This is a genomic window from Chitiniphilus shinanonensis DSM 23277 (assembly GCF_000374805.1).
In the GTDB taxonomy this organism is placed as follows: domain Bacteria; phylum Pseudomonadota; class Gammaproteobacteria; order Burkholderiales; family Chitinibacteraceae; genus Chitiniphilus; species Chitiniphilus shinanonensis.
The window spans coordinates 1-55,000 of sequence record NZ_KB895337.1 but is presented as its reverse complement, the minus strand read 5'-3'; the positions used below and the strand labels follow the sequence as shown (position 1 = coordinate 55,000).

55 protein-coding genes, 1 tRNA gene and 1 riboswitch (1 of these 57 cut by a window edge) are annotated in these 55,000 nt (G+C 67.0%); of the genes, 26 read left to right on the top strand and 30 right to left on the bottom strand.

What is annotated here, in order from left to right; translation table 11 throughout:
* The 7 genes from C556_RS0105200 to C556_RS19400 form a co-directional block, all read right to left on the bottom strand.
* Positions 1-762, bottom strand: partial view of a sulfonate ABC transporter substrate-binding protein gene (locus C556_RS0105200; RefSeq protein WP_018747173.1) — the 5' portion only. It extends 168 nt beyond the left edge of the window; only the first 762 of its 930 coding nucleotides appear in the window; it begins with the start codon at positions 760-762; its stop codon lies beyond the left edge, outside the window.
* Between the two features lie 127 nt (positions 763-889).
* Complete coding sequence (gene ssuE / locus C556_RS0105195; protein ID WP_018747172.1) at positions 890-1,486, bottom strand: NADPH-dependent FMN reductase; 597 nt, start codon at positions 1,484-1,486, stop codon at positions 890-892.
* Between the two features lie 263 nt (positions 1,487-1,749).
* On the bottom strand, positions 1,750-2,367 hold the full coding sequence (locus C556_RS0105190; protein ID WP_018747171.1) for a glutathione binding-like protein: 618 nt from the start codon (positions 2,365-2,367) through the stop codon (positions 1,750-1,752).
* A gap of 61 nt (positions 2,368-2,428) precedes the next feature.
* Positions 2,429-3,229, bottom strand: a complete 801-nt coding sequence (locus C556_RS0105185) for a class I SAM-dependent methyltransferase (protein WP_018747170.1) — start codon at positions 3,227-3,229, stop codon at positions 2,429-2,431.
* Positions 3,230-3,282: 53 nt separating this feature from the next.
* Positions 3,283-4,116, bottom strand: a complete 834-nt coding sequence (locus C556_RS0105180) for an NADPH-dependent oxidoreductase (protein WP_018747169.1) — start codon at positions 4,114-4,116, stop codon at positions 3,283-3,285.
* A gap of 160 nt (positions 4,117-4,276) precedes the next feature.
* On the bottom strand, positions 4,277-5,212 hold the full coding sequence (gene mnmL / locus C556_RS0105175) for a tRNA modification radical SAM protein MnmL/YtqA (RefSeq protein WP_018747168.1): 936 nt from the start codon (positions 5,210-5,212) through the stop codon (positions 4,277-4,279).
* Positions 5,213-5,463: 251 nt separating this feature from the next.
* Positions 5,464-6,093, bottom strand: a complete 630-nt coding sequence (locus C556_RS19400) for a lipid-binding SYLF domain-containing protein (protein WP_018747167.1) — start codon at positions 6,091-6,093, stop codon at positions 5,464-5,466.
* 312 nt (positions 6,094-6,405) lie between these two features.
* Here C556_RS19400 and paeA point away from each other — a divergent pair, with 312 nt between their 5' ends.
* Both paeA and ahcY read left to right on the top strand, forming a co-directional pair.
* Positions 6,406-7,734 (top strand): polyamine export protein PaeA, encoded by a 1,329-nt coding sequence (gene paeA, locus C556_RS0105165; RefSeq protein ID WP_018747166.1) that lies wholly within the window; start codon positions 6,406-6,408, stop codon positions 7,732-7,734.
* Positions 7,735-7,750: 16 nt separating this feature from the next.
* Positions 7,751-7,844, top strand: a riboswitch (S-adenosyl-L-homocysteine riboswitch).
* Between the two features lie 251 nt (positions 7,845-8,095).
* A complete protein-coding gene (gene ahcY / locus C556_RS0105160; protein WP_018747165.1) occupies positions 8,096-9,496 on the top strand; it encodes an adenosylhomocysteinase in 1,401 nt (466 codons plus the stop codon).
* 288 nt (positions 9,497-9,784) lie between these two features.
* Here ahcY and C556_RS0105155 read toward each other — a convergent pair whose 3' ends face one another.
* The gene (locus tag C556_RS0105155) at positions 9,785-10,249 is read right to left on the bottom strand and encodes an ASCH domain-containing protein (RefSeq protein ID WP_026262822.1); all 465 of its coding nucleotides are present in this window, start codon (positions 10,247-10,249) and stop codon (positions 9,785-9,787) included.
* Positions 10,250-10,590: 341 nt separating this feature from the next.
* On the opposite strand from C556_RS0105155, the gene C556_RS0105150 reads away from it, so the two are divergent.
* Entirely contained in the window at positions 10,591-11,262 is a 672-nt protein-coding gene (locus tag C556_RS0105150) for an MmcQ/YjbR family DNA-binding protein (protein WP_018747163.1), read from the top strand.
* A 256-nt stretch (positions 11,263-11,518) separates the two neighbouring features.
* On the opposite strand, the gene nagA is transcribed toward C556_RS0105150, so the two are convergent.
* The 8 genes from nagA to agaR form a co-directional block, all read right to left on the bottom strand.
* Positions 11,519-12,682 (bottom strand): N-acetylglucosamine-6-phosphate deacetylase, encoded by a 1,164-nt coding sequence (nagA, locus tag C556_RS0105145; protein ID WP_018747162.1) that lies wholly within the window; start codon positions 12,680-12,682, stop codon positions 11,519-11,521.
* Positions 12,683-12,716: 34 nt separating this feature from the next.
* Positions 12,717-13,148, bottom strand: a complete 432-nt coding sequence (gene agaF / locus C556_RS0105140) for a PTS galactosamine/N-acetylgalactosamine transporter subunit IIA (protein ID WP_018747161.1) — start codon at positions 13,146-13,148, stop codon at positions 12,717-12,719.
* Between the two features lie 198 nt (positions 13,149-13,346).
* Positions 13,347-14,240: a PTS system mannose/fructose/sorbose family transporter subunit IID gene (locus tag C556_RS0105135; protein WP_018747160.1), complete on the bottom strand. Its 894-nt coding sequence runs from the start codon at positions 14,238-14,240 to the stop codon at positions 13,347-13,349.
* Complete coding sequence (gene agaW / locus C556_RS0105130; protein ID WP_026262821.1) at positions 14,230-15,003, bottom strand: PTS N-acetylgalactosamine transporter subunit IIC; 774 nt, start codon at positions 15,001-15,003, stop codon at positions 14,230-14,232. The genes C556_RS0105135 and agaW overlap by 11 nt, the downstream gene beginning before the upstream one ends.
* A 19-nt stretch (positions 15,004-15,022) precedes the next feature.
* The gene (gene agaV, locus C556_RS0105125; protein ID WP_018747158.1) at positions 15,023-15,496 is read right to left on the bottom strand and encodes a PTS N-acetylgalactosamine transporter subunit IIB; all 474 of its coding nucleotides are present in this window, start codon (positions 15,494-15,496) and stop codon (positions 15,023-15,025) included.
* Between the two features lie 115 nt (positions 15,497-15,611).
* Positions 15,612-16,763 carry an SIS domain-containing protein gene (locus C556_RS0105120; RefSeq protein ID WP_018747157.1) on the bottom strand — a complete coding sequence of 384 codons (1,152 nt, stop codon included), beginning with the start codon at positions 16,761-16,763 and terminating at the stop codon, positions 15,612-15,614.
* Positions 16,763-18,070, bottom strand: a complete 1,308-nt coding sequence (locus tag C556_RS19395; protein ID WP_018747156.1) for a D-tagatose-bisphosphate aldolase, class II, non-catalytic subunit — start codon at positions 18,068-18,070, stop codon at positions 16,763-16,765. Before C556_RS19395 ends, C556_RS0105120 begins: the two co-directional genes overlap by 1 nt.
* A 17-nt stretch (positions 18,071-18,087) precedes the next feature.
* Complete coding sequence (agaR, locus tag C556_RS0105110; protein WP_018747155.1) at positions 18,088-18,858, bottom strand: transcriptional repressor AgaR; 771 nt, start codon at positions 18,856-18,858, stop codon at positions 18,088-18,090.
* 565 nt (positions 18,859-19,423) lie between these two features.
* On the opposite strand from agaR, the gene C556_RS0105105 reads away from it, so the two are divergent.
* Positions 19,424-20,587, top strand: coding sequence for an iron-containing alcohol dehydrogenase (locus C556_RS0105105; RefSeq protein WP_018747154.1), 1,164 nt, complete (start codon positions 19,424-19,426; stop codon positions 20,585-20,587).
* 197 nt (positions 20,588-20,784) lie between these two features.
* On the opposite strand, the gene C556_RS0105100 is transcribed toward C556_RS0105105, so the two are convergent.
* On the bottom strand, positions 20,785-21,648 hold the full coding sequence (locus tag C556_RS0105100) for a LysR family transcriptional regulator (protein ID WP_018747153.1): 864 nt from the start codon (positions 21,646-21,648) through the stop codon (positions 20,785-20,787).
* 135 nt (positions 21,649-21,783) lie between these two features.
* On the opposite strand from C556_RS0105100, the gene C556_RS0105095 reads away from it, so the two are divergent.
* The 3 genes from C556_RS0105095 to metF all read left to right on the top strand — a co-directional run bounded on the left by C556_RS0105095 (position 21,784) and on the right by metF (position 23,817).
* Complete coding sequence (locus C556_RS0105095) at positions 21,784-22,203, top strand: CidA/LrgA family protein (protein ID WP_018747152.1); 420 nt, start codon at positions 21,784-21,786, stop codon at positions 22,201-22,203.
* Entirely contained in the window at positions 22,200-22,898 is a 699-nt protein-coding gene (locus C556_RS0105090) for an LrgB family protein (RefSeq protein ID WP_018747151.1), read from the top strand. The genes C556_RS0105095 and C556_RS0105090 overlap by 4 nt, the downstream gene beginning before the upstream one ends.
* 88 nt (positions 22,899-22,986) lie before the next feature.
* Positions 22,987-23,817, top strand: a complete 831-nt coding sequence (gene metF, locus C556_RS0105085) for a methylenetetrahydrofolate reductase [NAD(P)H] (RefSeq protein ID WP_018747150.1) — start codon at positions 22,987-22,989, stop codon at positions 23,815-23,817.
* A gap of 318 nt (positions 23,818-24,135) precedes the next feature.
* On the opposite strand, the gene yihA is transcribed toward metF, so the two are convergent.
* Complete coding sequence (yihA, locus tag C556_RS0105080; protein WP_018747149.1) at positions 24,136-24,750, bottom strand: ribosome biogenesis GTP-binding protein YihA/YsxC; 615 nt, start codon at positions 24,748-24,750, stop codon at positions 24,136-24,138.
* Positions 24,751-24,854: 104 nt separating this feature from the next.
* Here yihA and C556_RS0105075 point away from each other — a divergent pair, with 104 nt between their 5' ends.
* From C556_RS0105075 to C556_RS19390, 4 genes are all read left to right on the top strand, one after another.
* On the top strand, positions 24,855-25,466 hold the full coding sequence (locus tag C556_RS0105075) for a c-type cytochrome (RefSeq protein ID WP_018747148.1): 612 nt from the start codon (positions 24,855-24,857) through the stop codon (positions 25,464-25,466).
* A gap of 174 nt (positions 25,467-25,640) precedes the next feature.
* The gene (locus C556_RS0105070) at positions 25,641-27,698 is read left to right on the top strand and encodes a cytochrome c biogenesis protein ResB (protein WP_018747147.1); all 2,058 of its coding nucleotides are present in this window, start codon (positions 25,641-25,643) and stop codon (positions 27,696-27,698) included.
* Positions 27,685-28,980 (top strand): c-type cytochrome biogenesis protein CcsB, encoded by a 1,296-nt coding sequence (ccsB, locus tag C556_RS0105065; RefSeq protein WP_018747146.1) that lies wholly within the window; start codon positions 27,685-27,687, stop codon positions 28,978-28,980. Before C556_RS0105070 ends, ccsB begins: the two co-directional genes overlap by 14 nt.
* Positions 28,981-29,139: 159 nt before the next feature.
* Positions 29,140-29,616: a hypothetical protein gene (locus tag C556_RS19390; protein ID WP_018747145.1), complete on the top strand. Its 477-nt coding sequence runs from the start codon at positions 29,140-29,142 to the stop codon at positions 29,614-29,616.
* A 63-nt stretch (positions 29,617-29,679) separates the two neighbouring features.
* On the opposite strand, the gene C556_RS0105055 is transcribed toward C556_RS19390, so the two are convergent.
* From C556_RS0105055 to C556_RS0105030, 6 genes are all read right to left on the bottom strand, one after another.
* Positions 29,680-30,264 (bottom strand): 50S ribosomal protein L25/general stress protein Ctc, encoded by a 585-nt coding sequence (locus C556_RS0105055; protein ID WP_018747144.1) that lies wholly within the window; start codon positions 30,262-30,264, stop codon positions 29,680-29,682.
* A 113-nt stretch (positions 30,265-30,377) separates the two neighbouring features.
* Positions 30,378-31,328, bottom strand: a complete 951-nt coding sequence (locus tag C556_RS0105050) for a ribose-phosphate pyrophosphokinase (RefSeq protein WP_018747143.1) — start codon at positions 31,326-31,328, stop codon at positions 30,378-30,380.
* A 61-nt stretch (positions 31,329-31,389) separates the two neighbouring features.
* Positions 31,390-31,466, bottom strand: a tRNA-Gln gene (locus tag C556_RS0105045).
* A gap of 11 nt (positions 31,467-31,477) precedes the next feature.
* Positions 31,478-32,338, bottom strand: a complete 861-nt coding sequence (gene ispE, locus C556_RS0105040) for a 4-(cytidine 5'-diphospho)-2-C-methyl-D-erythritol kinase (RefSeq protein ID WP_018747142.1) — start codon at positions 32,336-32,338, stop codon at positions 31,478-31,480.
* Complete coding sequence (lolB, locus tag C556_RS19385; RefSeq protein WP_018747141.1) at positions 32,335-32,868, bottom strand: lipoprotein insertase outer membrane protein LolB; 534 nt, start codon at positions 32,866-32,868, stop codon at positions 32,335-32,337. Before lolB ends, ispE begins: the two co-directional genes overlap by 4 nt.
* 17 nt (positions 32,869-32,885) lie before the next feature.
* Positions 32,886-34,667: a tetratricopeptide repeat protein gene (locus tag C556_RS0105030; protein ID WP_018747140.1), complete on the bottom strand. Its 1,782-nt coding sequence runs from the start codon at positions 34,665-34,667 to the stop codon at positions 32,886-32,888.
* A 303-nt stretch (positions 34,668-34,970) separates the two neighbouring features.
* Here C556_RS0105030 and mutM point away from each other — a divergent pair, with 303 nt between their 5' ends.
* Positions 34,971-35,786, top strand: coding sequence for a bifunctional DNA-formamidopyrimidine glycosylase/DNA-(apurinic or apyrimidinic site) lyase (mutM, locus tag C556_RS0105025; RefSeq protein ID WP_018747139.1), 816 nt, complete (start codon positions 34,971-34,973; stop codon positions 35,784-35,786).
* A gap of 70 nt (positions 35,787-35,856) precedes the next feature.
* Positions 35,857-37,869: a dynamin family protein gene (locus C556_RS0105020; protein WP_018747138.1), complete on the top strand. Its 2,013-nt coding sequence runs from the start codon at positions 35,857-35,859 to the stop codon at positions 37,867-37,869.
* A 158-nt stretch (positions 37,870-38,027) separates the two neighbouring features.
* On the opposite strand, the gene C556_RS0105015 is transcribed toward C556_RS0105020, so the two are convergent.
* Entirely contained in the window at positions 38,028-39,236 is a 1,209-nt protein-coding gene (locus tag C556_RS0105015; RefSeq protein WP_018747137.1) for an HD-GYP domain-containing protein, read from the bottom strand.
* Between the two features lie 66 nt (positions 39,237-39,302).
* Here C556_RS0105015 and C556_RS19380 point away from each other — a divergent pair, with 66 nt between their 5' ends.
* The 10 genes from C556_RS19380 to C556_RS0104965 all read left to right on the top strand — a co-directional run bounded on the left by C556_RS19380 (position 39,303) and on the right by C556_RS0104965 (position 48,745).
* A complete protein-coding gene (locus C556_RS19380) occupies positions 39,303-39,689 on the top strand; it encodes a 2Fe-2S iron-sulfur cluster-binding protein (protein WP_018747136.1) in 387 nt (128 codons plus the stop codon).
* A gap of 197 nt (positions 39,690-39,886) precedes the next feature.
* Positions 39,887-40,891 carry a sulfate ABC transporter substrate-binding protein gene (locus C556_RS0105005; RefSeq protein WP_018747135.1) on the top strand — a complete coding sequence of 335 codons (1,005 nt, stop codon included), beginning with the start codon at positions 39,887-39,889 and terminating at the stop codon, positions 40,889-40,891.
* Positions 40,892-41,118: 227 nt separating this feature from the next.
* Entirely contained in the window at positions 41,119-41,757 is a 639-nt protein-coding gene (locus tag C556_RS0105000) for a peroxiredoxin (RefSeq protein WP_018747134.1), read from the top strand.
* Between the two features lie 290 nt (positions 41,758-42,047).
* Entirely contained in the window at positions 42,048-42,854 is an 807-nt protein-coding gene (locus C556_RS19375; RefSeq protein WP_018747133.1) for an EAL domain-containing protein, read from the top strand.
* Complete coding sequence (locus C556_RS19370; protein ID WP_018747132.1) at positions 42,851-43,552, top strand: RBBP9/YdeN family alpha/beta hydrolase; 702 nt, start codon at positions 42,851-42,853, stop codon at positions 43,550-43,552. Before C556_RS19375 ends, C556_RS19370 begins: the two co-directional genes overlap by 4 nt.
* Before the next feature lie 104 nt (positions 43,553-43,656).
* Positions 43,657-44,850 (top strand): phospholipase A, encoded by a 1,194-nt coding sequence (locus C556_RS0104985; protein WP_018747131.1) that lies wholly within the window; start codon positions 43,657-43,659, stop codon positions 44,848-44,850.
* A 366-nt stretch (positions 44,851-45,216) separates the two neighbouring features.
* On the top strand, positions 45,217-45,432 hold the full coding sequence (locus C556_RS0104980) for a TOBE domain-containing protein (protein WP_018747130.1): 216 nt from the start codon (positions 45,217-45,219) through the stop codon (positions 45,430-45,432).
* Positions 45,433-45,788: 356 nt separating this feature from the next.
* Positions 45,789-46,856, top strand: coding sequence for a sigma-54 interaction domain-containing protein (locus C556_RS0104975; RefSeq protein ID WP_018747129.1), 1,068 nt, complete (start codon positions 45,789-45,791; stop codon positions 46,854-46,856).
* 114 nt (positions 46,857-46,970) lie between these two features.
* Positions 46,971-48,020 (top strand): NADP(H)-dependent aldo-keto reductase, encoded by a 1,050-nt coding sequence (locus C556_RS0104970; RefSeq protein ID WP_018747128.1) that lies wholly within the window; start codon positions 46,971-46,973, stop codon positions 48,018-48,020.
* 404 nt (positions 48,021-48,424) lie between these two features.
* Positions 48,425-48,745, top strand: a complete 321-nt coding sequence (locus tag C556_RS0104965) for a DUF2325 domain-containing protein (RefSeq protein ID WP_018747127.1) — start codon at positions 48,425-48,427, stop codon at positions 48,743-48,745.
* A 92-nt stretch (positions 48,746-48,837) separates the two neighbouring features.
* On the opposite strand, the gene C556_RS0104960 is transcribed toward C556_RS0104965, so the two are convergent.
* The 5 genes from C556_RS0104960 to C556_RS0104940 form a co-directional block, all read right to left on the bottom strand.
* Positions 48,838-49,221: a hypothetical protein gene (locus tag C556_RS0104960; protein ID WP_157235858.1), complete on the bottom strand. Its 384-nt coding sequence runs from the start codon at positions 49,219-49,221 to the stop codon at positions 48,838-48,840.
* A gap of 246 nt (positions 49,222-49,467) precedes the next feature.
* Complete coding sequence (locus tag C556_RS22795) at positions 49,468-49,626, bottom strand: hypothetical protein (protein WP_018747125.1); 159 nt, start codon at positions 49,624-49,626, stop codon at positions 49,468-49,470.
* Between the two features lie 260 nt (positions 49,627-49,886).
* Positions 49,887-50,318 (bottom strand): BON domain-containing protein, encoded by a 432-nt coding sequence (locus tag C556_RS22790; RefSeq protein ID WP_018747124.1) that lies wholly within the window; start codon positions 50,316-50,318, stop codon positions 49,887-49,889.
* 29 nt (positions 50,319-50,347) lie between these two features.
* The gene (locus C556_RS22785; RefSeq protein WP_018747123.1) at positions 50,348-50,845 is read right to left on the bottom strand and encodes a PRC-barrel domain-containing protein; all 498 of its coding nucleotides are present in this window, start codon (positions 50,843-50,845) and stop codon (positions 50,348-50,350) included.
* A gap of 10 nt (positions 50,846-50,855) precedes the next feature.
* On the bottom strand, positions 50,856-51,917 hold the full coding sequence (locus C556_RS0104940; RefSeq protein WP_018747122.1) for a sigma-54 interaction domain-containing protein: 1,062 nt from the start codon (positions 51,915-51,917) through the stop codon (positions 50,856-50,858).
* Between the two features lie 260 nt (positions 51,918-52,177).
* On the opposite strand from C556_RS0104940, the gene C556_RS19360 reads away from it, so the two are divergent.
* The 3 genes from C556_RS19360 to C556_RS0104925 form a co-directional block, all read left to right on the top strand.
* Positions 52,178-53,140: a YihY/virulence factor BrkB family protein gene (locus tag C556_RS19360; RefSeq protein ID WP_018747121.1), complete on the top strand. Its 963-nt coding sequence runs from the start codon at positions 52,178-52,180 to the stop codon at positions 53,138-53,140.
* Positions 53,141-53,454: 314 nt separating this feature from the next.
* On the top strand, positions 53,455-54,312 hold the full coding sequence (locus C556_RS0104930) for a carbohydrate-binding protein (RefSeq protein ID WP_018747120.1): 858 nt from the start codon (positions 53,455-53,457) through the stop codon (positions 54,310-54,312).
* 178 nt (positions 54,313-54,490) lie between these two features.
* Positions 54,491-55,000, top strand: a 510-nt coding sequence (locus C556_RS0104925; RefSeq protein WP_157235855.1) for a hypothetical protein, incomplete at its 3' end; no start/stop codon positions are given.

Genomic DNA, 55,000 nt, shown 5'->3' with positions numbered 1-55,000 from the left:
GCCCAGCAGCGGGGCGATCTCCTTGACCACGTCGGCCTGGTTGGCGGCGGCCCACTCGTCGGTCTTGTCCAGTTCGTCGAGCACGGCGCTCAGCACCTTGGGGTTGCGCTCGGCAAAACCGCGCTCGGCCAGAAAGAACTGATGGTTGGCCACCAGGCCCTTGCCGTCGCGCAACACGCGGGCGTTCAGCTGCTTTTCGGCGGCGGCCAGGAACGGATCCCAGATCACCCACGCCTCGACCGAGCCGCGCTCGAACGCGGCGCGCGCGTCGGCAGGCGGCAGGTACACCGGCTGGATGTCGGTCCACTTCAGGCCGGCTTCCTCCAGCGCCTTCACCAGCAGGAAGTGCACGTTGGAGCCCTTGTTCAGCGCCACTTTCTTGCCCTTCAGTTCCTTCACCGACTTCAGCGGCGAGCCCTTGGGCACCACGATGGCTTCGCTGGCCGGCGCCGGCGGTTCGTTGCCGACGTACACCAGCCTGGCGCCGGCGGCCTGGGCGAAGATCGGTGGCGCTTCGCCGGTGGTGCCGAAGTCGATGGCGCCGACGTTCAGCCCTTCCAGCAGTTGCGGCCCGGCCGGGAATTCCACCCAGCGCACGGTGAAGCCCAGCGGCTTGAGGCGCGTTTCCAGCGTGCCGCGCGCCTTGAGCACGGTGAGCGTGCCGTATTTCTGAAAGCCGATGCGCAGCTCCTCGGCATGGGCGGCGTGCGCCGCGAAGGTCAGGGCCAGCCCGGCCAGGGCGGCGGTCAGGATGCGTTTCATGGGGTTCTCCAAATCGTGGTTATTGGTTTGTCAGGCGTTTGGTTCGAGCGCGGCAAACAGCGTCGCCACGCACCCGCCGCGGCGGGGAATCCGGTCAATCGGTAACAGGACTGGGGAGCAGGCCGGCTCACACAGAGATCGCGGCGATCCGTACCCGGTCGTGCAGCGCGTTCGGATCGAGTTGGGCGCGGCCGGGGTTGGGCAGGTGGGCGATGAAGCGCGCCAGTACGTCCTCCAGCCGCTCGGCGATGTTGGGCGCCAGTTGCAGCGCACCGTCCTCGCCCCAGCTCAGTTCCTGGTCGGTGCCGTACACCCCGCCGACGATGTGGCGCGCCTTGAGCGCGGCCAGCACCGGTTGCAGTGCGTAGTCGACCGCCAGCATGTGGGCGTTGCTGCCGCCGGTGGCCAGCGGCAGCACCGCGTGGTGCGACAACGCGCGTTCCGGCAGCAGGTCGAGCAGCAGCTTGAGCGCGCCGGAATACGCAGCCTTGTAGACGGGGGTGGCGACCACCAGGCCGTCGGCGTGCGCCACCGCCTGGTGCAGCCGCTGCACGGCGGGATGGTCGAAGTGGGCGAACACCAGCGCGTCGGCGGGGAAGTCGGCCAGCGTGAACGGCTGGATCTCGATCCCCTGCGCGGCCAGCCGGCCGGCCGCATGGTTGAGCAGGCCCTGGGAACGCGACCGGCTGCTGGGGCTGCCGGAGAGCGTGACGACGGTCGGCATATTGGTTCTCCCTGGAATAACGAATGTTTTTTACAGAACAGGGAGGAATTTATGTCGTTGGTTTTAGTGCTGCAAATACTTTTGGATGATGCTTTTATTTCCGTTGGAAATAAAAGTGGGAAGGGAGAAGAGGGAAGGGGGAAGGGGAACTTCAAAAGCAAGCCGCTGGACCTGCCGGGTTCTGGGCGCGCATCGCGCGCCACCCTTCTCCCTTCCCTCTTCCCCCTTCCCGGCGCCTCCGGCGCGCCAAGCGCGTCAGCGCCCTACCCTTCCGCAGCCAGCGCAGCCTGCACGGCGGGGCGGGCCAGGTAGGCTTCGCGGAAGCGGTTCAGTTGCTCGAACGCGGCGAATTCCGGGCCCAGGCGGGCGATCCAGCGCACGAACACGCCGAGGTAGGCGTCGGCGATGGTGAAGCGCTCGCCCACCAGCCATTGGCGGCCGGCGAGGTGGCGGTCGATGTGGGCGACGGCGGCGTGCAGGGTGCGCTTGGATTGCGCGCGCACGCCGTCGTGGCTGGCCGGGTCTTCGGCGTAGCGCTCGGGGCGGTTCACCTGGCGGAAGCCGCCGGCGTGGATCTCGGCGCTGAGATAGCCGATCCACGACTGGATCAGGCCGCGCTCGGCGCTGCCGGCCGGGGCGAACAACGGGGTGCCCGGCGCGAGGTCGGCCAGGAACGGCAGGATGGCGCTGTTCTCGGTGATGACGGTGCCGTCGTCCAGCAGCAGCGCCGGCACGCGGCCCAGCGGGTTGACGCTGTGGATGCGCGACGCCGGATCGCGCGGTGGCGACAGCACGATCTCGACCGGCAGATCCAGCTCGCGCACGACGACGTGGGCGCCCAGCGAACACGCGCCGGGGGAGACGAACAGTTGGTGGGGCATGCGGGGGATTCCTCGATGGGGTTCGGTTGGAGGGAAACGACAAATCCGCTGGCGCCTCGGCCTACGCCGGCCGGCGCGCCAGCGCGAAATGCAGATTGCGATGCAGCAGCACGCCGCTCGGCGTCGCCAGCGATTCCAGCTCGTGGCGCAGCGCCGGCAGCAGCCGTTCGCGCACCTCGGGGACGAAGTCGCCCAGGAAGTTGCCGAACGAGCTGGCGCTGCTGAACGCCAGCACCGCGTCGACGTTGGGGAAATGGTCGGGGAAGCGCCGCAGGCGGATCTCGTCGATGAAGAAGCCGCCGTCCTCCAGCTGCCGCGCCAGCTCGGCGTGGCTGACCCGGAACGACGTGCTGCCGGACGAGGTGGCGCGGCCCAGGCCGGCGCGGGCCAGCACCCGCGCCAGCACCTGCTGGATGTCATGCGGCCGCTCGCGGCTGGCGGTGCTGATGGCGACGCGCCCGCCCGGCTTGAGCACGCGGAACACCTCGGCCAGCACCGGCGCCTTGTCCGGCAGCCAGTGGTAGACGCTGTTGAGCAGCACGGCGTCGAATTCGCCGTCGGCGAAGCGGCCCAGATCCTCGCCGCGCGCCACGGCGAACGACAGCTGCGGCAACTGGCGGCGGCGCGCGATCTCGATGCGCAGCGGCAGCGGATCGACGCCGACCACCCGTCCCTGCGCGCCCACGTAGTGGCGCGCGGCGTACTCGGCCAGCCGGCCGGTGCCGCTGCCGACGTCGAGCAGCGCCTCGCCAGGCTTGAGCGCCAGCCCGCGCAGCAGGTACTGGCCGTGTTCGTATTGCAGGTCGCTGACCTGATCGTATTGCTCCGCCAGTTCGGGCGTGTCGAGGGTAAGGCTGGGCATGGCAGTGCTCCGGGAAAAAGGGATGGCCACGGCGGGCTGGCCGCCGGGCGCGGTCAGATCAGGCCGAAGCCCAGCTGCGTCAGCGCCTCGCGCAGGCGATGACGGCCGGACAGCGATTCGGGCCCACGCAACCGCGCCACGGCCTGGCGGCTCCACGGCTGCTGCGGCAGGTCCTGGGTGGCCTGGAAGTGCTGGAGGATGTCGTCGTACTCGGCCACGGCCGCCGCCTCGGGCGCGCTGGAATATTGCTCGTGATGCAGCACCGCGCGTTGCGGCAGGCGCGGCTTGACGGCGGTCGGGCGAGCCGGGTCGGGGTGGCCCACCACCAGGCCGAAGGCCGGCGACACCTGCGGCGGCAGGCCGAGTTCGGCGGCCACTTCCTCGGGGCGGTTGCGCAGCGCGCCGATGTAGACGGTGCCCAGCCCCAGCGATTCGGCGGCGGTGACCACGTTCTGCGCCGCCAGCGCGGCGTCGATGAAGCCCATCAGCGCGGTGTCGAGGTAATCGGCGCCGGCCAGCGCCTCGCCCTGCCCGTCGGCCACCCGCCGCAGCCGCGACAGGTCGGCCAGGAACACCAGCAGCAACGGCGCCTCGACGATCTGCGCCTGGTGATTGGCCAGCGCCGCCAGCCGCGCCTTGCGCGCCGGTTCCTGCACCGCCACCGCGCTCCACACCTGGAGGTTGGACGAGCTGGGCGCCGACTGCGCGGCGGCGAGCAGCAGCTCCAGCGTGCCGTCGGCCAGCGGCTCGGGCGTGAAGGCGCGCACCGAGCGGTGGTTCAACTGCGTGGCGAGGGTGGCGTTGAAGCCGGGCAGCGCGCGCAACTCGTCGCGACCGTAGCGACGGTTGGCCAGCAGCAGCGGATCGAAATCGGCGGGGTTTCCCATGGGCGGCTCTCGTTGGTGGGCGGATGCGGAAGGCATCCTCCGAGCAAACGCCGTACCACCCCGCGCCCCCGCGCCGCGGCTGGCGCGGCCGGACCGATGCTGCTGTGTTTTCAGCAGCGCGCGCAGCAATCCGCTGCGCGGCCAGCAATCGGCGGGGCGCTCACCCCGCCGCCAGCCCGGCCTCCCACGCCGCGCCCACCGCGCTGCCCTGGCCGCCGTGCTCGATCAGATAGCGCTCGACGGCCTGCATGCCCAGCCAGTGGTTCTCGCACCACGCCGGCGCCAGCAGGGTGGGCCGGCGCGCGGTGGCGGAGATGCGGTGGAACACCACTTCGGGCGGGGTGTGGCGGATCAGTTCGCCGGCGGTGCGGGCGTAGTCGTCCAGCGCCAGCGGGGCGATGCGGCCGCGCTGCCAGACCCGCTCCAGCGTGCTGCCCTGCACCACCATCAGCGGATGCAGCTTGAGGCCATCGACGCCGGTGGCGAGCACGGCGCCCAGCGTCTCCAGCACGTGGCCGTGGGTTTCGCTGGGCAGGCCGACGATCAGGTGCGCGCACACCTTCAGCCCCAGCGCGCGGGCGGCCAGCGCGGTGCGGCGGTAGCTGGCGAAGTCGTGGCCGCGATTGATCTTGCGCAGCGTGTGGTCGTTGGCGCTTTGCAGACCCAGTTCCAGCCACACTTCGTAGCCCTGTTCGCGGTAGCCGGCCAGCAGGTCGAGCACTGCCGGCGGCACGCAGTCGGGCCGGGTGCCGACGCACAGGCCGACGATGTCGGCGCGCGCCAGCGCGGCCTGGTACATCTCGCGCAGCTGCACCACCTCGGCGTAGGTGCTGGTGTAGGCCTGGAAGTACGCCAGGTAGCGCCGCGCGCGGTCCACCTTGCGCATCTGCTGGTCGAGCTGGGTGGCGATGTCCTGGTGGCGGGTGGCTTCGTCGGCGAAGGAGCCGACGTTGCAGAAGGTGCAGCCGCCGTGGCCCAGCGTGCCGTCGCGGTTGGGGCAGGTGAAATCGCCGTGCAGCGCCAGCTTGTGCACTTTCTGGCCATGGCGCCGTTGCAGGTCGGGGCCGAACATGTTGATGCGCTGCTGGAGTTGCATGAGCGGCTCGCGGCGGGAAAGCGCCACGGTAGCGCGCGGCAGACGGGTGCGGTTTGTCGCAAGGCAGGCCATGCGGAAACGGCGAGCCCCCGGCGGATGACCGGGGGCTGCCTGGCCGGGGAACGTACGTCCCGGCGCGGAACGGAACGGGCGCGGCGAACAAGACCCAGCGTAGCGGCTCTGGCAAGACGGGGAACAAGGCGTACTGCAAGTTCAGCCCGGTGCCGCCAGGAGCGTCCTGTTGGTCGCGCTTACTTGCCCTGGTTCAGTTCCTTGTCCTTGTAGTACTTGCCCGCCGCCACGGTGGCTTCGGCGGTCAGGCCGTTCTCGGTGAACTGGTAGCCGTACACCTTGGGCGCGATCAGCGTGGCGCCGGCAATGCCGCCGCCGGTATCGCCGGCCTTGGCCGCGGCGGTGGCCTGGCCCTCGAAGGCCCAGCCCTTGTTCACGAACTTGTCGAAGGCGGCCTTGTCGGTGAACACCAGCACCAGGCGCGAGTTCTTGGCGCCCAGGCCCAGGCCGGCCTTGGCCTGCGCCACCTTCATGAAGGTTTCCTTGCCGTTGCGCACGGCCACGCCGTCGCCGCCGCCGGCGCCGAGGAAGATCACCTGCACGCTGCCGGTATTGAACACGGCGTAGCCCGCGGCCTTGGCGATCTGGTCCTTCGCTTCCGGATACTTGTTGTAGATCTCGTTCAGGCTTTCCTGGGCCATCTTGCGGATGCCGGCGCGGCGTTCGGCCGGAGTCTTCTTGGCCTGTTCGACTTGCGGGTCCTTGTTATGGGAACCGTCGGCCTTTTCCGGTGCAACATTGTCGGCCTGGGCCTGCATGCCCAGCACGAGCGCCAGGGCACCCGTGGCAATCAACGTTTTCTTGAACATGATGTTTATCCTTTGAGATGGAAGACCACCCATGAACGTTACGCCGCGGGCTGAGGCCGCGATGTAGGACAAGCCCGCTCAACGCCGTAGGAGGTCGGCGGAAAGCGCGCGCCATGGTCAACCCAGTGTGGGCGGCCGTTCCGGTGGCGATGCGTTAAAACAGACAGGAGCACAGGATGAACGTCGTCCCGTGCAACAGGTGCCACGTTCCGGGTCGGCGTCGGGGCGGGCACCACGGCGGAACACGCGCCCGGCGGCGCGCCCGCCCCGTAACCGCGCGGCCGGCTTGAGCGCCGCGCAAAGGATGTCCCGATGACCTTGAGCAACGGTTTGCTGGTGCTGGCGCTGCTGATCGCCGCCAGCGCGTTTTTCTCGATTTCCGAAATTTCGCTGGCGGCGGCGCGGCGCTTCCGCCTGCAACGCATGGCGGAGGACGGCGACGCCGACGCGGCGCGGGTGATCGCGTTGCAGGCGCGGCCCGGCGACTTCTTCACCGTGGTGCAGATCGGCGTGAACGCGGTGTCGATTCTGGGCGGCCTGGTCGGCGAGGCCACCTTCTCGGCCCGCGCCACCGCCTGGCTGGCGGGCTACTTTCCCGACGGCGCGCTGGCGGCCAACCTGGGCTTCCTGCTCACCTTCCTGGTCACCACCGGGCTGTTCATCCAGTTTGCCGACCTGATCCCCAAGCGCCTGGCGATGCTGGCGCCGGAACGCTGCGCGGTGGCCATCGTGCGGCCGATGCTGGCCTGCACCTGGGCGCTGCGGCCGCTGGTGCTGCTGTTCGACGGCGTGGCCAACACCGTGCTGCGGCTGTTCAAGCTGCCGACGCGGCGCGACGAATCGATGACCGCCGACGAGATCGTGGCGGTGATCGAGGCCGGCGCGGCGGCCGGCACGGTGGCGCGCACCGAGCATCACGTGATCGAGAACGTGTTCGAGCTGGGCGAGCGCTACGTGACCAGCGCCATGACCCCGCGCGAGCAGGTCACCTTCTTCCGCGAGGACGACGACGAGGCGACGCTGCGCGCCAAGATCGCCGCCGCGCCGCACGGCAAGTACCCGCTGTGCCGCGACGGCATCGACAGCGCCTATGCCTACGTGGCGGTGAAACTGCTGCTGGCGCGCTCGCTGCACCACGAGCGCGGCGGCAGCCTGCTGGCCGGGCTGAAGCAGGCCACCAGCGAGCGCCTGCTGGCGGTGCCGGACACGCTGTCGCTGGCCGAGATGCTCGACCGCTTCCGCGAGGCGCGCGAGGATTTTGCGCTGGTGGTCAACGAATACGCGCTGGTGGTCGGCGTGATCACGCTGGCCGACGTCACCGGCCACCTGATCGGCGCCGGCGCGCCGCCGGGCGACGAGCTGATCGTGCAGCGCGACGCCAACTCGTGGCTGGTGGACGGCTCCACCCCGGTGGACGACCTGCGCAAGGTGCTGGGTCTGGACGAACTGCCGCACGAGGAAAGCTACGAAACCGTGGCCGGGCTGATGATGTGGTCGCTGAAGAAGCTGCCGCGCAAGGCCGAGACGGTGCACCTGGCCGGCTACCGCTTCGAGGTGGTGGACGTGGACCACCTGCGGGTGGACCAGGTGATGGTCACCCGCGAGCCGCTGCCGGCGCCGGACTCGGCAAGCCAGGACTGATTCGCTATCATTGCGGCTCTCCGAGGAGCGTTGCGAGGCGGCTACCCGCCGCCCCAGGCTCGGATCCGGCAAGGCCAACCAGCCGCGCCGTCCAACGACGCTCACCTGACCGTGAATCGCCAGCGAAGCCGCGCAACGCGCGTCGCGGGCGAATCGACGGGCCGCTGACCAAACCCGATGCAACGATGCTGGCAAGGCGCGTGGACCAAGCTGTCCGCGCCACGCCCGGAAGGGCGATGCGCCGTTCCCAGCAGGGCTTGGTCAGCGGCCCGGAAACCCGTGCCGGGCACGGGGCGCACAGGTGAGCAGCGTCGAATCCGACCGCGCAAGCGCCCTTCCCGGCCACACATGGAGCATCACCGTGGCCGAATTCAAAGACTTCCAGGTTGCCGACCTATCCCTTGCCGCCTGGGGCCGCAAGGAACTGAACATCGCCGAAACCGAAATGCCGGGCCTGATGGCCGTGCGCGACGAATACGCCGCGCGCCAGCCGCTGAAGGGCGCGCGCATCGCCGGCAGCCTGCACATGACGATCCAGACCGGCGTGCTGATCGAAACGCTGGTGGCCCTGGGCGCCGAAGTGCGCTGGGCATCGTGCAACATCTTCTCCACCCAGGACCACGCCGCGGCCGCCATCGCCGCCGCCAACATCCCCGTGTTCGCCTACAAGGGCGAATCGCTGGAGGAATACTGGCAGTTCACCCACCGCATCTTCGAGTGGGGCGACAACCGCTACGCCAACATGATCCTGGACGACGGCGGCGACGCCACGCTGCTGCTGCACCTGGGCGCCCGCGCCGAGCAGGATCTCAGCGTGGTCGACAACCCGACCAACGAAGAAGAAACCGTGCTCTACGCCGCGATCAAGGCCCAGCTGGCCAAGGACCCGACGTGGTATTCCACCCGCCTGGCGCAGATCCAGGGCGTGACCGAGGAAACCACCACCGGCGTGCATCGCCTGTACCAGATGCACGAACAGGGCAAGCTGGCGTTCCCGGCGATCAACGTCAACGACTCGGTGACCAAGTCCAAGTTCGACAACCTGTACGGCTGCCGCGAAAGTCTGGTGGACGGCATCAAGCGCGCCACCGACGTGATGATCGCCGGCAAGGTCGCCGTGGTGCTGGGTTACGGCGACGTGGGCAAGGGCTGCGCGCAGAGCCTGCGCGGCCTGGGCGCCACCGTTTGGGTCACCGAGATCGACCCGATCTGCGCCTTGCAGGCGGCCATGGAAGGCTACCGCGTGGTGACCATGGACGACGTGGCCAGCCAGGGCGACATCTTCGTCACCACCACCGGCAACGTCTCGGTGATCACCCACGACCACATGAAGGCGATGCGCCACAACGCCATCGTCTGCAACATCGGGCACTTCGACAGCGAGATCGAAGTGGCCAGCCTGCGCCAGTACGACTGGGACAACATCAAGCCGCAGGTGGACCACATCGCCTTCCCGGACGGCAAGCGCATCATCCTGCTGGCCGAAGGCCGCCTGGTGAACCTGGGCTGCGCCACCGGCCACCCCAGCTTCGTGATGTCGAACTCGTTCGCCAACCAGACGCTGGCGCAGATCGAGCTGTTCACCAAGCGCAGCGAGTACCCGGTGGGCGTGTACGTGCTGCCCAAGCACCTGGACGAAATGGTGGCGCGGCTGCACCTGAAGAAGATCGGCGCCAAGCTGACCACCCTGACCGACCAGCAGGCCGCCTATATCGGCGTGCCGAAGGAAGGGCCCTACAAGCCCGCGCACTATCGGTATTGAGCGGTGGGGGTTGGCTGGGTGCTGGTCATGAGCTGGCGCCCGGCGGAGCCGGGCTGGTGTTGGGTTGAGTGGGGCATCCCCGCTCAATCCGATAGGTACCTAATTGACCCCTACTCCCCCCGCCCTCGCCGCCGCGAGGGAGCCGCGCCTTGGGGCGCGAGGGGGTTGTGGGTGTGGTTTGGGGCTGTTGGGTTGGCTGAGTGCTGGCTTGTTGGCTCCTGCTTCAGCCAGCAGCATTTCGGCCTGCAAAAAGCGCCTCCTGATCGGGAGGCGCTTTTTTTTTTTGGACTAGCCGGCGCGCGGATAGACGACTTCGAAGTCCTCGAACAGCACCAAGCTTTCCGGGGTGAAGGGGTAGCCTTTGGCGGCGGCGTCGCGGGTGAAGAAGGCGAGGTGGTTCTTCACCCAGCTTTCGAGGCAATCGTCCTCGCCTTCGCGCTGGCAGAGGTCGAACGTCATGTCGCAAAAGCGCAGCGTGGTGATGGCGGTGGTTTCGATCACGCAGACCGGGTTGCCATCGAAATCGGTGAGGATTGTCAGGCTGCCGACCTGGGGCGGCGCTTCGCCGCTGGTTTCGTATTCCGCGACACACGAAGTGGTCGCGCGCTTCCTGCCCGGCAGGATCAGCGCCATCAGCGCCAGGATCAACTCGCGGGTGTCGCCGATGACGTCGCAGCCATAGCACGCAGTATCCTGCGGGCGGCCGGTATCGCGCAGGAACGCCTGCCAGTACGCACGTTGGGTGGGGGTCATGGGGTCCATCTCGTCTCCGGTACTGCCACGGGATCGGGCATCGCGGCGCAGTTTACATACCGTCACGCATGTTACCCAGGCGTCGACCATGCCCGGCTTGCCGACCTGACCATGCCGGACAACAGGCCCGGCCCGTAGCTCGACCGGACGGCGCTCGCCCGTCCGCGAATCCCGCCAAGCCCAAAACAGAGTCGGACTATCCCGATATGGCCCGCTGCTCATCGATGGAATCATGACCCGATGCGCCTCGCGGACCGAATGGCTAGCCGCCTGTTCCGCCCGCAGGCTCCGCCTCGCCGCCGGCCATACTGGCGATGGATCGCTCACCGGAATCCACGACAATGAAAGACATCGACCACCTGTTCAAAAATCGAAAACTGAACCCCACCCGGCTCGCCCCTTTCGGCTTCGTCCCCACCGGATCGGGCCACACCTATTCGACGGATTTGCTGGATGGCCAGTTTGAGATGACCGTCACCATCGCCAGGGACGGAAAGATATCGGCGGAGGTGCTGGACAACGCATCCCAGGAGCCTTACGTGCTCCACCGCGTATCCGACGCGACCGGCGCCTTCGTGGGCAAGGTGCGGGAGGAATACCAGGGCGTCCTCGACCGGATCGTCGAAGCCTGCTTCGAGCGGGATGTTTTCAAGAGCGAATATGCAAAACAGGTCATCCGCTACGTTCGGGAAACGTATCAGGACGAACTGCAATTCCTGTGGCAGAAATTCCCGGAGAACGCAATTTTCCGGCGGAAGGACAACGCAAAGTGGTACGCCGCGCTCCTGGTATTACAGAAGAAGAAACTGGGTCTGGACGAAGACGCCACCATCGACATCATCGATTTGAGAGCCACACCGGAAGACATCGAAGCCTTGGTGGATGGAGAAAAATATTTCCCCGGGTTCCATATGAACAAGAAACACTGGCTGACGATTTGCCTGGATGGCTCGGTGCCGATAGAAGAAGTCCTGAGGCGGATTGATGAGAGTTTTGTGCTGGCGAGGGGGTGAAGGGGCTGGTTGTCTGATTTCCTCTTCAAGTTGCGCGATGAGGAGTCATCGCAACTATCGGGGTGGTTGGCAGTTACGGCGGCGTAATCGCAGATGTCGAGAAAGCGATCGGGACGCGTGTGGCAGGCGCAGCCCGAATGTGGGGCGTGCGGGATGCGCGGCAAGCCCAACTCAACAGTCCGGTCAGCAACCACGCCGGTAGTCACGCAGGGCCGCAACGCGCGGGCAGCAACGCACTCCAGCCCTCGCATTCGTTTCACACTCCATCCGCCTCAAACACCCCCCTCCCATTCACCCACGTTCCCTTCACCGCCAGCTCCGGCGTCAGCGCCACCAGGCTGGCCGTCTGCCCTGGGGCGATGCCGCCCAGGTCGGGGCGGCGCAGGGCGCGGGCGGGGTTGCGGCTGGCCAGGGCCCAGGCGCGTTCCAGCGGCAGGCCGAACCAGCGCATGGCGTGCTGGACGGCGTCGAGCAGGTGCAGGGTGCTGCCGGCCAGGCCGCCGGCTTCGGTGCGGACCACGCCGCCGTGCATCTGCACTGTCAGTTCGCCCAGGCGGTAGGGGCCGTCGGGCATGCCGGTGGCGCGCATGGCGTCGGTGATCAGGATCAGGCGTTCCTCGCCGGCGCAGCGCAGGGCGATCTGCGCGGCGGCGTGGTGTACGTGGTGGCCGTCGGCGATCAGTTCGACGTCGGCCTCGGGGCGGGTGAGGCCGGCGCCGACCACGCCGGGGTCGCGGTGGTGCAGGCCGCGCATGCCGTTGTAGCAGTGCACCACGCCGCGCGCGCCGGCCAGCATGGCGGCGACGGTTTCGTCGTAGCTGGCGTCGGAATGGCCGATCAGCACCCGCACGCCATGGGTGCGCAGCCAGGCGATGGCGGCGTCGGCGCCGGGTTTTTCGGCGGCGAGCGCAACGGTGTTGAGCGTGCCTTCGGCCAGCGCATGCCAGCGCTCGATCTCTGCCAGGTCGATGGGCCGCATCAGCGGCACCGGGTGGGCGCCGCAGCACTTGGCGGTGAAGTACGGGCCTTCCAGGTAGGTGCCGACGATTTCGGCGCCGCTCACGCCATGGCGCAGGCTGTCGCGCACCTGGGCGATGGCGGCTTCGATGGCGGGCACCGGGGCGGTGACGGTGGTGGCGGCGAAGGCACCGACGCCATGCTGTGCGAAGTGGGCGGACATCCTGTCGAGCGCGTCGTGGGTGGCGTCCATCACGTCGCAGCCCACGGCGCCGTGCACGTGGCTGTCCACCAGCGCGGGCAGCAGCCAGTGCTCGCCCAGGTCGCGGTCGAAGCCGCCGCCCTGGGTGACGGTGGCGATACGGCCGGCGTCGTCGACATGGACGATGCCATGTTCCAACCAGCCCTGGGTGGTGAGCACGCGCGCGGCTTTCAGGCGCTGTGGCGTGGTGTCGGCGGTCATGATTGCCTCTCCTTGGTGGCGCGGCGGCGGGGTGTCACAGGCCGCTGGCGGTTTCCAGTTGCGGCCGGGTGCGCAGCAGGCGCTCGGCCAGACTGGTGATGCCGCTGCGCCCGGCTTCGGTGGCGCGGGCGCGGAATTCGGCGGCGTCGGTCACGCTGTCGCGCTCGAACAGCATCTCGGCGAACATGGCCAGGTTCATGCCGGCAATCACTTCGGTGCCGCTGCGCTCGGTGGCGAGGGTGGACGCCAGGCGAAACGGCGAGCCGCCCAGCAGGTCGGTGAAGAACACCACGTCGCCGTCGCATTGGTCGAGCACTTCGCTCAATTGCCGCTCCAGCTCGGCGGTGCCGACGCCTTCGGGGAAGTCGATCACGTGCAGCGCGTCCTGCGGGCCGAACACCTGGACGATGGCCTGGTGGATGCCGCTGGCGATGCGGCCGTGGCCGGTGAGGATCAGGGAAATCATGGTTGTGCTCCGTTGCGGCGACCTTGCGCCGCGGTCAGTCGAATCCGGGGAACCCCACACCTTGAACCACAGAGGACACGGAGAACACGGAGGGGTCACGGAGAAAACCTACAAGCAACGTATGGGATCCGCCGTTGCTCATGGTGTTCTCTGTGCTCTCTGTGTCCTCTGTGGTTCAAGGTGTGGGGTTCAAAACGATCACAGCACCCCGAAGAACTTGCCCGCCAGGCCGATCAGCACGGTCAGGGCGATCAGCTTCACCGGGGAGTAGCCTTTCTTCATCAGCCCGTACATCGCCAGGGTGAACGCCAGCGGCAGCAGGTTGGGCATCAGCTTGTCGAGCACGCCTTCCTGCAAGGCGATCCTGGCCTGGCCGGCGTGGATCTCCAGCGGGGTGCTCAGCCGCACGTAGGACGCCACCAGCGCGCCGATCACCGTCATGCCGACGATGGACGCGGCGTGGGAGATCTTTTTGGTGCTGCTCTTGAGCGCGCTGATCGCGCCCAGGCCGGCGCGGTAGCCGTAGTGGGCCAGGCCGAAACGCAGGCCGAAGTGCAGCGCGTTGAACAGCAGCAGGAACACGATGGGCCCGAACAGGCTGCCCTCCAGCGCCAGCGCGGCGCCGATGCCGGCGCAGATCGGCAGCCAGGTCAGCCAGAACATGGCGTCGCCGATGCCGCCCAGCGGCCCCATCAGCGCCACCTTCACCGCGCGGATGGTGGAGAGCTTCTCCTTGTTCTGCTCCATGGCCAGCACCAGGCCGGAGAGGAAGGTGACGTCGAACGGGTGCACGTTGATGAATTCGAGGTGCATCTTCATCGAGTTCGACAGGTCTTCCGGGTTCTTGTGGATCTTGCGCAGGGCCGGAATCAGCGTGTACAGCCAGCCGCCGGCCTGCATCCGCTCGTAGTTGAACGAGGCCTGCAAGGCCAGCGAGCGCACCGCCATGCGGTTGATGTCGCGGTTGGACAGCGGCTCGGCCGGGGTGGTGTCGAGGTAGTCGTCGCGTTCGACGGTGCGGGTGGCCAGCGCCTGTTCCATGCGCTGGTCGGCCTTGGCGACCAGGGCCGCGTCGGAATCGTTAAATGCCATCTTGCACCTCCGCATCGCGGGTGGCGGCCGGCTGCGGTTGCGCGCGGTTGCCGTTGAAGAAGTCGATCATCGCGATCGCCAGCGCGCCCAGGGCGATCGCCAGGATCGGCAGCTTGAGGTAGGTGACGGCGACGAAGCCCAGGATGAAATACGCGACGTAGTTTTTGTTGAGCATGATCTTCATCAGCAGGGCGAAGCCGATGGCGGGCATCATGCCGCCGGCCACCGACAGGCCGTCCAGCACCCATTGCGGCGCGGCCTTGACCATGGCGCCGGCGGCGTCGGCGCCGAAGTAGATCGGCAGGAAGGCGACGATGAAGTAGAAGCAGAACAGGATGCCCATGCCCAGGTAGTTCACGTATTCCACGCCGCGCCAGTTGCCGCGTTTCACCATCTCGTCGCACTTGTGCATCATCGGCGAGAACACGGTGAACAGGACGGTGATGCAGCCCTGCACGGCGATCGAGAACGGCACCGCCACCCCGATCGCCACCTTGGGATCGGCCTTGGTCAGGATGGCGAAGGCGGTGCCGATCACGCCGCCGATCACCACGTTGGGGGGCTGGGCGCCGGCCAGCGGCACCATGCCCATCCACACCAGCTCCAGCGTGCCGCCGACCAGCAGGCCGGTCTGGACGTCCCCCAGAATCAGGCCCACCAGCGGGCCGAGCACCACCGGGCGGTGGAAGTGGGTCAACCCGTCGAACAGGTCCACCCCCGCCAGGCCCGCCAGCAGCGCGATCAATAGCGCGTCGACTAACATTTTTGTTACCCCTCCCAGGTCAGATCAGCTTGGAAACGAGTTCGCCGGCCTCGTCGGGGACGCGGCGGATCTCGCAAGTGACGCCCAGCGCGGTCAGTTCGCGGAACGTCGCCACATCGGCGTCGTCCACCGACACCGTCTTGTGGATCTGGCGTTTGCCTTCGGCGAAATGCATGTTGCCGACGTTGACAAACGTGATCGGTACGCCGCCCCGCACCAGGGTCAGCACGTCCTGCGGCGTCTTGCAGACGATCAGGATCTTCTGGCGGTCCGCCGCCTTGTGGATCACCTCGATGGTCTTGGCCAGGCTGAAGTAGCGGGTCTGCACGCCCTCGGCCACCACCATGTCCATCAGGTTCTGCTGCACCGGGTCGGCGGCGACCTGATCGTTGGCGACCAGGATCAGGTTGGCACCCAGGCTGCCGGTCCAGGTGACGCCCACCTGGCCGTGCACCAGGCGGTTGTCGATACGGGTCAGAAGGATGTTCGGCATGGTGTTCTCCCGCGCGGGGCGCATGGTGGGCGGTGGCGGATGACGGTGGGGCCGCAGGCGCCCCGGACACGGCGGGCGTCCGGGCGCCATCGATCGGCGAAGGTGGATCGCGGGCTCATGGTCGGGCGCCCCAGGGATGGATGGTCACGCCCTGCACCACGCGATTCACCTCGCCGGTCGGGCACGGGTTGTCGGGGGTGAGGCCCTGCGCCAGCGAGCATTCGAAAGCGAGCAGCTGGGCGAACAACAGGTACGGCAGCGCCAGCCACAGGTCGTCGGCGTCGGCCAGCGGCGCCGACAGCGCGTCGTCGCCGTCCGGGCGCAGCGCGATCACCCGGCGCGCAATGCCGTCGCGCAGCAGTTCGGCGTGGAAGTCGTCGTCGTAGCGCCGCACGTAGGGCTGGGACGACAGGAACATCACCACGCAGGTGTCGCGGTCGATCATGAACTTGGGGCCGTGACGCACGCCGAGGGGGGTATCGAAGCGGGTGGCGAGGTGGCCGGCGCTCAGCTCCAGCAGCTTGAGCGCCGCCTCTTCGGCCAGGCCGGCCAGGCTGCCGCTGCCCAGGTAGACCACGCGCCGCAGGCCACGGTCGGCCAGGTCGCGGGCCAAATGCGGCCACTGCGCCAGGCGGGCTTCGCACAGCGCCGCCACCGCCTCGGTCCGGCTGCGCACCTCGGCCAGCGGATAGCCGCCCAGCAGCGCCAGCGCCGCCAAGTACATGCAGCTGAAGCTGGAGGTCATGGCGAAGCTCTGGTCGTTGGCGCCGTCGGGCATCAGCACCGCGTAGGTGCGTTCGCCGCGCAGCGCCCGCTGCGCCAGTGCGCCGTCCGGGTTGCAGGTCAGCACCAGGTGATGGCAGTCGGGCAGCAACTGGTCGGCCAGCTCCACCGCCGCCACGCTTTCCGGGCTGTTGCCGGAACGGGCGAACGACACCAGCAGCGTGGGCAGGCGCGGGTCCAACCAGGCTCTCGGGTTGGCGACGATGTCGGTGGTGGCCACGGCCTCCACCCGGCGCCCGGTGCGTTCGCGCAGCAACGGCGCCAGCGCGCGGCCGGCGAAGGCCGAGGTGCCGGCGCCGCACAGCAGGATGCGCAGCTGCGGGGTCTTCAGGATGGCGTGCAGCCACGGCGCCCAATCCGGCTCCTGCGCGGTCAGCGATCCGCCCAGTTCGCGCCACAGGCGGGGCTGCTGGCTGATTTCGCGGGCGGTATGGCTGGCGCCGTGCGCGGCCAGCCAATCGACGGTGCGGTCGAGGTAGCGCATCACGCGACCCTCCGTTCCCGGGCGGCTGCGGTGCCGGCCATGCCGCAGGCGCGGGCATAGCTGCGCGTCACCTCCATCACCTTGTCGATCACCAGCGCCTCGGCGCTGGCGGGCAGCCGGCCTTCGGCCACCTTGCGCGCCTGTTCGGGCAGGTACTGGCTGACCAGGGTCATCAGCAGCGGCTGGCGCGCCAGGTTGGCGAACAGGGTCTGCTGCGCGGCCACCACCTTGGGATGCGGCCAGTAGTAGCGGATGCGGTCGGAGAAGCTGTAGTTGCGATCCAGGTATTGCTGGTGGCCGGGCTGGCTGTAGTACGGCAGCCAGTAGTCGGGTTCTTCCTGCATCACCTGGGTGAGGGTGTCCTTGAGGTGCGACGCGCCGAATTCGCCGATGGTCTCGCGCTCGATCTGGTCCAGTGCGTACAGCGCCTCGCGCATGGCGAAGGTCAGGCCCGGTCCCACCTTGAGGATGGCGAAGTGGTCGCGCACCAGCTCGGTCAGCGCGGTTTCGCTCTGGTAGTCGGTGGAGTGCGCTTCGTACACCAGCGGCTCGCCGACGATGAAGGCGCTGAGCGCGGTGGCCTTGGCCGGTTGGTACGCCACCACCTTGTGGTGGTCGAACTCGACGCCGGGCTGCACCACCATGGCGATGGCGCGCTCGAAGGCATCCGCCAGCCCGGCGGCGGCGAACACCTCGCGGTGCACCGCCAGCGTCTGGCGCGCGGCCTCGGGCGAGGTCACTTCCAGTTCGCCCAGTTCCTCGTTGGCGCCGCCGGGCACCGGCACTTCGGTGCCGATCACGTAGACCGGCGCATCGCCGCCGACTTCGCGCCAGGTGTCCTCGCAGATGCGGCACAGCTGCGCGGCGCGCTCGGCCACCACGGCGTCGGACAGCGGCAGCGGATCGCCGGCGCATGACATCGAGCAATCGAGGTGGATCTTGCGGAACCCGGCCCGCACGTATTCGCGCACCATGTCGCCGGCCAGCGCCATCGCCTCGGTGGCGGGCGCCTTCTTCCACACATTGGGGCCGAGATGGTCACCGCCCAGGATCAGCCGGTCACGGGCAAAGCCGGTCTTGTCCGCCAGCCCGGACACGAAGTCGCGGAAGTCGGCCGGTTTCATCCCGGTGTAGCCGCCGAACTGGTTGACCTGGTTGGAGGTGGCCTCGATCAGGATCGGGCTGTCGTCCTCCAGGCCCTGGCGCAGGGCGGCTTCCAGCACCAGCGGGTGCGCCGAGCAGACGGAATAGATGCCGGTGGCGTGGCCGGCTTTGTGATGGCGGATGATGTCGAGCAACAGGCTCATGACGAGGACTCCTATGTTTATTCGTCGGCCACGATGACGTTGACGCCGGACAGCGTCAGCGCACGTCGGTATTCATCGGAAATGCCCCGGTCGGTGATGAGGGTGTGCACCTGGGGCAGGGAACAGATCACGCAGAAGCCGCGCCGGCCGAACTTGCTGGAATCCGCCAGCAGCACCACCTTGTCGGCGACTTCGAGCATCGCCCGGTTGAGCTGGGCGTCCTGGTCGTTGGTGGTGGTGACGCCGGCCTTGAGGTCGATGCCGTCGGCACCGATGAACAGCGTGTCGAAGTGATGCAGCCGCACCGCCTGCTCGGCGATGGGGCCGCACAGCGAGTACGAATCGGCGCGCAGGGTGCCGCCGGTCATCATCAGTTCGAAGCGGGTGTCGCCCACCAACTCGTTGGCGAGGTTGAGGGCGTTGGTCATCAGCGTGCAGCGCTTGCCCGGATCCACGTAGCGCGGCACGAAACCCACGGTGGAGCCGGAATCGATGATCAGCGCGTCGCCGTCATTCACCAGTTGCGCAGCGGCGCGACCGATCAACTGCTTGGCTTCGCTGCGCACCTTTTCCTTCTCGCGGAAATCCAGCTCGAAGGCGAAGTGCGGGTTGAGCACCGCCTTGCCGTAGGAGCGGGTGATGCAGCCGCTCTGCTCCAGGTAGTCGAGGTCGGTGCGGATGGTGACGGTGGAAACGTCGAGCGCCTTGGCCAGGCCGCCGACATGGCAATTGTCCTGTTCCCGCAGGTACTGGACGATGCGCTGACGTCTTTGCTGTACGCGATCCATTGCTGTCCCCGTTGTTTGCCAATCCGCCGCAATGCCAGCTCGAATTGGCCAGCGAGGGGCGGTTTGCTGGACGCACTTTAGGGACGGAAACAAAAGCCGGTCAATGCAAGGACTTTCGACTTTGTTTACCGGATATTTTTCAGTTTCCGGCGCATCGACGTGGCCACACAGGCGCATCGTCTTGTAAAACTACCTGGAATTCCGTTTAGTCGAAAAACATGCAACATACTGTTTATCATTGATTTTTTATTTTCAAAAACAACTAAACAAGGGAATTCCCTGATCTATAATTCCCTTTTTTGAAATAAAACTACCGATTGCTGCAATGCGATCCAATGCCGATATGACAAGCGAAAGAAAAATTGAACAAAAGAACGAAGGGCATTTTCCTTTCGATCTTTTCCGATAAATGGCAATATTTACCGCGGCGCGGGCAGTCACGAAAAAAAGCCAATAGACTAGCCGCATGTTCCGGCGCCGCCGGCCCCGGCAATGGCCGGCGGCGGTGTCGTTTTCGTCGCGGGCCCGGCCGCTTCGCGCACCGCCCGCTCCCAGGAGTCACCCCATGAAGAACTTCACCTTCCACAATCCCATCCGTCTGCACTTCGGCAAGGGCCAGATCGCCCAGCTGGACAGCGAGATCCCCAAAGACGCGCGCGTGCTGCTGGTCTACGGCGGCGGCAGCATCAAGCGCAACGGCGTGCATGCGCAGGTGATGGCGGCGCTGGGCAGCCGCCCGGTGGTGGAGTTCGCCGGGGTCGAGGCCAATCCCGAATTCGAGACGCTGCTGCGCGCGGTGGCGCTGGGCCGGGAACACGGCGTGGACTGGGTGCTGGGCGTGGGCGGCGGCTCGGTGCTGGACGGCAGCAAGTTCATCGCCGCGGCGCTGGCGCTGGATGCCGGCATCGATCCGTGGCTGATCGTGGGTAACAAGACGCCGTTGCACCGCGCGCTGCCGATCGGGTGCGTGCTGACGCTGCCGGCCACCGGCTCCGAAGCCAACTTCACCGGCGTGATCACCCGGCGCGAGACGCAGGACAAGCTGTCGTTCAAGAACCCGGCCGTGTTCCCGCGCTTCAGCGTGCTCGACCCGACGGTGATCGGCACGCTGCCACCGCGGCAACTGGGCAATGGGCTGGTCGATGCCTTCGTCCACACCACCGAGCAGTACCTTACCTACCCGGCCGAGGCGCGAGTGCAGGACCGGCTGGCGGAGGGCATCCTGTCCACGCTGGTGGAAGTGGCGCCGCTGCTGCGTCAGAACCAGCAGGATTACGACGCGCAGGCCAACCTGATGTGGGCCGCCAACCAGGCGATGTTCGGGCTGGTGCCGCTGGGCCAGCCGCTGGACTGGGCCTCGCACGCCATCGGCCACGAGCTGACCGTGCTCTACGGCCTGGACCACGCGCAGACGCTGGCGATCGCCCTGCCCAGCCTGTTGCAGTACAAGCTCGACGCCAAGCGCGCCAAGCTGGCGCAGTACGGCCGCCGCGTGTGGCAACTGGACGGCGACGACGACACGGTGGCGCGCAAGGCGATCCAGCAGACGCGCGAGTTCTTCGAAGCGGTGGGCCTGCCGACCCGGCTGTCCGGCTACGGCATCAACGACGCCGCCGCGGCCGCCGCCGGCGTGGAAATGCAGCTGACCCGTCACCAGCGCCTCAAGCTGGGCGAACACGGCGACATCACCCCGGCCGATTGCCGCGCGATGGTGCTGGCGGCGGCTTAGGGGGTTGAAAGGCGAAACCCCACATCTTGAACCACAGAGGGCACGGAGAACACGGAGATTCACCGAGGGAAATCTGAAAACGGGAGGGGAAGTGAACGACTGCGGCGCCGAGTTCAGTCATCCCCTGCCGCGGTTTTCTCTGTGTACCTCTGTGCTCTCACTGTCCTCTGTGGTTCAAGACTTGGGGTTCCCCACCCTCACCCGCCACTCCCCCGCATCATCGCCAGCCAGGCCCGGGCGGCGTGGCTGAGGTAGCCTTCGCGCGGCCAGGCGAGCACGATTTCCCAGGGGATGACGATATCGCCGAGTTCGCACACGGCCAGGGCGTCGCGTCCGGCCAGCGCTACTTCGGAACGCGGCAGCAGCGCCACGCCGATGCCGCCGCGCACCATCGCCAGGATCAGCCCCAGTTGCCCGCTGCGCCCGACCACGTCGGGTGTGAAGCCCAGGCTGCGACAGGCGTCGAAGATGCGGTCGTTGAGCGCGAAGCCCGGCGCGAACAGGATGAACGGCTCGTCCGCCAGTTCGGCCAGTTGCACCGTGTCGCGCTGGCCCCACGCCGACCACGCCGGCGCCACCAGCACCAGTTGATCGGCCGCCAGCGGCGCGCAGTCGAAACGCGCGGTGTCGATGGGCTGCAACAGGCCGCCCAGTTCCAGTTCGCCCGCCAGCAAGGCCGCCTCGATGGCCTTGGCGCCATCCTCGAACAGCTTGAGTTCAATGCCGGCATGGCGGCGGCGGAATTCGCCCAGCATGGTGACGAACACCCGCCCACCCAGCGGCGGGATGCCGATGCGCAGCTCGCCGCGCGCCAGGCCGTCCAGCTCCGACAATTCGGTCACCATCTGCGCCGCCTGGGCCAGCAGCGTTTCGCCGTGCGCCAGCACCAGCCGGCCGGCATCGGTGGGGCTGGCATGGCGGCCGGCCCGGCGCAGCAGCGTCTGGCCCAGCTCTTCCTCCAGTTGCCGCACCAGCTTGCTCACCGTGGGCTGGGTGACGAACAGGCGCTCGGCGGCCTGGGTGAAGCTGCCGCTGCGGGCCACTTCGACAAACGCGCGCAAGGTTCTTAGTTCCACAATCGATTCCAATCCGGCATGGATTGCATCACGATAATTCATCTTCGTTATGCGTGCAGCGGCATAGACTGGGGCTCAGCTTCCGCCTTGGACAGGAAGCGCCCACTGGAGATACATCCCTTGTCCCGCGCGCTGCACCGCTTCGTTCCCACGCTGTTCCAGGTCTGCCTGCTGGCCGCGCTGTGGCTGGCGTCGGACGCGCTGGCGCGCGCCATCGGCTCGCCGGTGCCCGGCGGTGTGCTGGGACTGGCGGCGTTGTTGTCGCTGCTGTTGCTGGGCTGGCTCGATGCCGAACGGCTGCGCCGCGGTGCGGAATGGCTGCTGGCCGAAATGCTGCTGTTCTTCATCCCGCCGGTGGTGGCGGTGGTGCAGTTCCAGGCGCTGTTCCGCAGCGAAGGGCTGCGCCTGCTGGCGGTGATCGGCCTGGGCACGCTGTGCGTGATGGCCGGCACCGCGCTGGTGGTCGATCGGGTGTTCCGCTGGGAACGCCGGCGCCGGCTGCTGACCGCCACCCGTCGTCACCGCGCGGTGACGACATGAACGCCGCCGCCCATCCCTGGCTGGCGCTGGCCTGCCTGCTGCTCACGGTGGCGGTCTACGCCTGCGCCAAGTGGTTGTACGCGCGCCATCGCGCGGTGTGGTTCGCGCCGCTGCTGTTCGCCCCGGTGGTGCTGGTGGGCATCGTGCTCGCCGCCGGCATCCCCTATCCCGTGTACATCGCCGACGCCCGCTGGCTGATGTGGATGCTCGGCCCGACCACGCTGGCCTTCGCCATTCCGATCCACGATCAGCGCGCGGTGATCCGCCGCAACCCTGTCACCATCGCCGCCGGGGTGCTCGCCGGCGTGGCGTTGGGCGTGGGATCGTCCTGGCTGCTGGCGCGCGCCTTCCACCTGCCGCCGGAGCTGGCGCACAGCCTGTTGCCGCGCTCGGTCTCCACGCCGTTCGCCATGACCGCCACCGACGCCTTCGGCGGCTCGCGCGAACTGACCGCGCTGTTCGTGGTGGTGACGGGGGTGTTCGGCATGATGACCGGCGAGCTGGTGCTGCGTCTGTTGCCGTTGCGTTCGCGGATGGCACGCGGTGCGATGCTGGGCGCCGCCAGTCACGGGGCCGGCACCGCCAAGGCGCGCGAACTCGGCGAGGAGGAAGGCGTGGTCGCCAGCCTGACCATGACGCTGGCCGGCATTGCGCTGGTGCTGGTGGCGCCGTTGCTGGCCGGCTGGCTGGGTTGACCGCGCTTCATCGCGTCATGAAACCGCCGCGAACAGCGGCGGCGGGCGCAATGGTAAGATCGGGCCTCGTTTTTGCCCTGCCCCGACCATGACCCGCCCGCCCATCAGCTTCGAATTCTTCCCGCCCAAGACGCCCGAAGGCGTCGAGAAACTGCGCAACACGCGCCGCCAGCTGGCGCAATTCAAGCCGGAGTTCTTCTCGGTGACCTTCGGCGCGGGCGGCACCACCCAGGAAGGCACCCGCAACGCGGTGCTGGAAATCCAGCAGGAAGGCTTCGCCGCCGCGCCGCACCTGTCGTGCATCGGCTCCACCCGCGAGGCCGTGGCCGCGCTGCTGGCCGACTACCGCGCCCACGGCATCCGCCGCCTGGTGGCGCTGCGCGGCGACATCCCTTCGGGGATGGTGGACGTGGGCGAATTCCGCTACGCCAGCGAGCTGATCGCCTTCATCCGCGCCGAGCACGGCGACTGGTTCCACATCGAGGCGGCCGCCTATCCCGAATACCACCCGCAGGCCCCGTCGGCCGAGGCCGACCTGCGCAATTTCGTGACCAAGGTGAAGGCCGGCGCCGACGCGGCGATCACCCAGTACTTTTTCAATCCCGATGCGTATTTCCGCTTCGTGGACGAAGTGCGCGGCCGCGGCGTCGAGATCCCGATCCACCCCGGCATCATGCCGATCCAGAATTTCACCCAGCTGTCGCGCTTCTCCGAGATGTGCGGCGCCGAGATCCCGCGCTGGCTGCGGCTGCGGCTGGCATCGTTCGGCGACGACAGCGCGGCGATCCGCGCCTACGGCCTGGACGTGGTCACCGAGCTGGCGGACAAGCTGCTGGCCGGCGGCGCGCCCGGCCTGCACTTCTACACGCTGAACGGCGCCGGCGCGGTCAGCACCATCTGCCAGCGCCTGGGTTTCTGAGCATCCGCTCAAGAGGTTTGCATCGCAGCGCCCGCCGATCTTCGGGTTTGCCGCGGCGTGGTCGATCCACAGCCGCAAGCGGCATCCGGGCGCGGGCAAGCGCCGCCGGGCATGGAAAAGCGCCACAGTCGTGGCGCTTTTTTTGTTGTCGGGGTGGCGGCAGGACCGCCAAAAAGAAACCCCGGTCCAAGGGGAGAATGACCGGGGTATAACAGCCCCGGCACGCTGCCGAGGCACCCGCTCAGGGAGGAAAAGCGGGAGGTGCAGGGGCGCACCTGACTCTTAAGATAGGAATCGCTTAAGAAAGTTCAAGGCGCGCTATTCGCCGCCTGTCGATTCATATTCGGCGGCTGCAAACCAGCCGCCGACAATCTGCTCGGTGATGTCCATGCCCTGTTTCTTCAAACTGGAGAACAGCTGAACGGTGATGAGCGAATCCTCCTCGAATTCCTTTTCCACCGCGCGCAATGTCTTGACCTGCTCCTGACGGCTGAGCTTGTCGGACTTGGTGAGCAGGCAGTGCACCGGCTTGCCGGTGGTGCGGAACCAGTCGAGCATGCGCCGATCCAGCTCGGTGAGCGGGCGGCGCGAATCCATGATCAGCACCAGCCCGATCAGGTTGGGACGGGTGACGAGGTATTGCCCGAGCAATTTCTCCCAGTGTGCACGCACCGAGGCGGGCACTTCGGCGTAGCCGTAGCCCGGCAGGTCCACCAGCCGACGCTCGTTGCCGAAGTCGAAATAATTGATGTGCTGGGTACGACCCGGCGTCTTGGAGACGAAAGCCAGGCGGGTATGATCGGCCAAGGTATTGATGGCGCTCGACTTTCCGGCGTTGGAGCGTCCGGCGAAAGCGACCTCCAATCCTTCTTGCGGTAAGGCACGCAGATCGTTGACAGTGGTCAAGAACTTCAGGCCGCGGAACAGGGACATGGGTGTGTGGTGGGGTAAAAAGTCTTCGTATAGAATAACAGGATTTGATCACTGGCCCGCCTTAAGCAGGGCCTGAACACGCATCGCAAGAGGGAGCAAAAAATATGCGCAGTGCGCCGTGGATCGCAACGCTTGCAGCGCTGGTGATGATGAGCCCGTCCGTCTTTGCGGCGGGCAAGGGCGATCCGGCCAAGGGCAAACAGATCGTCGACCAGGTCTGTGCGGCCTGTCACGGCGTGGACGGCAACAGCGTTGCCTCCGCTAACCCCAATCTTGCCGGGCAACACCCCGAATACATCGTCAAGCAGTTGAACGAATTCAAGAGCCAGGTTCGCAAGAACCCGGTGATGCTGGGCATGGCGTCGCCGCTGTCGGCCGCCGACATGCAGAATGTCGCCGCCTACTACTCGTCGCAGGCCCCCAAGGCCAAGGGCGCGTCGGACAAGGCGCTGATCGAAGCCGGGAAGAAGATCTATCGCGGTGGCATCGCCGCCAAGGCCGTTCCCGCCTGTATGGCCTGCCACAGCCCGAACGGTGCCGGCATCCCGGCGCAGTACCCGCGCATGGCCGGCCAGCACGGCGCCTACACCGAAGCCCAGCTCAAGGCGTTCCGCTCCGGCGAGCGCGGCAACAACCCGGTGATGTCGCAAGTGGCGGCCCGGTTGTCCGACCAGGAAATCAAGGCGGTCGCCGAGTACATCCAGGCGCTGAACTGAGCCTCCGCCCCCGGGCGGCGATAACCAGAATATAGCGGCCGGCTTATGCCGGCCGTTGTCTTGGATCACCGGACAAGCAAGCCGGCCTTGCCCTGGTGATGCCCGATCCACGCGGGCCGGAACCAATCCGGCGCCGTTTACACCAAGGGGCGGCAACGCCCTTTTCCAATTGGTATGACCGAGAAACGCCTCCGACACCTTTCCTTTGGCCGCGCGCTGTTCGACCTGTTGTCGTCGATGCGCTTCGCCATCGGCCTGCTCACCGTGCTCGCCATCGCCTCGGTGATCGGCACCGTCCTCAAGCAGAACGAACCCTACGTCAATTACCGCATCGAGTTCGGCGACTTCTGGTTCGGCTTTTTCGAGCCGCTGGGCCTGTTCGATGTGTACCACTCGGCGTGGTTTCTGCTGATCCTGGTGTTCCTGGTGATCTCGGTGTCGCTGTGCATCTGGCGTCACCTGCCCGGCATGCTGCGCGACATCCGCAGCTTCCGCGAACACGCCACCCACAATTCGCTGCGCCTGATGGCGCACCACGCCGAAGCCGACGGCGAACCCGCGCGCGAAGCCATCGAGGCGGGGCTGACGCAGGCGGGCTTCCGCTTCCGCGTGCGCGACACCGACGGCGTGCGCCTGTACGCGGCCAAGAAGGGCGCCGGCCAGCGCCTGGGCTATTTCTTCGCCCATACCGCCATCGTGGTGATCTGCATCGGCGGTCTGCTCGACGGCAACCTGCCGCTCAAGCTGCGCGAACTCACCGGCAGCAAGGCGCCCGAACTGCGTGACCTGCCGCAGAGCCAGGTGCCGCCGCAAAGCCGTCTCGGGACCGACAACCCGGCGTTCCGCGGCAATGTCACGGTTCCCGAGGGCGGCACCGCCGACGTTGTGTTCCTCAACGCCGGCCAGGGTTACTTCGTGCAGGACCTGCCGTTCGCGCTGCGGCTCAAGCAGTTCCACGTCGAGCACTACAGTACCGGTCAGCCCAAGCGTTTCGCCTCCGATGTGGAAATCCTGGACCGCGCCAATGGCAAGGTGCTGAAAAGCGCCACCATCGAGGTCAACAAGCCGCTGGTGTTCGACGGCATCGCCATCTACCAATCCAGCTTCGGCGACGGCGGCTCGCCGCTGACCTTCGCCCGCTGGGATCTGGGCGGACCGGCACAACCGCAGACGGTGCAGGCCCAGTCGCAGTCCAGCCAGCCGCTGCAAGCCGCCGGCCGCGACTACACGCTGGAGTTCGGCGATCTGCGGGTGTTCAACATCGAGAACATGGGTCGCACCGAGGCCGAGACCTCGACGGTCGCGGTCAACCGCTTCGAGCAGGCGCTGGCCGACGCGCAATCGGTCAAGGCCGACCACAACCTGCGCAACCTGGGGCCGTCGGTGCAGTTCAAGCTGCGCGACGCGGCCGGTCAGGCGGTGGAATACCTCAACTACCTGGCGCCCTTCTCCGCCGACGATGCGCTGTACCTGCTGTCCGGCGTGCGGCGCGAGGTCTCGCAACCGTTCGCCTTCGTGCGCATCCCGCTGGACGACGCGGTGACGCCCGCCACCTTCATGCGTCTGCGCGCCACGCTGCTCGATCCGGCCCTCTACCCCGAGATCGCGCGCCGCACCGCCGAAAAGGCGTTCCAGGGCGGCGGCTTCTCGGCCACTAAGCGCGAGCAGTTCGAGGAAGTGACGAAGAACGTGCTGGCCCAGTTCGGCAGCGGCGGCTTCCCCGCGCTGGACCGCTTCCTGGTCCAGGCCAAGGTGCCGGAGGCGCAGCGCACTTCGGTGGCACAGACCTATCTGAAGATCCTGCAAGGCGCGGCCATCGACGCACTCGACGTCGCCCAGGCGCGCGCCGGACAACCGGCGATCGACATGGACGGCGCGCACTATCGCTTCCTGATGGACAGCCTGGTCGCCACCAGCGCCATGTTCGAGTACGGCGCGCCGGTCTACCTGCAACCCACCGGCTTCGAGGAGGTGCAGGCCAGCGGCTTCCAGCTGGCGCGCGCGCCGGGGCAGGCCATCGTCTACCTGGGCTGCCTGCTGCTGGTGATCGGCATCTACTGCATGTTCTATCTGCGCGAAGAGCGGCTCTGGCTGCGCAGCGCCAAAGGCCGCACACTGCTGGCCATGACCGCCAACCGGCACGACAGCGAACTGGACAAGTCCTTCGCGCGCTACCGCGCGCTGCTGCTGCCCGAACCGGCCCCCGAGGAAACACCCGATGCTCGCACTTAACCGCAAGAGTCCGCTCGACTTCGTCTTCGCCGCGCTGATCGTGGCGGCGGGCGTGTATGCGCTGTCGCGCTATCGCGAATTCATGGATGTGTACGAGCAGGGCATCCTGCTGGCGTCGATCGCCGGCCTGGTCTGGTTCGGCTGGTTCTGGCCGGCGATGCGCTGGTTCCTGCCGGCCTGCGGCGCAGTCGCGCTCTGCGGCATCGCGCTGTACCAGGGCGATCTCGAACGCGGCGCCACGGTGTTCGGGCTGCGTTACCTGTTGTCCAGCCAATCGGCCGTGATGTGGATGTGCGTGCTGTTCTTCCTTGCCACCGGCCTGTACTGGCTGGGGCTGCTGCGCCGCTCGGCGACGGCGTTGTCGATCGCCTCGGGGCTGACCTGGGCCGCCGCCGGCGCCGCGCTGGTGTCCAAGCTGGTGCGCTGGTACGAGAGCTACCTGATCGGCGCCGACGTGGGTCACATCCCCGTCTCCAACCTGTACGAAGTCTTCGTGCTGTTCTGCCTGATCACCGCGCTGATGTACCTCTACTACGAAGCCCGCTTCCAGGCGCGCGCCATGGGCGCCTTCGTGCTGCTGGTGATCTCCGGCGCGGTGATGTTCATCCTGTGGTACAGCCTGGATCGGCAGGCGCACGAGATCCAGCCGCTGATCCCGGCGCTGCAATCGTGGTGGATGAAGATCCACGTGCCGGCCAACTTCGTCGGCTACGGCGCGTTCGCGCTCGCCGCCATGCTGGGCGTCGCCTGGCTGCTGGCGATGCCTGCGACCCAGGCGCCACGACACCAGCTGGCGCTCTACCCTGCCGCGCTGGCGCTGCTCGCCGTCGGTGGCGTGTTCTTCGCCAAGGCCGGCGACTGGTTCCCCGACCTGGGCTCGGGCGTGGGGCTGGTGACGCTGTTCATCTGGTCGGTGGCCGGCATGATCCTGCTGGCGCTCAACCGTGGTCGCCTGGCCGGCTACCTGCCGGCCGCCGCCACGTTGGACGAAGTGGCGTACAAGGCCATCGCGGTGGGTTTCCTGTTCTTCACCATCGCCACCATCCTGGGCGCGCTATGGGCCGCCGAGGCGTGGGGCGGCTACTGGAGCTGGGATCCGAAGGAAACCTGGGCGCTGATCGTCTGGCTGAACTACGCCGCGTGGCTGCACGTGCGGCTGGTGAAGGGCTGGCGCGGCGACGTGCTGGCGTGGTGGTCGGTGGTCGGCCTGCTGGTCACCACCTTCGCCTTCGTCGGCGTCAATATGTTCCTATCTGGACTGCATTCTTACGGAAATCTTTAATATCGCATCGCAGCAAGCACGCCAGCCGGTCGAATTTCTACCGCTCGTCGGCTTCGCCCCGAGCGGATAGGGCAATTTAGTAAGAAAACGCTGTAAAGCGCGGCCCATTCCTCATACAGTACAAGGGAATTCCTGTCGTACTGGGAAAAGGAGGAGAACATGGCCACGATCTATCACAAGACGGAACTGGGCCAGCAGGAACTGGTCTCGCGCAGCGGTCAGGTGCCGCCCAAGGCGCGCCAGTTGCTGATCATGGTCGATGGTCGGCGCAGTTTCGACGATCTCACCGCGCTGATGCCCGGCGCGGCCGAAGTGATCCGTCTGCTGGAGCAACTGAAGCTGATCACGCCGGAAGGCGCGCCGCGTTCCGCGGACACCCCGGTGGTGCATGGCGCCTACGACAAGCTGCCGTCCAGCGAGCGCCTGTACCAGGTGAAGCGCGCCGTGCTGCTGGTCGCCCGCGAATACCTGGGCGAAGGCTGGGAATCGCGGCTGAGCGGGCGATTCGACACCCTGCGCGAAGGCCCCGAGCTGGAAGCGCTGATCGAAGAATGGCTGACCGCGCTACGCCGCTCCGGCCATCGCGGCGCCGCCGACACCGGGCAACGCGCCGTGGCCACCATCCTGGCCAGCTGATCCGATCGCACCAGCAACAAAAAAGCCGACGCTTGCGTCGGCTTTTTTGTTGGCAACCTTCGATTACTCGGCGGTAGCCTTGGCGCCGTTCAGGTTGGCGACGGCCAGGTTCGCGCCGCGAACCAGGGACATCAACTCAACGCCTTCCGGCAGCTTCAGGTCGGACAGGTGGACCGAACCGTGGGCGGCGTCCAGGTTGCCCAGATCGACTTCGATGAAGTCGGGCAGCTTGGTGGCCACGCAACGCACCAGCACTTCGTTCAGGATGTGGCTGATCGAACCGCCTTGCAGCTTCACGCCGACCGAGGTATCGCCGTTCACGAAGTGCAGCGGCACCTTCAGCTCGACCTTGGTGCTGTCGTCCACGCGCTGGAAGTCCACATGCAGCACCAGTTGGCGGAACGGGTGGTATTGCACGTTGCGCACCAGCACCTGTTCGGTTTCGCCGGCCACGTTCAGCTTGATCAGCGCGGTGTGGAAGGCTTCTTCCTGCAGCTGGTAGTACATGCTGTTGTGGTCCAGGGAGATGGCCTTGGGTTCCTTGTTGCCGCCGTAGACGATGCCGGGCAGCTGGCCCGCTTTGCGCAGGCGGCGGCTCGCACCAGTGCCCTGCAATTCGCGCGCTTGAGCAGAAATTTCGTAAGTCATGATGTTGATTCCAGTTTGATTGAGCACACGCCAACCGCGACCAGATGGCATGCGATTCGGGGACAATCCCCCAAATGCGGAAGCGCGCCCCACCGGGACGCGCTGTGATTCGTTTAATCGACGAACAGCGAGGACACCGACTCCTCGTTGTTGATGCGGCGCATCGTCTCGGCCAGCAGGCCGGCGATGGACACCACGCGGATCCGGTCGGACAACTGCGCCGGCTCGGACAGCGGAATGGTGTCGGTCACCACCACTTCGTCCAGGTCGGATTGCAGGATGCGTTCGACCGCCGCGCCGGAGAACACCGGGTGCGTGGCGTAGGCCAGCACGCGCTTGGCGCCGTGCTGCTTGAGAGCGGCGGCGGCCTTGCACAGGGTGTTGGCGGTATCGATCATGTCGTCGATGATCAGACAGGTGCGGCCGCTGACATCGCCGATGATGTGCATCACCTCGGCCACATTGGCCTTGGGGCGGCGCTTGTCGATGATCGCCATGTCGACGTTCAGTTGCTTGGCCATGGCGCGGGCGCGCAGCACGCCGCCCACGTCGGGGCTGACCACCATCAGGTCCTCGTGTTGCTGGGCGCGGATGTCGGCCAGCAGCACCGGGGTGGAATAGATGTTGTCCACCGGGATATCGAAGAAACCCTGGATCTGGTCGGCGTGGACATCCACCGTCAGCACGCGGTCGACGCCGGCCACTTGCAGCATGTTGGCGATGACCTTGGCCGAGATCGGCACGCGCGCCGAGCGCGGGCGGCGATCCTGCCGGGCATAGCCGAAGTAGGGGATGGCGGCGGTGATGCGGCCGGCGGAAGCGCGCTTGAGCGCGTCGACCATCAGCATCACTTCCATGATGTTGTCGTTGGTGGGAACACAGGTGGACTGCAACACGAACACGTCGCGGCCCCGCACGTTCTCCAGCAGCTCGACCGTGACTTCCCCATCGGAGAAGCGCCCGACCGTGGCACGGCCCAGCGAGATGTCGAGATGATTGACGACGCTATCGGCAAGCTTGGGATTAGCATTGCCGGTGAACACCATGAGGCTGTCGTAAGCCATTTCCGAACCCTGAAAAAACGAAAAGCGTGTAACGGGTGTACACGCTTTTCTGTCTTCGATCTGGCAGGGGAGGAAGGATTCGAACCCTCGAATGTCGGAATCAAAATCCGATGCCTTAACCAACTTGGCGACTCCCCTAACGAACCTGCTCACTCGTCGCTTGCAAATCCGTATAACGGGTGCTGAGCGATTGTTGCGGCCCGGAAACCGGCCGTCGCGTCAGGAAGCCGAGATAATACACACGCACTTTCGGTTTGTGAAGCACTAAATGCAAAAACGCAGGCGCCGGAACCGGTCATCCGCGCCGGCGCGAATTGCGACAACCAGTCGCGCGCCGCAGCCACTTCGGGGAACAGCCGGCACGCCACCGGCTCCATGTCGTTGCGGGTGGTGGCGTAGTCGATATCGTCCGGCGCGATCGGCGGCGTATCGCGTACCAGATCGGCCGCGCCGAAGATCGCCGGCGTCGGCACGTGCACGCCGGGATGCAGCACCACGTACCAGCCTTCCGGCGTGGTCACCGGCGTCATGATTTCGCCGATGCCCTCGACGAAGGCATTGCGGCCGAAGACGAAGAACGGCACGTCGGCGCCGAGGCGCAGCCCGAGCGCCATCAGCCGGCGGCGCGACAGATCGAGCCCCCATAGCCGGTTCAGCGCCAGCAACACGGTGGCGGCGTCCGAACTGCCGCCGCCCAGCCCGCCCCCCATCGGCAGGTACTTGGTCACCCGGATGTCCACGCCGAGGGCGCAGCCGGTCTCCGCCTGCAACAAGCGCGCGGCGCGCACGGTGAGATCGTGCTCCGCCGGCACGCCGGGAATCGGGTTGTGATGGCGGACGTCGCCATCGGCACGCACGCGCAGTTCGATGGTGTCGGCCAGATCGATCAACTGGAACACCGACTGCAACAGGTGATAGCCGTCGGCACGGCGGCCGACGATATGCAGGAACAGGTTGAGCTTGGCCGGCGCGGGAAACGCCTGCCAGTCGGAAGAAATTGCTTCGATCATGGCCAGTCGGAGACCGCGACGCGGACTTCCAGCGATTCGTGTTTGAGCACCAGCCGTTTCGGATACGGCGCGGCATCGTAGAACGACACCTGCCAGCCGGCCTGCTCGATGCTGCGGGTGGACGACGATTCGGTCGGCAATTCCTTCACCGGCAGCGTCGGCGCGGGCTGGCCTTCGATCCACCAGCGCAGCTGACTCACCGGCAGGGTCAGGCCGGTGAGTTCGGTCAACAGCTCGTCGGCATCGGTGGCGTACGCCTCGCGGCCGTCCGCCATGCGGATCGACGCCTCCCGCGGCGTGGCGACCAGCCGGGCGCGGGTTTCGCCCAGCGGGCTGCCGAGCTCGACGGTGACGGTCTCGCCGCTGCGGCGCCAGCGGAAGTTGGCGTTCTCGTTGACCTGGCGCCCATCGACCTCGCCACGCGCCAGCAAGCGGCCATCGGCGGCGAAATCATGGGCGACGGCGCCGCCCGGCTGCGGCGCCACCGAGGCACAGCCGACCAGCCACAGCGCGGCGCCAGCCGCCGCCATCCGGCCCATCCATCGCATCACGGCGCGATACCCAGGCGCTTGCCGGTTTCCTGCAACACCTCGTTGTCCGGCGACTTGGCCAGCGCGGCGCGGTAGACATCGCGGGCATCGCTCTTGCGCCCCTGCACCCACAACACTTCGGAAAGATGCGCGGCGATCTCGGGATCGGCCATCTGCTTGTAGGCGCGCGCCAGCGCGGCATGCGCTTCGTCCAGCCGCCCCTGCTTGAAGCGCAGCCAGCCCAGGCTGTCCAGGATGACCGCGTTGTCCGGCTCCAGCGCGATGGCGCGCTCGATGTAACCGGCGGCCTCGTCCACCCGGTCGGTGCGGTTCACCAGGGTGTAGCCCAGCGCGTTCAGGCCGGTGGCGCTGTCGGGGTTCAACTCCAGGTAACGGCGCAGGTCGGCTTCGGCCGCCGGCAGGTTGCCGTTCAGGTCGGAGACCAGCGAGCGGTCGTACAGCAGGTCGGCGTTGTCCGGGTGGCGCTTCAGCGCCTCGGTCAAGGTGGTGTAGGCGCGGGGATAGTCGCGCGCCTCGCGCCACAACTGCGCTTCGATCTGCGCCTTTTCCACCTGCTTTTCCGGTGTGTCGGCCGGCAGCGCGGCCACCAGCGCGCGCGCATCGTCGAAGCGGTCGAGCTTGGCGTAGACACGCACCAGCCGGCGTTGCGCGGCGGGCTTGAGTTCGCCGTCCACCCGCTCGTACCACGAGGCGGCGTCGGCGAAGCGCTGTTGCTCCTCGGAAATCTGCCCCAGGTAGAAGCGCAGGCTGCCGGCATGCGCCGGGGTGCGCGCCTCGGCCGCGGTCAGGTGCGCGTAGGCCTTGTCCAGGTCGCCGGACTCCATCGCCACCAGCCCCGAGCCCACCATCGCCTCCAGGTCGTCGGGCTTGAGCGCCAGCACCCGCTCATACGATGCGGCGGCCTCGGGATAACGCTTGTTCTCGGCGTACAGCCGCGCCAGGGTGTTGTGCACGCCCGCCGACTTGGGCAGCAGCTTGGCCGCCTGTTCCAGTTGCGCGATGCGGACGTCGGCCGGCTGATCCTCCAGCAACTGGGCGCGGTATAGCAGCGACGGCTCCCACGCGGGGCGCAATGCGTCCACCTTGTCCAGCTCGGCCAGCGCGTCGGTGTTGCGCTCGTTGTTGGCGTAGGCCACGGCCAGGGCGAAATGCGCCTCCGGCATGTCGGGGTACGGCGCGGTCAGTTCCTGAGTGAGCTTGAGCGCGCCGGCGCGGTCGGTCTTGGTATCCCACAGGCGGTGGATCTGCAACAGGAACGGCGCCACTTCGGTCGGTTGCGCGGCGAACAGCGCCTCCAGGTGCGGGCGCGCCTCTTCCAGCCGGTTGGCACGGATCAGCAGGCTGACCATCACCTGGTGCGCTTCGGGCGACTTCGGCGATTCGGCCACCCAGCGCGACGCGGCGTCCAGCGCCTGGTTCAGCTGGCCGGCGGCGATGGCGACCTCGGTGGCGCGCCGCGCGACGCGCGGGTCGGCGCTGCTTTGCGCCAGTTCGGTCCAGGCCTGCGAAGCCAGCGCGGCATTGCCGCGTTGCAGGGCGATGTCGCCGACCAGGAAGCGCAGCAACATGTCCTCGCTGAGCTCCTGCTTGGGATAGCGCGCCTCTTCGGCCTTGCGCGCCGCGGCGGCGGCGCTGGCGTCGATGGCCTCCGGCTCGCTGGCCGTGGCGGACTGGGATGCGGCGGCAGGTGGGCGGCCGGTGGTGGCACAGGCGCCGAGGGCGAGGGACAGAACCAGCGTCAGAAGCGCTGGCAGGCGCACGCGAGGAGTGGTGGGCATGGCACAATCCGCGGGTTGATCGGCGTCGCGCGGTGCGCGGCGTCTTGGAATATCGATGCAGCTGCAAGCCTGTTCGTGCCGGCGATACGGGGCCAGCAAAAACCATCATGGCCCAGGCGCAGCCTGTTTGAGACAAATGAGCGTGCCGCCGTGGATTTCAACGTCGCGCATCCGGACGCCCCACCGCCCGCGACGGGCGGCTGGCCGGCGTCTCGCGCCGGGTGCCGGTGCGGCGGGCCACGGCGCAGCCATATTAAGTGAATTCCCGTCCGGCCGTCCAAACGCCAGAGAGTCCGCCGTCCCATGCCCGAACTGCCCGAAGTCGAAACCACGCGCCGCGGCATCGCCCCGCACCTGGAGCGCACCCAGGTCACCGAGATGATCGTGCGCGAGCGCCGCCTGCGCTGGCCGATCCCGCCCGAGCTGCCCGATGCCGTCGTCGGCCGAGCGCTGCTGGGCCTGGAGCGCCGCGCCAAGTACCTGTTGTTCGGCTTCGAACATGGCACGCTGCTGGTGCACCTGGGCATGACCGGCACGCTGCGGGTGCTGACCGAGCCGTTCCCGGCAGAGAAGCACGATCACGTCGACATCGTGCTGGACAACGGCCGGCGGCTGCGCTTTCGCGACCCGCGCCGCTTCGGCGCCATGCTGTGGCACAGCGGGCCGCCGGACACGCATCCGCTGCTGGCCGCACTGGGGCCGGAACCGTTGTCCGAAGCGTTCAACACCGACCATCTCGCCCAAGCGCTCGCCCGTCGGCAGGCGGCGATCAAACAAGTGATCATGGACAACCATGTCGTGGTCGGAGTGGGTAATATCTACGCTTCGGAGTCATTGTTTCGCGCGCGCGTGGATCCGCGTCGCAACGCCGCCGGGTTGAGCGGGGAGGAAATCGCCCGGCTGGTGGCGGCCATCCGCGAGACATTGACCGACGCGATCCGCGCGGGCGGCACCACGCTGCGGGATTTCGTCGACAGCGACGGACGCTCGGGGTATTTCCTGCTCCAGTGCTTCGTCTACGGCCGGACAGGGGAACCGTGCCGGGTGTGCGGCACACCGATCCAGCAGTTGCGACAGGGGCAGCGGGCCACGTTTTTCTGCCCGACGTGCCAGCATTGACACGCACTGCATGGCAACGACATAACGATACGACGGGCCGCCCTGCGCGCCTGCATTCAGGGAGCTGTCCATGATGGATTATCTGCATCTCGACTCGCTGGCGGTGAACGACCCGTCCGGCAGTGACCGCCTCGTCGGCGACTTCCAGGCCTACAGCGCGTGGCGCGGCCAGTTGTCGCAGTCGGTGTCGCAACTGGCGCGCTGGCTGAACGAACAGGACCTCGACGACGCGCAGACCCAGCACCGGGTGCAGATCCTGCTGGACAAGCTGAAGGACGACAAACTCAACATCGCCTTCGTCGCCGAGTTCTCGCGCGGCAAATCCGAGCTGATCAACGCCATCTTCTTCGCGCACTACGGCCAGCGCGTGCTGCCGTCGTCCGCCGGGCGCACCACCATGTGCCCCACCGAACTGTTCTACGACGCCGGCCAGCCGGCGTCGATCCAGCTGCTGCCGATCGAGACCCGCAAGCAGAACGTCACCACCAGCGAATACCGCCGCTACCCCGAGGAATGGACCACCATCCCGCTGGAGCTGGCCAACGCCGAGGCGCTGCTCGCCGCGTTCCGCCAGGTGGGCTACACCAAGCGCGTGCCGATCGACGAGGCGCGCGAGTACGGCCTGTTCAACGACGAGGACCCGGATCAGAAGATGACCGTGGACGCCGAGGGCAAGGTGGAGATCCCCGCCTGGCGCCACGCGCTGATCAACTTCCCGCATCCGCTGCTGGAGCAGGGGCTGGTCATCCTCGACACCCCGGGCCTGAACGCCATCGGCACCGAACCGGAGCTGACGCTCAACCTGCTGCCCAACGCCCACGCCATCCTGTTCATCCTGGCCGCCGATACCGGCGTCACCAAGAGCGACATCGACGTGTGGCGCAACCACATCGGCCGGGTGCAGGGCGGCACGCGCGGCCGCCTGGTGGTGCTGAACAAGATCGACGGCCTGTGGGACGACCTGAAGACCCCCGAGCAGATCGCCGGCGAGATCACGCGGCAGGTGGACACCACCGCCCACCTGCTGGGCGTGCCCACCGACCAGGTCTACCCGGTGTCGGCGCAGAAGGCGCTGGTCGCCAAGGTGCACGAGGACCCCGACCTGCTGGCGCGCTCGCAGCTCACCCGGCTGGAGACCGCGCTGTCGCAGGAACTGCTGCCGTCCAAGCAGGACATCGTGCGCGACAGCACCATGACCGAGGTCGAGGACATCGTCGGCGCCACCCGCGGCATCCTGGGCGCCCGACGCGGCGGCCTGGGCGAGCAGTTGGGCGAGCTGACCGCGCTGCGCGGCAAGAACCACGACGTGGTGGCGCAGATGATGGAAAAGGTGCAGTCGGACAAGCGCCACTTCGAGCAGGGACTGGTGCGCTTCCAGGCGTTGCGCAGCGTGTTCAGCCAGCAGACCAACCAGCTGCTCACGCTGCTGGGCATGGATGCCCTGAAAGCCGAGATCGCCCGCATCCGCGGCGAGATGGAGCGCTCGCTGTTCTCCTTCGGCGAAGGCGGGCTGCGCGCGATCATGGATCGCTTCTTCAAGGACGTGAACGGCAACATCAGCAAATCCGCCGAGCAGGTGGCGGAAATCCAGGCGATGATGGCCGCGATGTATCGCAAGTTCAGCGAGGAGCACGGCCTGGGCCAGGTGACGCCGCCGCCGTTCTCCACGCTGAAGTACCACAAGGAACTGGCGCGGCTGGAGAAGTCGTTCCGTGAGCACTTCAACACCATCAGCAACCTGCTGACCACCAGCCAGGGCCGGCTGACCGCCAAGTTCTTCGAGACCGTGGCCAGCCGCGTGGTCTACGTGTTCGAAGTGGCCAACCGCGATGTGGAGAACTGGCTGAAGGCGGTGATGGCGCCGATGGAAACCCAGGTACGCGAACACCAGCTGCAACTGCGCCGCCGCCTGGAGAGCATCAAGCGCATCCACAAGGCGACCGACACGCTGGAAGGCCGCATCGTCGAACTGGAAGACATGGATCGCCAGCTGGGTCACCAGTTGGAGGAACTGGAAGCCCGGCTGCGCGCGGTGTACGGCGTGCTCAACGCCGACTTCGCCCCGCCGCGCGCCGCGGCCTGATCCGATAGCCCTCCGCACCACGAACGCCGCGCCCAGCGCGGCGTTTCGTTTTGGAGCCGATCACAGGAAAAGGAAGAGTGGGTCGCCGCCGTTTCCGGCCCGGACCATGGGCCGGCCGGGAATCGCGAGGCGCGACGCAGTCCCCTGCCCTTGCGTGCTCAGCCTTGCAGGAACCGCCCGGTATCGATGCGCCACTTGCGCGCATCCTCGTGGCCGACGATGCGATCGGCCTGCCCCAGCGCCAGGTCCAGATCCTCCGGCGGCAGGTAGGCGTTGGAACGGGTGGAGAACACCACCTTCACCTGCGGCGTCAGCAGGTGGCTGTCGTGCTGCTGCATCACCACCGCCAGCCGGCCCGATTCCAGCCGCACCAGCGAGCCCACCGGGTAGATGCCCACCATGCGGATGAACGACTGCACCAGATCCGGGCTGAAGTGATGGCTGCTCCATTCCCACAGCTTGCGCAGCCCCTCCGGCGCGGCCACGCCCTGGTGGTAGACGCGGTCGGCGGTGATGGCGTCGTAGACATCGACGATGGAACTCATCTGGGTCAGCGTGGCGATCTGGTCGCCGGCCAGGCCGTGCGGGTAGCCAGTGCCGTCCAGGCGCTCGTGGTGGTGCAGCACGATGTCCAGCGCGATCTCGTCGATGTCCGGAATCTGGCTCAGCAACTGCCAGCCATGTTCCGGGTGCTTCTTCATGATCGCGAATTCTTCCTCGGTGTAGCGCCCCGGCTTGTTCAGCACCGCGTCGGGCACCATCATCTTGCCGGTGTCGTGTAGCAGCGCCCCCAGCCCGGCGATGCGCACCGTCTCCTCGTTGCAGCCCTGCGCCTGGGCGAACGCCACCATCAGCGCACAGACGCTGACCGAGTGCAGGAAGGTGTAGTCGTCCTTGTTCTTGATGCCCATCAGGCCGATCAGCGCGCCATCGTTGCGCAGCACCGACTCGGTGATGGTCTCGACCACCGCCTCGGCCTGCGCCACCTCGACCGCCTTGCCCAGGCGCACGTCGTTCATGATCGAACGCACCGCGTTGTGCGCCTGCCGCTTGATCTGCTGCGCCCGCGACAGCTCGGACGCCACATCCACCCGACGGATCTGTGCCGGCTGGTGGTTCAGCACGGCGGTCATCTCTTCGGTCAGCTGGGCCTCCACCGCTTCGCGGGTCGGCGCGTCGGCCACGTCCAGGCCGCGCCCGGTATCGATGTACAGTTCGTGGATACCACAGCCGGCGATGCGGTCGATCTCGGCCTGCTGCGTCACCTTGAAGCTGGAGAACAGGAAAGGATGCGCCAGCCAGCCGGCGTTCAGGTCATGGATGTACATGCCGGGCCGCAACGCGGCGACGGGGATTTTCTTGATCATGGGCAGTTCCAGGCGTCTCGGCAGGCGCCCCCGGTGAGCGGATTTTCAGGTAGCGATATTCCCAGCATGCACAAACTCACGGTAATCACCAAGGCGCAGAACCCCTACATCGTCGAGGCCGCGCAGGATGGCCGCCTGATCGATGTGCTGCGTTCCCTGCCCGGCGAATCCGGCCCGCTGCTGGCCTGGCGTTGCGGCCAGGGCACCTGCGGCGCCTGCGTGGTGCGTCTGGATTTCGCTCCGGACATCGTACCGTCGCCGCGCGGGCGGATGGAGCACAATGTTCTGATTCGGCGCGGCCTGCTGCCCAGCCCCTTGCCCGGCCACGGCGACGGCACGGACGGCCCGACTGGCGGCGCGACAGCCACCGACGAGGCCGCGCTGAAGGCGCCACGGCTGGCCTGCCACGTGCGCGTGACCGGCGACCTGTTGGTTTATATCGAAAACAACTAAAACAGAAATGAATCGGTATTTCCGGGAATAAAAAGGTTTTGCCACACTGCCCCTGTCCTTAAGAGCGGTAAACAAAACACCAACACATTCTGTGACAAGGAAGGGCGAGACCCCGACAGTACAGGGTGTGCCAACGCAACATCGCCAGAAGAGGCTTTCATTAGCCTCTCTTATTCAAAGCAACAGGGAGCCAAACAATGTCCTACCGCCAATTGATCGCCGCCGTCGCACTGGCCTTCGTTTCCGCCGGCAGCTACGCCGCCTCCGTCGAACTGCTCAACGTCTCCTACGACCCCACCCGCGAGCTTTACCAGGATTACAACAAGGCCTTCAGCACCTACTGGAAGAAGAAGACCGGCGACGACGTGACCATCCGCCAGTCGCACGGCGGTTCGGGCAAGCAGGGCCGCGCGGTGCTCGACGGCCTGCAGGCCGACGTGGTGACGCTGGCGCTGGCCTACGACATCGACGAGATCGCCGAGAAGGGCAAGCTGCTCAAGCCCAACTGGCAAAAGGCGTACCCCGACAATTCCTCGCCGTACACCTCGACCATCGTGTTCCTGGTGCGCAAGGGCAACCCCAAGAACATCAAGGATTGGGGCGACCTGGTGCGTAGCGACATCAAGGTGATCACCCCGAACCCCAAGACTTCCGGCGGCGCCCGCTGGAACTACCTGGCCGCGTGGGGCTGGGCCAAGAAGCAATACGGCAGCGACGACAAGGCGCGCGACTTCCTGCAACGCCTGTTCAAGAACGTGCCGATCCTCGATAGCGGCGCGCGCGGCTCGACCGTGACCTTCACCGAGCGCGGCCAGGGCGATGTGCTGCTGGCGTGGGAGAACGAAGCGGTGTTGTCGATCCGCGAATTCGGCGCCGACAAGTACGAGATCGTCGCGCCCAGCCTGTCGATCAAGGCCGAGCCGCCGGTGGCCGTGGTGGACAAGGTGGTCGACAAGAAGGGCACCCGCAAGGTGGCCGAGGAATACCTGAAGTACCTGTACTCGCCCGAAGGCCAGGAGATCGCCGCGCGCAACTACTACCGCCCGATCGACAAGGCCGTCTACGCCAAGTACGCCAAGCAGTTCCCCAACGTGAAGCTGTTCGACATCGACGAGGAATTCGGCGGCTGGACCAAGGCCCAGAAGACCCACTTCGCCGACGGCGGCGTGTTCGACCAGATCCAGGCCGCCAACGCCAAGTAAGCACCGCCGCCAGCAAAGCCTGGCGGCGTCGAGCGGGGGCACCGGGCCGGAACTTGCCGTACCACTCGTACTGCCTGCGTTTCGCGCTTCTTGCCAGGACCGCTTCGCTGGGTTTGTCAGCGGTTCCAGCCGCCGGGTCAGCAACGGCGGGCCATCGTGCCCGCCGGCCCGAGCACCGGGCGCCCACGCCCGGGCCGCCCTTCACCACAGCCCTGAGGATACCGATCATGAGTCTGCGTCTCGGCGACATCGCCCCCGATTTCACCCAGCAATCGTCGCAAGGCGACATCCGCTTCCATGAATGGGCGGGCGAGCACTGGGTGGTGCTGTTCTCGCACCCGGCCGACTTCACTCCCGTGTGCACCACCGAGCTGGGCTACACCGCCAAGCTGGGCGCCGAGTTCGCCAAGCGCGGCACCAAGGTGCTGGCGGTGAGCGTCGATCCGGTGGAATCGCACCACAAGTGGATCGCCGACATCAACGAAACCCAGAACGCCACGGTGGATTTCCCGATCCTGGCCGACGCCGACCGCAAGGTGGCCACGCTGTACGACATGATCCACCCCGAATCGCTGGCCAACCTGACCGTGCGCACCGTGTTCATCATCGACCCGGCCAAGCGCGTGCGCGCCACGCTGACCTACCCGGCGTCCACCGGCCGCAACTTCGACGAGATCCTGCGGGTGATCGATTCGCTGCAACTCACCGACCGCTACAAGGTGGCGACGCCCGCCAACTGGCGCGACGGCGACGACGTGGTGATCGTGCCGTCGCTGACCGACGAGGCCGAGATCGCCGAGCGCTTCCCGCGCGGCTACCGCGCCATCCGGCCGTATCTGCGGCTGACTGCGCAGCCGAACCGGTGAACCGGTAAATCCTTTCTGGTGACCCGGGGCTGTATGCCAAGTGCAGCATGCCCCCGGCCAAGCCGGGGGCTGGCCAGCCGAGGTATGCCGGTAACCCCGGTTCTTCCTGATTGATTCCACTCCCCCCGCCCTCGCCGCCGCGAGGGGGCCTCGCTTTGCTCGGGGGTGTGCTTGCCGATGTCTGTTGGTCGGTTGCTGGGTGCCTGGTGCAGTTTTGTAAACGCACTTGGGCCGCACCGCTGCCGACCAAAACCGATCTTCAATCCCATTTCCGCCGCTTCCGGAACCCCATGAACGACACGTTCAAGCTCCCTGCCCATCCTGTCCCGGTCGAGATCCGTCGGGATTGGCCGCGCGCCGAATTCGGCATCGACCCGATCCAGGGTGCGGTGACCGAGGCGCTGGGCATGCGGCTGGCGTCGGCCTTCCAGCCGATCTTCGCGCCGGACGGCGTCACCGTGCTGGGCGAGGAGGCGCTGCTGCGCGCCAGCCTGCGCCGCAAGCCGCTGGCCCCGCCCGCCGCCTTCGCCGCCGCCCGCGCCAGCGGGTTGCTGGTGGCGTTCGACCGGCTGTGCCGCACCCTGCACCTGATCAACTTCGCCGCCTACGCCCGTCCGCAGCGCTCGCTGTTCCTCAATGTGCACCCGGAACTGCTGCCGGCGGTGGACGCGCACGGCGCCTATTTCGAACGCATCCTCGACAGCCAGGGCTTCCGCCCGCACGACGTGGTGCTCGAACTGCTGGAAAGCGACGCCGTCGCCGCCGAGCCCGAGGCGCTGCAACGCGCGGTGGGCAACTTCCGGGCGCGCGGCTATCGCATCGCGCTCGACGATTTCGGCCACGCCCACGCCAACTTCGACCGGCTGTGGGCGGTGGCGCCGGACTACGTCAAGCTCGACCGTCAACTGCTCAAGCTGGCCGCCAGCGACGCCACCGCGCGGCGCGGCTACCGGCAACTGGCCTCGCTGCTGCGCGACACCGGCGCGCTGGTGCTGGCCGAAGGTGTGGAAACCGCCGCCCAGCGCGATCTGGCGCTGGAAGCCGGCGTCGATGGCCTGCAAGGCTACCTGTTGGGCGAACCTGGATACCGCGTATGAACGATCCCATTCAGCAATGGCTCGCCGCCGGCGGCCGCATCGTCCTGCTGCCGGGCTGGCGCAATTCCGGCCCCGAGCATTGGCAGAGCCAGTGGCAGGCGCGCTACCCCGAGATCGAGCGCGTCGAACAGGCCGACTGGGAGCACCCGGTGGCCGCCCACTGGGTGCGTGCGCTCGACGCGCAGCTCGGCGAGCGCGACGCCCCGGTGATCCTGGTGGCCCACAGCCTCGGTTGCGCCACCGTCGCGCACTGGTCCGCGCTGTACGGCCGCGGCGGGCGGGTGGCCGGCGCGCTGCTGGTGGCGCCGGCCGACGTGCGCCGGCCCAGCGTGCCGCACCAGTTCACCGGCTTCGTGCCGCTGCCGCACAAGCCGCTGCCGTTCCCCACCCTGCTGATCGCCAGCGACGACGATCCGACCTGCCACCTCGACCGCGCCACCGCGTTCGCCGAAGTGTGGGGCGCGCGCCAGATCACGCTGGCCGGCGCCGGCCATATCAACGTCGATTCCGGCCACGGCGCGTGGCCGCAGGGCATCCGCTTCCTGCGCCAGGTGCTGCAAAGCGCGCGGCGCGGCCGGCTGCACCAGCCCCGTCCCCGCACACCGCGCCCCAACGCGCCACCGCTGGCGGTCACCGCGCCGCCACCGCCGACCAGCCTGCTGGCCGGACGCGCGCTGCCGCGCAGCATCGCCTACTGAGCGATAGCCCCCACTTTTCACGACTAAACCACCTGGTTTGCATGCTTTGCTTGAAAGGTCGGCGCCCGGTTTCGGGCGCGCCGCTTTTTCCTCAAGAGCCAAGCATGAACAATCACCCCATCCGCCCGCTGCTGCTGGCCGCGCTGCTCGGCGCGCCGGCCGCCCACGCCTCCATCGCCGTCGCCCCGCTGCCGCGGCAGATCGACGTCACCGACCAGCTCGAACTCACCTTGCTGGTGTTCGACGACGGCCAGCCGGGCGAGCCGCCGCCCGAGTTGCGCGTCAGCCTGACCGCCTACCCGCAGCCGCCGGTGACGGTACTGCTGCAACGTATGGAAGACCCGCCGGCGATCAAGGGCCAGCCGCGCAAGGCGCGCTACGCCGCGCCGGTGCCGGCGGTGGTGCGGGGCAGCGTGCGGCTGGAACTGCCGGATCTGGACGTGGCGCCGATGGTGGTCGGCGTGGCGCGGCGCACCGACGCCGATCCCGAGCCGGTGCCGCCGGTGACCGCCGTCAGCGCCGCCACCACCGCCGTGCTCGACCAGCCGGCACCGCCGACCCAGGCGCCCGAGGAAAACCCCGCCGCGTTGTCGCGGTTCTCGTTCAACGAGCCGATGTACATCGCGGTGGGCGTCAACGGCAACGAGTACACGCAGTTCCAGTTCAGCTTCAAGTTCCGCCTGTTCGAGCCCGATTCGCCCACGTCGCGCGCGCTGACCGACAACCTCTACATCGGCTACACCCAGTCGGCGCTGATGGACATCGCCGCCGATTCGTACCCGATCCACGATTCGCTCTACCGCCCCAGCCTGTACTACTACCTGCCGGACACCGGCATCTCGTCCGGCTGGCTCAAGCGCGTGGCGTTCGCCGCCGGCTACGAGCACGAATCGAACGGCGAGGACGAAGCCGATTCGCGCGCGGTGGACACCCTGTTCGTCAAGCCCACCTTCTACCTGGGCGACCCGGCCGACTGGCACTGGACCTTCACGCCCAAGCTCTACTACTACGCCAACAAGGGCGACTACAACCAGGACATCGCCAAGTACCGCGGCTACGGCGACTACCAGTTCACCTTCGGCCACCCGCAATCGCTGGAGCTGGCCGCGACGCTGCGCAGCGGCACCGCCGGCTACGCCAGCGGCAAGGTGCAGGCGACCTACCCGCTGGCGCGCTTCTTCCCCAGCATGATGGGCTACCTCTACCTCAGCTATTTCGAGGGCTGGGGCGAGACGCTGCTCGACTACAACCGGCACAGCTCGGCGCAGTTCCGCGTGGGCTACAGCCTGTGGCGCTAGAGTGAATCGACATTCAAACGTGGGGGCGGACATCCGGCCCACGGACCAACGCATCCCGCGTTTGAATGGCGATTCGCTCTGGGTAAAGCGTTTGACACAACCGGCCTTGCCGGCGGCGCGCCATCCGGCACGGCGCGCCGAGAATTGCCGCTTCCGCGCAAGCATGATGGGCTTCTTATTTCTTTGTGAAATATCAAATACACACAAAAGTATTTGAAGGAATAACGTTCACGCACGTAAATTCCATATCGTTCTTTCGAAAAAGATCGATAGATCGTAAAGAGATCAACCCACGCCTCAGCGGCCATCGCCGGCGCCCATTGCCGGCGCGGCCGCTGCCCCCCGGCGCCCCAAGGAGCACACAGCATGAGCATCAAATCCATCAACGTTCGCAACCAGTTCCGCGGTACGGTCAAGGAGATCATCGAAGGCCCGGTGCTCTCCGAAGTGGACGTCACCACGCCGTCGGGCATCGTCACCTCCGTCATCACCACGCGCTCGGTCAAGGAACTGAACCTCAAGCCCGGCAGCGAAGTGATCGCCTTCGTCAAATCCACCGAAGTGTCGATCGCCACGCTGTGACCGGCTTCCGGCGACGCCGAGGGTGAATCGACCTTCAAACGTGGGATGCGTTGGTCCGTGGGCCGGATAGCTGCGCGAAGCGCGGCGCAGCAGATAGCCTTCCTCTCTGCAAGCCGTGCGACAAAGCAGACGCCGGCCCACGGACCAACCCGCAGGGAAGGACGAAGGCCGGGCGCATGGCCGCGTTGTACCTCGCTTGCGGGGATTACCCCGCGGCACTCGGCACGCCTTGCCCTGCATCCCGGCCTTCGCCCTTCGCACCCACGTTTGAATGTCGATTCACCCTAGCGTCGTCAGCCCATCCTCGGCCCGGCAATGCCGGGTCGAATCGTTGGTAACAGGACGGAGCCGCCCCCATGCCCCAGAACGAACCGAATCCCCCGCTACTGACCTTTTCCGACGCCGAGAACAGCCCGCTTTCCATCCGTGCCAAGGCGCTGGTGTTCGCCGACCCGCAATCGCGCCGGGTGCTGGAGGACGTGGAGCGCGTGGCGCCGTCCGAGGCGCCGGTGCTGATCCACGGTGAAACCGGCACCGGCAAGGAGCTGGTGGCACGCCACGTGCACCGCATCAGCGGCCGGCGCGGCCCCTTCCTCGCCGTCAATTGCGGCGCGATCACCGAAAATCTGGCCGAGGCCGAGCTGTTCGGCCACGAGGCCGGCGCCTTCACCGGCGCCGTCGGCAGCCGCGCCGGCTGGTTCGAGGCGGCCCACGGCGGCACGCTGTTCCTCGACGAGATCGGCGACCTGCCGCCCGCCTTGCAGGTGAAGCTGCTGCGCGTGTTGCAGGAGCACGAAGTGGTGCGGGTCGGCGCGCGCAAGGCCACGCCCATCGACGTGCGCCTGGTGGCCGCCACCAACGTCGACCTGGCGCAGGCGGTGAGTGCCGGGCACTTCCGCCAGGATCTCTACTACCGCCTGAACGTGGTCAGCCTGACGCTGCCGCCGTTGCGCGCGCGCCGCGGCGACATCCTGCCGCTGGCCGAGTACTTCCTCGGCGTCTACGCCCAGCGCCTGGGGCTGGCGGTGCCGCAGGTGGGCGAGGCGGCGGTGCACGCGTTGCTGCACTACCCGTGGCCCGGCAATATCCGCGAGCTGGAAAACGTCATCCACTTCGCGCTGCTGGTATCCAGCGGCAAGACCATCGAGCCGCGCCACCTCAAGCTGAGCGGCGGCGTGGCCACCAGCGGCGCCCCGTCCGGCCCGCCGCTGGAAGTGATCGCCGGCGAGCTGCGACGCCTGTTCGCCGCGCCCGGCGAGCACCTGTTCGACGATCTGGAGGACCTGATCGTGCGCGAGGCGTATCGCCACGCCCGCCACAACCAGGTGCGCAGCGCCGAGCTGCTGGGCGTAACGCGCAACGTGCTGCGCACCCTGCTCAAGCGGCACGGCCTGCTGCCGGAGCTGGAATCGGCCGGCAAGTAACTCCGCTTTTTTTCGCCGCCGGTCGCAACCCGCGCCGGCGGCTTTTTCGCGGCAATCGCCCCCACGGTCGCCCGTCAACCACCACATGGCCCGCAGCATGGCCAGGAGAATGGAATGGAATACCGCAAGCTGGGTCGCACCGACCTGGAAGTCAGCGTCATCGGTCTGGGCACCATGACCTGGGGCGAGCAGAACAGCGAAGCCGACGCCCACGCGCAGCTGGACTACGCGCTGTCGCGCGGCGTCACGCTGATCGACACCGCCGAGATGTACCCGGTGCCGCCCACCGCCGACACCCAGGGCCGCACCGAAAGCCATATCGGCACCTGGCTGGCGCGCAGCGGCCGCCGCCACGACGTGGTGCTGGCCACCAAGGCCGCCGGCCCGCAACGCCAGCCGCACCAGCCGCGCTACCTGCGCGGCGGCAACGCCCGACACGACCGCGCCAACCTCACCCAGGCGCTGCACGACAGCCTGCGCCGGCTACAGACCGACTACATCGACCTTTACCAGTTGCACTGGCCGGATCGCAGCACCAACACCTTCGGCCGCCTGGGCTACCCCTGGGTGGAAAACGAGGACAGCGTGCCCATCGAGGAGACGCTGTCGGTGCTGAAGGATTTCGTGCAGCAGGGCAAGGTGCGGCATATCGGCGTATCCAACGAAACCCCGTGGGGCCTGGCGCAGTTCCTCAAGGCCGCCGACACCGCCGGCCTGCCGCGCATCGCGTCGATCCAGAATCCGTACAGCCTGCTCAACCGCACCTTCGAGATCGGCCTGGCCGAATTCAGCCACCGCGAACAGGTGGGCCTGCTGGCGTATTCGCCGTTGGCGTTCGGCGTGTTGTCCGGCAAATACCTGGACGGCGCACGCCCCGCCGGCAGCCGTCTGGCGCTGTTCGACCGCTTCGTGCGGTACTCCGGCCCCACCGCCGAGGCCGCCACCCGCGAATACGTGCAGCTGGCGCATTCGCTGGGCCTGTCGCCGGCGCAACTGGCGCTGTCGTTCGTCAACAGCCGCCGCTTCGTCGCCAGCAACCTGATCGGCGCCACCACCCTGGCGCAGTTGCAGGAGAACATCGACAGCATCGACGTCACCCTGGGCGAGGAAGTGCTGAACCAGATCGAGGCGATCCATACCCGCCATCCCAACCCCGCGCCCTGATGGGGCGTGGCCCCATCCTGCTGCGGAGTGAGGGGGCGCGCGATGCGCGGGTGAGGTGTGAGGTGTGAGGGGTGAGGGGTGAGGCGTAAAGGCAACGTCAACACCTTGCGCCGTTGCTGTTGCTTTTGACGTTACCCCTCACACCTCACTCCTCACCCGCGCATCGCGCGCCCCCTCACACCTCACACCTCACACCTCACACCTCACTCCTCACTCCTCACTCCTCACTCCTCACTCCTCACTCCTCACGCAATGAAATTTCAGTTATATAAAAAAACAAAATTAAGTATTACTTGGAATATAGAGGCACTGATAGTCTGCTCTCAGACGCGGCGTTCATCCACGGCCGCGGTTGAGCCGCCATGCGGCAACCGTCCCGGCCGATCGCCGGGCAAGGAGCGAGCATGCAAGCCTATATCGTCGGCGCCGACACCCTCGGCAACATCCCGCAGCTGCTGGCCGAGTACGGCATCCACATCGGTCATCACGTCACCGGCCGCAACCCGTCGCACCAGCGCACGCCGTCGGGCATCAAGGGCATGGACCTGGTCATCCTGTTCACCGACTTCCTCGGCCACAACGTGATGCGCAACTACCGCGACGCCGCGCAGAAGCAGAACGTGCGCTTCGTCGCCTGCCGCCGCTCCACCTGCGCACTGGCGCAATCGCTGGACCGGCTGGGCGCCAGCCGCTGCGCGACGTGCCCGCGCGCCACCGCGCACTGAGCGCCTGTCCGGCGTCGCTTCACGGCACCGCCGCCGACCAACGAAAAGACCGCGCATCGCGCGGTCTTTTTCTCGGGGCGGACCCGGCCGGTTCAGTGTTCGTAGGCGGGGATGCTACACACCGGGCCGATCTTGCTGCGGACCAGCTTGCGCAACGTTTCCACGCAATTGCCTTCCAGATCGCAATCGTCGCAATCGCCTCCGGCGATACGACGCAGCGCCAGCCGGGCCTGTTCCCGGTTCTGTCGGGGGTTCCAGATCAGGCCGAGCGGGCGGACGATGACATACGCCGGATTGAGCGAAGCATCGTGCGCCAGCACCACCTTGTCGAATTCCTCGGTCAGGCAGGCGAGGACGAAATCGAGCTGCGGGCCGTCCAATTGTTCGGTGTTCCACTCCCGCTCGACGGCCTTGAGGTTGGGGTGAAAACTTTGAATATGCAGTGGGTAGGATGTGACTGCGTGTGCTGGTGGCATAGAAGGTCTCCTTGCTACTGGTTCCAGGATGGAGCGCCTCGTGGGCGCCTTGGCCGCCTTCAAAGATGACGGGCCTGTCCGGTCCGGTAAATCGGACTTTTCTATTTGGAGCCTAGAAAGCGCGAAGAACGGTTTCCGGACGACAAAGGAGTGCCACCCGCTATAACCTGCGGTTGCTGTGTTGCCATAAAGCGGCAAAAAAAAAAGGGCCCGCAGGCCCGCGAATCACTCTCCCAGAGAAATACCTCAGAGCGCGCTGACAGCATCCGGCGGCGAGCCGCCTTCTCCTTCCCAGCGATGCAGTTCCTTGTCCTCGGGTGGCGCCGGCTTGCGCCGTTCCTGGCGGCAGCAGCACGCCACGGCCGCGAGGCCCAGTCCGAGCAGAATCCAGTGTTTGCAGGTCATGATGTGCTCCCGGCTTGTTCAACCCACGGACGACAACCGTCCGCGCGAAACGAGGGCCCGGCGTGGCGATGAGGACGGCACCCTGGCACCACCGCCGCCGCTTGCCCGGTGCCAAGGCACCGGGGCTCCCTCACGGCGGCGAGGGCGGGGGAGTGGATTCGATCAGCGAGTGCCGCTGCCGGCCTACCGCTGACGCCGCCGGCTCCGCCGGGGGCTGCAAGGCCCCCGACCGCCACGGCAGGTCGCCTGGCCTCAGGCACTCACCCTTTCGCCTTGAGCGTCAGGTTGTTGCTCACATCGCCCACACCTTCCACGCCACGGGCCACCTGTTCGGCCTGGGTGCGTTGCGCATCGTTCTCCACCTCGCCGGTCAGCGTCACGTGGCTGCCGCTGCTGTCCACGTCCACCGTCAGCGTCTTGAGGCTGACGTCGGCGGCGAGCGCGGCCTTCACCTTGGCGGTGAGCGCGGCGTTGCTCACGGCGTCGCCGGCGCTGTCGGCGGCCGACGCGGTGGCGGCGGCGGCGCTCTGCGCCATGCTGGGGCTGGCCTCGGCCGGGGTGGGCTCGACGGCGGCGGGCAGGCTGGCGACGCCGCTGTTGTCGGCGACGGTTTCGTCCTTCTTGCCGCAGGCGGTCAACAGACCGGCCAGCAGCAGCGGGGCAAGCGCGAGGGTGACGGTACGGTGCTTCATCGGAGGTTCTCCTTTGGCAGTGGATGGCGCTATTGCCAGTACGGGCGCGCCTGATAGAAATCGTGGAGGGTGCGCGCCCAGTCGCACTGGCTCATGTCGGGCCAGGCGGCGGCGTCGAACGACGGCGCGGTGCTCGGGTCGGCCTGCGTGCGGTTGAGCACGAAACGCCGTTCGTGCGGCGCATGCGCCAGCGCATGCCACGGCACGGCGGTCAGCTGGCCGCTCGGGGCGCCCTCCAGCGCGACCACCACGTAGGCCATGCGGCCCTGGTGCAGGTCGACGATGAAGCTGTGCACCTTGCCCAGCGCCTGGTTGGCGGTGTCGGTCAGTGCGTAGCATTGCAGTTCGTCGACGGCGGCCAGGCAGGCGCCGGGGCCGCTGCCGGTCTCGGCCACCGCCGGCGAGCCGGGCGAGGTTTCCACGGCGGCGATCTTGTCGGCCGGCGGAATCACCCGCGCCGGGGCCGGATCGTCGGTGTGCGACTCGCTGTCGTAGACGATGCCGCTGTTGAGGTTCCAGGTGGACATGATGGCGCGCTCAGGCCGTGGCGTAGCGCGCTTCGCGCCGCGCGTATTCGTTGAGCCGGTTGTAGAGCGTCTTCAGGCTCACGCCGAGCACTTCGGCGGTCTTGCGCTTGTTGCCGGCGAACTTGTCCAGGGTGGCGATGATCATGCGGCGCTCCATGTCCGGCAGCGAGGTACCGACCTCGAACTCCAGCACGCCGGGGCGCAGCGCCGGGCGCGCGCCCATGCCGGGCATGGCGCTCTCCGGGTCCACCTCGACCCAGTTCTCGCTCATGATGTAGGCGCGTTGCAGGCAGTTCTTCAGCTCGCGCACATTGCCCGGCCACGGGTGGCGCAGGATGGCGGCCTCGCTGGCCTCGGTGAGCTTCTTGTGCGTGCCGTGCTCGCGGTTCAGTTCGTCGAGGAAATGCCGCGCCAGCAGCAGCACGTCGGTGGCGCGCTCGCGCAACGGCGGCAGGGCGATCGGGAACACCGCCAGGCGGTAGAGCAGATCCTCGCGCAACGCGCCTTCGACCACCGCCTGGTGCGGATCGCGGTTGGTGGCCGCCACCACGCGCACGTTGCAGCGCATTTCGCGTTCGCCGCCGACGCGGGTGAAGCAGCGGGTCTCCAGCACCCGCAGCAGCCGCACCTGCATCTCCAGCGGCATTTCGGTGATCTCGTCGAGGAACAGCGTGCCGCCCTCGGCGCGTTCGAACACCCCGGGGTGGGTGCGGTTGGCGCCGGTGAAGGCGCCCTTCTCGTAGCCGAACAGCTCGGCCTCGATCAGCGAACCGGGCAAGGCGCCGCAGTTGATGGCAATGAAGGGCGCATCGGCGCGCGGGCTGAGCTGGTGCACGGTCTGCGCCACCAGTTCCTTGCCGCAGCCGCTTTCGCCGACCACCAGCACCGCCGCCTCGGTGGGGCCGACCCGCTCCAGCAGGTCGAACACTTCGCGCATGGCGGGCGATGCGCCGTACATCAGGCCGAAGCGGCTCAGGCCGCCCGGCTCGCGGATTGCCGGGCCGCGTGTCGGCATGGCGACCACATTGTCGCGCCGCACGTGGCCAGCGTATTCGTAGTGTGAATCGAACATTGGGAACCCCTCGCTGCGTTACCGGAAAGACAGGGCGGGTTTGCCCCTCGGGACGATGGCGGCTTCGTGGACGCCGCCTCGCCGATCGCGTGAACCAATGGCTACCAGCGTACTGGCCGCCCCGCGCGCCCGGCACACTGTGCATTCCGAACCTCGCGTCAGTGCCGCCGCAAAGCGTTGTCGGACGAGGACTACAGCCGTACTCGCCGCGCAGGCACGCATCGTGCATGGCTGGGGCGGGGCCAAACGAGGAGTCGCGCATGAAAGTGGAGCAACCGGCGTCCTGGCACGCCGCCGGCCGCAACGTCGGCGTGGCGTTGCGACTGATCGCCAACGCGGTGTCGTGCTGGTCGGCGCATCGGGGCGCCACCATGGGCGCGTCCATCGCCTTCTACACCCTGTTCTCCATGGGGCCGGTGCTGATCATCGCGATCGCCATCGCCGGCTACTTCTACGGCCGCGACGCCGCGCAGGTGGAGTTGCTCTCCGAGATCCAGGCCCTGATGGGCCCCAACGCCGCCACCGCCGTGGGCGCGGTGATCGAAAGCGCGCAGATCGACAACCAGCCCACCTGGCACACGCTGCTGGCCCTGGGCACCAGCGTGTTCGCCGCCACCACGGTGTTCAGCGAGCTGAAGGGCAGCCTCGACGTGGTGTGGGGCACCCGCAAGCATCGCCACGGCAGCGTCTACCTGTTGCTCAAGACGCGGCTGCTGTCGTTCGGCATCGTGGTCAGCGCCGGCTTCGTGCTGCTGGTGTCGTTGCTGGTGTCCACCGGGCTGACGCTGGTGCAGCACCGCTACGCCGGGTGGTTCGGCAATCAACTGGCGATCATGGAGGTGGTCAACGCCGCAGTGACCATGGCCGTGGTGACGCTACTGTTCGCCGCCATCTACAAGCTGCTGCCGGATCGCTTCATCCCGTGGCGCGACGTGTGGTTCAGCGCCGTGATCACCGCCGCGCTGTACATGGGCGGCAAGAGCCTGATCGCGCTCTATCTCGGCACCACCGCCGTCGGCTCGTCCTACGGCGCCGCCGGCGCGCTGGTCCTGGTGCTGGTGTGGATCTACTACGCCGCGCAAATTTTTCTCTTCGGTGCAGAGCTTGCACGGCAGGTGACGATCTTCCGCACCGGCGAACGCGCGGCGCAAAAGCGCAAGGCGCGGCGGGAGGAGCGGCATCGTGCCCTGGCGCTCGACGGAACGCTGAATGGAAGCAACTGACGATCTTCATCCCCGACGGGTGGCGGGACGATGAAGCAAGTTGCTTTCCTTAAACTTTCATTTTTACATTCAACTCCCCGAAAATTGCCGAATACACGACCATTTCTCGTCAAATAGCTAGGTCCTCCCTACCTCAAGCGCACACAATCAGTAAGAAATATGAATAAAACCTACAAAAATCTTTCTTTTGTGCGAAAGAAAGCACGGGTATAGTCGGCGCAGCCTCCGACTGCCCGGCCACAGGGCAGCGGCACCACTGGGAATACGTCCGCCCACGTTCGCGATGCCTTGGCATCGCCCCAGGAGATCGCCCGATGCGCAGGCCCTTTCTCGCCGCACTGCTCACCACCACCTTGCTTGTCCCCGCATTCGCCGCCCCGCCCCTACCCGAATGGCGCGAAGGCGACGGCTACTTGATCGGCGTTACCGTCCAATACCAGGGCCAGACCTACCGCGCGCTGCAATCGCATACCGCGCAGAAAGGCGCCAACTGGAACCCCGCCTCCACCCCCGCGCTGTGGCAACTGCACCACGGCCCGGTGCAACGCTGTTCGCCGTGGCAAGCCGGCTACAGCTACCAACTGGGCGACCAGATCCGTTACGAGGGCGACTACTACCGCGCCCGGCAGGCCCACACCGCGCACGCCGGCACCGAATGGCAACCGCCGCGCGTGCCGGCGCTGTGGCAGCCGATTGCGCAATGTGACGCCGTCACCCCGGTGCCGCCGGGCAATACCGACACCATCAACGGCATCAAAGTCCCCCCCGACCCCGGCGCGGCCGGACGCAAGACGCTGGCCGGCATCGATGCCGATCACGACGGCGTGCGCGACGACGTGCAGCGCTTTCTAGCGCAGGAGGTGGGGAAACATCCGGCGCGGTTCAAGTATGCGATGGAGATGGCGCGGATTACCCAGCAAGAGATATTGACGGCGGGTGGGAATGATCGGGAGGAGGCACGTCGATTAGCCAATCAAGGTGATTTGCCACTGAGTTGTTTTCATGACACATTCAATAGCTCCGTTGAGGACTATGAATGGAGATTGAAATATTCGAAAAAGCTTGCCGCTCTTCATGCCAATACCCCGGAACGAATGGCAGCCATCATAAAAAACAGTGAATTACTTGGTGGCATGATGTTTCATTCGCCCATGCGCTATCGGTGCGAATAAGGGGAAAACCATGAAGAATAAATTTGTCGTTCTGAGCTTTATCGTTTCTACATGTAGCTGGGGTGCACTTAACCAGTGTGATCAGATACCTGTTGTTGTGCATATCAATGGCATTACTACCCTGAAGGCCGGCGCAAAAGATAGCCAAAAAATGCTCCAAGAGGCGTTGGAATTGAAATTGGGCCATCCTGTCCAGACCAGTCTCGCCTACAACCAAACCCACGGCTTCTTCGCTGATATTGCCCAGACCTTCTACCAGCTCAGCCAGCAAGACCCCGATACCGCGCCCGAGAAGATCGCCGAAGCGCTGCTCTACGGCAACGCGCCCGAAGGCATGGACCAACGCATCGCCGAAGGCGCGATCCGCTATTACCAGGCCAAGGCCGAGCAGGCCGCCTTGGCGCAGCTGACGCTGGACGAGGAAAGCGAAATCCTGCGCGACATCCGCAGCGCCAGCGCCAAGGCGGAAAAGGTGCTGCTGGTGCCGCATTCGCAGGGCAACCTGTTCGCCAACCGCATGTATACGCTGCTGACCGACAGCGGCGCTTTGCAACCGCAGGACCTGCGCATCCACGGCGCGGCGTCGCCGGCCGACCGGGTGCGGGGTGGCGGCAGCTATCTCACCTCACGCAACGACGTGGTGATCGCCAGCCTGGACATCCTGCGCAAAGTGCTGCCGCACAACATC

Excerpts from the sequence above, each read along its gene's own strand:
- C556_RS19380 (WP_018747136.1), top strand. The coding sequence starts at position 39,303 with ATGCACAAACTCACGGTAATCACCAAGGCGCAGAACCCCTACATCGTC.
- C556_RS0105135 (WP_018747160.1), bottom strand. The coding sequence starts at position 14,240 with ATGGCATTTAACGATTCCGACGCGGCCCTGGTCGCCAAGGCCGACCAG.
- C556_RS0105180 (WP_018747169.1), bottom strand. The coding sequence starts at position 4,116 with ATGGGAAACCCCGCCGATTTCGATCCGCTGCTGCTGGCCAACCGTCGC.
- C556_RS0105120 (WP_018747157.1), bottom strand. The coding sequence starts at position 16,763 with ATGCGCTACCTCGACCGCACCGTCGATTGGCTGGCCGCGCACGGCGCC.
- C556_RS19370 (WP_018747132.1), top strand. The coding sequence starts at position 42,851 with ATGAACGATCCCATTCAGCAATGGCTCGCCGCCGGCGGCCGCATCGTC.
- C556_RS19400 (WP_018747167.1), bottom strand. The coding sequence starts at position 6,093 with ATGTTCAAGAAAACGTTGATTGCCACGGGTGCCCTGGCGCTCGTGCTG.
- C556_RS19390 (WP_018747145.1), top strand. The coding sequence starts at position 29,140 with ATGGCCACGATCTATCACAAGACGGAACTGGGCCAGCAGGAACTGGTC.
- metF (WP_018747150.1), top strand. The coding sequence starts at position 22,987 with ATGACCCGCCCGCCCATCAGCTTCGAATTCTTCCCGCCCAAGACGCCC.
- C556_RS22790 (WP_018747124.1), bottom strand. The coding sequence starts at position 50,318 with ATGAAGCACCGTACCGTCACCCTCGCGCTTGCCCCGCTGCTGCTGGCC.
- C556_RS0105150 (WP_018747163.1), top strand. The coding sequence starts at position 10,591 with ATGAAAGACATCGACCACCTGTTCAAAAATCGAAAACTGAACCCCACC.
- C556_RS0105075 (WP_018747148.1), top strand. The coding sequence starts at position 24,855 with ATGCGCAGTGCGCCGTGGATCGCAACGCTTGCAGCGCTGGTGATGATG.
- agaF (WP_018747161.1), bottom strand. The coding sequence starts at position 13,148 with ATGATTTCCCTGATCCTCACCGGCCACGGCCGCATCGCCAGCGGCATC.
- C556_RS0105055 (WP_018747144.1), bottom strand. The coding sequence starts at position 30,264 with ATGACTTACGAAATTTCTGCTCAAGCGCGCGAATTGCAGGGCACTGGT.
- C556_RS0104960 (WP_157235858.1), bottom strand. The coding sequence starts at position 49,221 with ATGCCACCAGCACACGCAGTCACATCCTACCCACTGCATATTCAAAGT.
- C556_RS0105155 (WP_026262822.1), bottom strand. The coding sequence starts at position 10,249 with ATGACCCCCACCCAACGTGCGTACTGGCAGGCGTTCCTGCGCGATACC.
- C556_RS0105020 (WP_018747138.1), top strand. The coding sequence starts at position 35,857 with ATGATGGATTATCTGCATCTCGACTCGCTGGCGGTGAACGACCCGTCC.
- paeA (WP_018747166.1), top strand. The coding sequence starts at position 6,406 with ATGACCTTGAGCAACGGTTTGCTGGTGCTGGCGCTGCTGATCGCCGCC.
- C556_RS0105105 (WP_018747154.1), top strand. The coding sequence starts at position 19,424 with ATGAAGAACTTCACCTTCCACAATCCCATCCGTCTGCACTTCGGCAAG.
- C556_RS0104985 (WP_018747131.1), top strand. The coding sequence starts at position 43,657 with ATGAACAATCACCCCATCCGCCCGCTGCTGCTGGCCGCGCTGCTCGGC.
- yihA (WP_018747149.1), bottom strand. The coding sequence starts at position 24,750 with ATGTCCCTGTTCCGCGGCCTGAAGTTCTTGACCACTGTCAACGATCTG.
- C556_RS0104975 (WP_018747129.1), top strand. The coding sequence starts at position 45,789 with ATGCCCCAGAACGAACCGAATCCCCCGCTACTGACCTTTTCCGACGCC.
- C556_RS0105090 (WP_018747151.1), top strand. The coding sequence starts at position 22,200 with ATGAACGCCGCCGCCCATCCCTGGCTGGCGCTGGCCTGCCTGCTGCTC.
- C556_RS0105000 (WP_018747134.1), top strand. The coding sequence starts at position 41,119 with ATGAGTCTGCGTCTCGGCGACATCGCCCCCGATTTCACCCAGCAATCG.
- ccsB (WP_018747146.1), top strand. The coding sequence starts at position 27,685 with ATGCTCGCACTTAACCGCAAGAGTCCGCTCGACTTCGTCTTCGCCGCG.
- lolB (WP_018747141.1), bottom strand. The coding sequence starts at position 32,868 with ATGGCGGCGGCTGGCGCCGCGCTGTGGCTGGTCGGCTGTGCCTCGGTG.
- C556_RS0105050 (WP_018747143.1), bottom strand. The coding sequence starts at position 31,328 with ATGGCTTACGACAGCCTCATGGTGTTCACCGGCAATGCTAATCCCAAG.
- C556_RS19395 (WP_018747156.1), bottom strand. The coding sequence starts at position 18,070 with ATGAGCCTGTTGCTCGACATCATCCGCCATCACAAAGCCGGCCACGCC.
- C556_RS22785 (WP_018747123.1), bottom strand. The coding sequence starts at position 50,845 with ATGTCCACCTGGAACCTCAACAGCGGCATCGTCTACGACAGCGAGTCG.
- C556_RS0105015 (WP_018747137.1), bottom strand. The coding sequence starts at position 39,236 with ATGATCAAGAAAATCCCCGTCGCCGCGTTGCGGCCCGGCATGTACATC.
- C556_RS22795 (WP_018747125.1), bottom strand. The coding sequence starts at position 49,626 with ATGACCTGCAAACACTGGATTCTGCTCGGACTGGGCCTCGCGGCCGTG.
- C556_RS19360 (WP_018747121.1), top strand. The coding sequence starts at position 52,178 with ATGAAAGTGGAGCAACCGGCGTCCTGGCACGCCGCCGGCCGCAACGTC.
- C556_RS0104940 (WP_018747122.1), bottom strand. The coding sequence starts at position 51,917 with ATGTTCGATTCACACTACGAATACGCTGGCCACGTGCGGCGCGACAAT.
- C556_RS0104970 (WP_018747128.1), top strand. The coding sequence starts at position 46,971 with ATGGAATACCGCAAGCTGGGTCGCACCGACCTGGAAGTCAGCGTCATC.
- C556_RS0104965 (WP_018747127.1), top strand. The coding sequence starts at position 48,425 with ATGCAAGCCTATATCGTCGGCGCCGACACCCTCGGCAACATCCCGCAG.
- agaV (WP_018747158.1), bottom strand. The coding sequence starts at position 15,496 with ATGCCGAACATCCTTCTGACCCGTATCGACAACCGCCTGGTGCACGGC.
- mnmL (WP_018747168.1), bottom strand. The coding sequence starts at position 5,212 with ATGCAACTCCAGCAGCGCATCAACATGTTCGGCCCCGACCTGCAACGG.
- nagA (WP_018747162.1), bottom strand. The coding sequence starts at position 12,682 with ATGACCGCCGACACCACGCCACAGCGCCTGAAAGCCGCGCGCGTGCTC.
- C556_RS0105185 (WP_018747170.1), bottom strand. The coding sequence starts at position 3,229 with ATGCCCAGCCTTACCCTCGACACGCCCGAACTGGCGGAGCAATACGAT.
- C556_RS0104980 (WP_018747130.1), top strand. The coding sequence starts at position 45,217 with ATGAGCATCAAATCCATCAACGTTCGCAACCAGTTCCGCGGTACGGTC.
- mutM (WP_018747139.1), top strand. The coding sequence starts at position 34,971 with ATGCCCGAACTGCCCGAAGTCGAAACCACGCGCCGCGGCATCGCCCCG.
- C556_RS0105005 (WP_018747135.1), top strand. The coding sequence starts at position 39,887 with ATGTCCTACCGCCAATTGATCGCCGCCGTCGCACTGGCCTTCGTTTCC.
- ssuE (WP_018747172.1), bottom strand. The coding sequence starts at position 1,486 with ATGCCGACCGTCGTCACGCTCTCCGGCAGCCCCAGCAGCCGGTCGCGT.
- ispE (WP_018747142.1), bottom strand. The coding sequence starts at position 32,338 with ATGATCGAAGCAATTTCTTCCGACTGGCAGGCGTTTCCCGCGCCGGCC.
- C556_RS0104930 (WP_018747120.1), top strand. The coding sequence starts at position 53,455 with ATGCGCAGGCCCTTTCTCGCCGCACTGCTCACCACCACCTTGCTTGTC.
- C556_RS19375 (WP_018747133.1), top strand. The coding sequence starts at position 42,048 with ATGAACGACACGTTCAAGCTCCCTGCCCATCCTGTCCCGGTCGAGATC.
- C556_RS0105190 (WP_018747171.1), bottom strand. The coding sequence starts at position 2,367 with ATGCCCCACCAACTGTTCGTCTCCCCCGGCGCGTGTTCGCTGGGCGCC.
- C556_RS0105070 (WP_018747147.1), top strand. The coding sequence starts at position 25,641 with ATGACCGAGAAACGCCTCCGACACCTTTCCTTTGGCCGCGCGCTGTTC.
- agaR (WP_018747155.1), bottom strand. The coding sequence starts at position 18,858 with ATGGATCGCGTACAGCAAAGACGTCAGCGCATCGTCCAGTACCTGCGG.
- C556_RS0105030 (WP_018747140.1), bottom strand. The coding sequence starts at position 34,667 with ATGCCCACCACTCCTCGCGTGCGCCTGCCAGCGCTTCTGACGCTGGTT.
- agaW (WP_026262821.1), bottom strand. The coding sequence starts at position 15,003 with ATGTTAGTCGACGCGCTATTGATCGCGCTGCTGGCGGGCCTGGCGGGG.